This window comes from Saccharopolyspora sp. NPDC047091 (genome assembly GCF_040643635.1).
Lineage (GTDB): Bacteria > Actinomycetota > Actinomycetes > Mycobacteriales > Pseudonocardiaceae > Saccharopolyspora_C.
This window is the reverse complement of the sequence record NZ_JBEYUS010000044.1, coordinates 1-53233: the sequence shown is the minus strand read 5'-3', so window position 1 is coordinate 53233 and position 53233 is coordinate 1. Positions and strand designations below refer to the sequence as shown.

Below are 53233 nucleotides of genomic sequence, written 5' to 3'. Positions count from 1 at the left end.
GGGCACCTGGCTGCGCGAACGCCGCTCGGCTCTGCAGCCGCAGGACCACCCGGCCGCCGAGCGGATCAGCGAGCCCGCGGCGGCCGTTCCCGAGCGGTGAAGATGAACCGGTCGATGATCAGAGCGGGGGAGGCGCGGGTGTGACACCGGACGTGGCCATGACCTGTCCACGACGCCTCCCTCCGTTGGGACGGACTCGTCCGGGCGGTGCCGGACGGTCGGGTGGGGCGCACTGCCGCTGCGATCAGGCCCGGAGCGGTGATGGGCGCCACTGGTCCGAGAATGTAATCTGTGATCACAAATCAAATCAACCCTTTCGGGGGGTATGAACTTGACTGGGCGCGGCGGGGAGGCCCTGCACCGCCGCGGCGGGGAGGCCCTGCGGCCGCGCGGCGGGGGCCTGCACCCGCGCGGCGGCTCGGCTCGCACCCCGGTCCGCGGCGAGGCCGCTGAGCCGACGACCGCGCGCGCAGCCCGACCACCCGGCCACGCTTCTCCGCGGTTCCCCGCAGGGCGGCATCGTCGCCGGCGCCGCCGGTGCGGACTATCCCGCGGCGAAGGTCCACCGGAGTTCCGCCACCCGGCCACGACGCGCCAGAAGTCGGTGCACGCTTCGGCGATCGGCGCCACTAACCTGGGCTCCGTGGCCACCTCCCGACGCATCGAGCCGACCCTGCTGACCGACCAGGTCTACGACTTCCTGCACGACGGGATCTTGAACGGTGAGTTCGCCGCCGGCGCGCGGCTGCGCATCCGGGACGTCGCCGCGGAGGTCGGCACCAGCGTGATGCCCGTGCGGGAGGCCATCCGGCGGCTGGAGGAGGCCGGGCTCGTCGAGCGCGAACCGCACAAGGGCGCCGTCGTCCGCGGGCTGTCCTTGGAGGAGCTCATCCACGTGTACGAGACGCGCCGGGTGCTGGAGGTGGCCGCGGCGCGCGCCGGTGCCGAGCGCATCGACGCGGCCGGGCTGGCTACCATGCGCGCCGAGTACGAGCGGATGCTCGTCAGCCTCCGCGAGCGGCGCGTCGTGGAGAGCCTCGATCACGACGAGGCCGTGCTGGAGACGTTGTACGTGGCGTCCGGCAACCCGGTGCTGGTGCAGCTGATCCGCAACCTGTGGCGGCAGTGCCGCCCCTACAAGATCGTCGGCGCGCAGGGCACGGTCGAGACCGCGGCCGACGATTCCCTGTGGCTGTACCAGGAACGGCTCATCGCCGCTGCCGAGTCGCAGGACGCCGAGGCCGCCGCCACGGCCTCGGACGAGTCGCTGCGGGACGCGACCGGTCGGATCGAGGCGTTGCTGGCCGCGCAGCGCTCCGGCTGACGGCCACGGTGTCCCGCGGGAGGCCGGTGCGGTTCGGCCGCCTGCGGCGGAAGCCGTCGGCGGCGAGCAGTGCGAGCGCCACGGCCAGCAGCCCGTAGACGCCGATCGACGCCGGGTCCAGCCGTTCGCCGAGCAGGAGCGCGGCGGCGAACAGCAGCACCGGTTCCACGTAGCTCAGCAGTCCGAACAGCGGCATCGGCAGCAGTCCGGACGCGGCCAGGTAGGCGCTCATCGCGATCGCCCCGGCCAGTCCGGCCGCGAGCACTACCGCCTGCCCGCACGGGGTGCTCGCCCCGGGGGCGACGAGGACGAGGGTGATCGCGAGCGGCGTGCCGAGCAGCACCTCGCCGCCGAACGCGGCGGGCCCGTCGAGCCCGGCGCGCTTGCGGGAGGTGAAGTACACCGCGTACCCGACCGCGACCGCGAACGTCACCCAGGACAGCGCCATCGTGGTGCCGATCCGGATCGCGACCGCGGCCGCGGCGATCCCGACCGCGATCCACTGCGCCCGGCTGACCGCCGCCGCGAAGACGAGCCTGCCGACGATGACGAGCACGATCGGCAGCAGCAGGAACCCGAGCGAGGCGTCCAGCGCGTGCTCGTGCACCGGCGCCCACGCGAACAGCCACAGCTGCATCGCGATGAGTGCGGCGAGCCCGGCGAACGCGAGCGGCCGCCACCACCGCGCGCGGAGGACGTCGAGGAACGCCGCCGCGTGCGCCCGGCCGCGTCGCGTCGCGAGCAGGCCGAGGTAGAACGCCGCGGTCAGGATGACGCGCCAGCCGAACACCGCCTCCGCCGAGGCGTCGACGAGCCCGGAGGCGAGGAAGATCCCGCCGAAGAGCACCGATGCGCCGAGCGACGCGGCGGTCCCCCGGACGCGTTCGGCGGATCCGTTGCGTTCCACGCTGCCTCCTTGCGCGAAGCCGACCCTGGAAGAGAGTATGTGATCTGTGATCACATCTTAGGTTAGCGACGGATCACGCCGAGACGAAAGGACTTCCCATGTCCCGGACCAGCACCCACGACAACGACGCCGCGGTGGTGCGCCGCGCGGGCGACGGCCTCCCCGCCCGCGATTCCCTCCCGCCGCTCGGGCACTTCATCGACGGCGCCTTCGAGACCACCGCGGCGGAGACGATCGCCCTGATCGACCCGTCCACCGGCGAGACCGTCGCCGACGTGCCCAGCGGCACCCGCGCCGACGTGGACCGGGCGGCCGCCGCCGCGCGCGCCGCGTTCGCCGAATGGGGGCGGACCACCCCGCGCGAGCGCGCCGACCTCCTGCTGGAGATCGCGAACCGCATCGAGCAGCGCGCCGACGACTTCGCCCGGCTGGAATCCCTCGACACCGGCAAGCCCGGCGCCGTCGCCGCCGATGACGTGCAGGGCGCCGTCGACGTCTTCCGCTTCGCCGCGGGCGCCGCACGTGCCTTCACCGAGGCCGGGGCCGCCGAGTACGTGCGCGACCACACCTCGATCCTGCTGCGCGAACCGGTCGGCGTGGTCGGCGCGATCGTGCCGTGGAACTACCCGCTGCTGATGGCCGCCTGGAAGATCGCGCCGATCCTCGGCGTCGGCGACACCGTGATCATCAAGCCCGCCGAGCAGACGCCGCTGACCCTGCTGCTGCTCGCCGACGTCGTGCGCGACCTGCTGCCCGCCGGAGCGTTCAACGTCGTGCTGGGTCTGGGTTCCGTCGTCGGCGCCGCGCTGGCCGAGCACCCGCAGGTCGACCTCGTCGCCGTCACCGGCAGCGTCGGCAGCGGCCGGGCCGTCGCGACGGCCGCGGCGGACTCGGTCAAGCGGGTGCACCTGGAGCTCGGCGGCAAGGCGCCCGTGGTGATCTTCGAGGACGCCGACCTCGAGGCCGCCGCCGAAGCGCTGCGCACCGCCGGGTATTGGAACTCCGGGCAGGAGTGCGGCGCGGGCACCCGGGTGCTCGTGCACCGGAGCGTCGCCGACCGGTTCGTCGAGCTGCTCGCCGCCCAGGTCCGGGACATCCCCGTCGGCGAACCCGGCGCCGGGGACGACATCGAGGTCGGGCCGCTGATCTCGCAGGCCCAGCTGGATCGCGTGCAGGGCTTCGTCGAACGCGCCGAGGCCGAGGGCGCCCACGCCGTCGTGGGCGGCCGCGCGCTGGACGGGCCCGGTTTCTTCCTGGCTCCCACCGTCCTCGTCGACGTCGCGCCGGGGACCGAGGCCGCCCGCGAGGAGATCTTCGGCCCGGTCATCACGGTCGAGACCTTCGAGGACGAGGAGGAGGCCGTGTCCAGGGCGAACGACGTCGTGTACGGGCTGGCCGCCTCGGTGTGGACGACGAACGCCGCGCGGTCCCTCGACGTCCCGCGCCGCCTGGACTTCGGCACGGTGTGGGTGAACAGCCACCTCGTGCTCGCCAGCGAGGTGCCGTGGGGCGGGTTCAAGGGTTCCGGCTACGGGCGCGACCTGTCGATCTACGCGCTCCAGGACTTCTCCCGGACCAAGCACATCCAGCTCAACCACGCGCGATGAGCGAGCGACCGGGGGAGCGGTCTCGCGGCGGCTCGGTGTTCCCGCCGACCGCGACCACCGCGGAGCCGGGTGGTGCGGAGCGCGCGCGGTGGTGCGTGCCGCCGCGCCTGCCCGCCCCGCGCCGCCCCGCGGCCGATCGGCGGCGGCCCGGACGCGGCCGCACCTGATCGACGCGGCCCGGTGCCGGTTCCCGCGGGGGACGCTCGCGCGGGAACCGGCCGGGGCCGGGACGACCGACCGGGAGGACGTCGAGGTGCGGCGGACACCCCGGCCTGCTGCGGCGGCCGTCCGGGGGCGCGGGCTGCGCGATCCGGCGCCCGGGCGCACCTGGTACCTGCTGGGGGAGGAACCCCCGCCGGCCGGGCGGGAGAGCCGGTGGGTGCGCCGACGCGACTTCCGCACCCGCCGGACCCGGCGCACTTCGGCCGGGCGCTGCGCGAAGCCACGAACGCGCCGGGCCGGAGCGGGTCGGGTGCCCCTGCCGCGGTGGTGCGGGCCGAACAGGGACTGCCCTGGCCTGCCGCGCCGTGCCGGACGGGGTGCCCGCGCGCGAGGCGGTCGGGCACGCGCGCGCACCGATCACGTCGATCCGCCGAAACCACTTGGGAGAGCATGATTCGCGGCCCGCTTCGGATGGTCCACTGAGGACCGGACGCGGATCCGGCAGGTTCCCGGCGCCGAGCGGCACGGGACGGGCGACGTCCTCGTCTACCACGGGGTGAGCGAGATCGGCGGCATCCTGCTCTGGCTGCTCCGCACCGGCACCGGGTTGCACCTGGACGTGCTCCACAGCGACACCGGCCAGGCGCATCGAGCCCGGGCCGAGCTCACCGGCGCGGTGCGCGCGGCGCTGCGGGGTTTCCGGGACGCCTAACCGGGACCGCCCGCGATGACGGCGAGGAGTTCGGCCGGTTCGTCGTCGACCGCGCGGAAGTAGTGCGGCTGGCCGCCGCGGAAGTACGCCGAGTCGCCGGTGCCGAGCACCTCGGTCCGGTCCGGGAAGCGGAGTTCGACGCGTCCGCGCAGCACCAGCACGAACTCGTCGCCGTCGTGCTCGCGGAAGGTGCACTGCGCCGAGGTCGTCGTCGGGTGCAGCACGAACGGCATCATCTGCTTGCCCGCCATCCGCGTCGCCAGCCCGGCGTAGGGCGAGCTGTCCGGCGGGGTGTGCCGCGCGGCGCCGCCGCGCGCCTCGGCGCGGCTGATCTCCAGCACGGCCTGGTCGTCGGGGGAACCGAACAACGCGGCCACGTCGACGTCGAGCGCCGCGGCGAGCTGCATCGCCACCGCGATTGAGGGCGTGCTGTGCCCGCGTTCGACCTTCGAGAGGTACGACTTCGTCATCCCGGCCTGTTCGGCCAGGGCTTCGAGCGTCCAGCCGCGCTCGCGCCGCAGCATGCGGACCACTGCCACTCCCACCGGGACCTCCTTCGCGTGCCACCAGTTTCGCACAAGACACAAGTTGCCTGTAGGAAACTTCGTGTCATATGGTGTCGGCGAGCTCAGGAGAGGAGCCCGCGATGCTCGACAGCACCGACCCGTCCGCTTCGGCGGACAAGCAGACCCACATGCGCAACTCGCTGCGCGACATGCAGCGCCACATCAGCACCTCGACGCTCAGCCTCAAGGAGAAGGTCGCGGTCACCTGCCGCGTGCTCTACGACGCCGGGCACGACTCCGGCCTCGCGGGGCAGATCACCGCCCGCGAGGACGACGGCACCTTCTGGACCCAGCGCCTCGGACTCGGCTTCGACGAGGTCACCGCCGACAACCTGGTGCACGTCGACGAGCAGCTCACCGTCCTCGACGGCGAAGGCATGCCGAACCCGGCGAACCGCTTCCACGCCTGGATCTACCGGGCCCGCCCCGACGTGCGCTGCATCGTGCACACCCACCCGCTGCACATCGCCGCGCTGTCCATGCTCGAAGTGCCGTTGCAGGTGTCCCAGATGGACCTCGCTCCGCTGTACGACGACTGCGCGTTCCTCGGCGACTGGCCGGGAGTCCCGGTCGGCGACGAAGAGGGCGAGATCATCTCCGGCGCGCTGGGGGACAAGCGGGCGATCCTGCTCGCGCACCACGGGCAGGTCGTCGCCGCCTCCAGCGTCGAAGAAGCCTGCTCGCTGGCCGTGCTCATCGAGCGCGCCGCCCGGCTGCAGCTGCTGGCGATGGCCGCGGGCGAGATCCGCGAACTGCCCGAATCGCTGGCCCGCGAGGCCCACGACTGGACCCTCACCCCGAAGCGCAGCCAGGCCAACTTCGCCTACTACGCGCGCCGCGCGCTGCGGAACCACCCCGACGCCATCGACTCGAAGGAGACCTCCGCGTGAGCAGCACCGTGCACGGCATCGTCGCCTACCCGGTCACCCCGTTCCGGCCCGCGACCTACGAGGTCGACCACCAGCAGCTGGCCGTCCTCGTCGACCGGCTCGTCCGCGACGGGGCGCACGCCATCGCACCGCTGGGCAGCACCGGGGAGAGCGCCTACCTCAGCGACTCCGAATGGGCCGACGTGGCCGCCACCAGCATCGACGCCACCGCCGGGCGGGTGCCGACCGTCGTGGGCGTCTCCGCGCTCACCACGGCCGCCACCACCGAGCGGGCCCGCATCGCGGCGCGGCTCGGCGCCGACATGGTGATGGTGCTGCCGATGTCCTACTGGAAGCTCGCGCCCGAGGAGGTCCGCGCCCACATCGCCGCGGTCGGCGCGAGCACCGACCTGCCGATCATGGTCTACAACAACCCGGCGACCAGCGGGATCGACCTGTCCCCGGAATTCCTCGTCGACCTGGTCGAGACGATCCCGAACGTCGTGGCCATCAAGGAGTCCAGCGGCGACATCACCCGCATGCAGCGCATCGCCCGGCTCGGCGGCGGCGAGGTCCCGTTCTTCAACGGGTCCAACCCGCTCGCGTTCCTCGCGCTGGCCGCCGGGGCGACCGGCTGGTGCACGGCGGCGCCCGCGCTGTGCCCGCGGCACGTCCTGGACCTGCACGACGCGGTCGCCGACGGGGACCTCGGGCGGGCGCGGGCGCTTTCCGGGACGTTGTTGCCGCTGCTGGAGTTCATCCTCGCCCGCGGGCTGCCCACCGCGGTCAAGGCCGGGCTCGCCGAGCTCGGCGTGGACGCCGGGGTGCCGCGGCTACCGCTGCAACCGCTCGACGCGGCGGGCACCGAACAGCTCCGCACCCTGCTGTCCGACCTGGACATCACCGCGGCCGACGTCCCCGCCGCGAGCTGAGCACCGGGGCGGGGTGCGGCCCCCGCGCACCCCGGCCCGGTACCGGTGCTCGGCGGTGTACCTCGTGGCCCCTGCGGTGCGAGTCGGCCGAGCGCATGAAGTCCTCATAGGACGGTTCCGTCGCACCGCGTCCCGTCAAAGCTCGGCCTGCTCGGCCTGCTCGGCCTGCTCGGCGGGGTCGCGGAGGAACGCGGTCAACGCGGTCGCGAGGGCGGGCAGCGGCAGCAGCACGGCCAGCGCCGCGGTGGTGCCGTGGACGTTGGCGAACGCGCCCAGAGCGGGCACCGCCGCCCCGCCGCTGCTGACCGAGATGCCGAGGGTGACGGCCCCGGCGATCCCGAGGTTCCGCGGCAGGTAGTGCTGCCCGAGGGTGGTGTGCACCGGCAGCGGCAGGTTCACCGCCGCCCCGAGCGCGGCCGCGGCCACCAGCGCGATCGGCACCGCGGGCGCGGTGATCAGGCAGCCGAGCAGCAGCAGACCGGTCAGGTGGCTCACCCGCAGCACGGTGAGCCGCCCGAACCGCTCGACCAGTCCGCCGCCGGCCAAGGTGGACACCGCCCCGGCGGCGGAGAACAAGACCAGGGCCAGCGAGGCGGTGCTCGGCGGCGCACCGAGGCGTTCGGCCAGGGACAGCACCAGGAACGTGCTCACCCCGTAGAACAGCACCGACCGCAGCACGATGATCACCGTCAGCCAGCCGAACTCCCGCCACCGGTTGGTCCCCGCCACCGGCGCGTCCGAGTGGTCGTCGCCCGGTTCGGGGGAACGGCCGCGGAACCGGCCGGCGAGGAGCGCGATGACCGCGGGCACCGCCAGCAGCGGCGTGGCCACCAGCCCGAACGGCAGCAGCACCGCACCGGCCGCGACCGGGCCCGCGGCGTAGCCCGCGAGACCACCGAAGGTGAACCACCCCATGCCCCGATCACCGGTTCCGGTGCGGTGCGCGGCCTTCGCCGCCTCCGGGTGGTAGGCGGCGACGCCGATCCCGGAGAGCACCAGCGCGGCGCAGGTCGCCGCGTACGAGGTGGTCGAACCGACCGCGCCGATCCCGGCTGCGGCGAGCAGCAACCCCACCGCCCGGACCCGGCCCGGCGCCGGTCCGCGATCCGCCAGGACCCCGAACAGCGGCTGCGTCAACGAGGACACCAGCGTCGCGGCGAGCACGACACCACCGGCGTGGGCGTAGTCGTAGCCGCGCTCCGCGACCAGCAGCGGCACCAGCGCCGGCACCACGCCCTGGTAGAAGTCGGTGACCCCGTGCTCCGCGGACAGGGCGAGCGCGCCGCGGTGCCGCGCGATCGTGTCGGGCAGGACGGGTTTTCGGCGCAGTGGCACGCGAATTCGCTCCCGTTCGGGCGGCACGCCGCTTCGGGACGCGCCGCATCGGCGGAGCGGGGTGCGCTCCGCGGGTTGGTGTGTCAGGGGCGGGTAGGGCCGGGCTCCGGCCGCCGATCAGGCCCGGTCGCCCGGTGGTGCCCCGGTGATGGCCTGCGAGATCCGGTCGGCCGCGCCGCGCACCAGCCGTCCGGCGCGGTCGAGGTTCCGGGCGAGGCGGAAGGTAGGCGCGGACACGTTCACCGCGGCGATGATCCGCCCGCGGAAGTCGCGCACCGGGGCGGCTGCCGCGACGAGGCCCTCCTCGAACTCGTCGCGGGAGACCGCGTAGCCGCGCTCGCGCGCCTCGCGCAGCCGGGCGATGGCTTCGGTGACGTCGCGCGGCGCCCGCGGCCCGTCCGCGCCGAAGGCGACGTCGGCGAACGCGGCCTCCAGCTCGTCGTCCCGGTGGTCCAGCAGCAGCGCCCGGCCGGTGGCGGTGCAGTGCAGCGAACTGCGCTGCCCGACCCAATCGGTGGTCTGCACGGTCCGGGCCGGTGTCTCGGACAGCACGGTGAGCGCGGCATCGCCGGACAGCACCGTCAGGTAGACGCGTTCGTTCGTGGTGGTCCGGAGCCGTCGCAGCACCGGCGGCGCTTCGGCGAGCAGCCGCTGGTGCCCGGCCTGGTCGGCCATCGTGAACACCCGCCACCCGAGCCGATAGCCGAGCGTCTCCGGGTCGCGGTCGACCATCCCCGTCTCTTCGAGCGCGCGCAGCGCCCGGGACACCTGGGACTTCTCCTTGCCGACGCGGCGGGCGATCTCGACAACGCCGAGCCCGCCCGCCTCGTCTGCCGCCGGTTCGCCCAGCGCCTGCAGGATCGCCACCGCCCGGTGCACCGCCGACGCGTTCTCACCGCTCATGCCCCCGATCCTCACCATCCGGAGCGATCGAAGCAACCTGCGTTGCTTCAGGAGCAACGACCGGTCCGCCGCGCGCCGGGAGCACGCGCGGCGGACCGGAGCGCGGTCGGCTCAGCCGACGCTGAGGAACTGGGTCTCCTGGAAGGCCCGGATGCCCTCCTGCGCGCCCTCGCGGCCGAGGCCGCTCTGCTTCATCCCGCCGAACGGCGTCGACGGGTCCGAGACGACGCCGCGGTTGACCCCGACCATGCCGCACTGCAAGCGGCGGCCGATCTCCAGCGCCCGCGCGGTGTTCCCGGCGTAGACGTAGCCGGCGAGCCCGTACTCGGTCGCGTTCGCCACCGCCACCAGCTCGTCGTCGTCGGACCAGGTCCGGATCGGCGCGACCGGACCGAAGATCTCCTCGTGCAGCACGGCGGCGTCGTCCGGCACCCCCGCCAGCACCACCGGTGCGGAGAACGAACCGGTGTCCGGCACGGCGACCGGCTCGCGCACGACCCGCGCCCCGCGCTCCACCGCGTCGGCGACGAGCCCGGCGACGCGGCGCACCGCGCGGTCGTCGATCAGCGGGCCGATGTCGGTGCCCGGCTCGGCGGCCGGGCCGACCCGCAGCCGCGCGACGGCCGCGGCGAAGGCCTCGGCGAACTCGTCGGCGACGTCCTCGTGCACCAGGAACCGGTTGGCGGCCGTGCACGCCTGGCCCGCGTTGCGCAGCTTCGCGATCAGCGCGCCCTCCACCGCGGCGTCGACGTCGGCGTCCGCGCACACCACGAACGGGGCGTTGCCGCCCAGCTCCATCGAGCTGTTCACCACGCGCCCGGCGGCGAGGCCCAGCAGATGCCGCCCCACCCCGGTCGAACCGGTGAAGGACAGCTTGCGGACCGCGTCGTGCGCCAGCAGCACCCGGGTGGTGGCGTCGGCCCGGGTGCTCGTCAGCACCGTCAGCACGTCCTTCGGGGCGCCCGCCTCGACCAGCAGGTCGCGGATCGCCAGCGCGGTCAGCGGGGTCTCCGCGGCGGGCTTGAGCACCGCGGTGCAGCCCGCCGCCAGTGCGGGAGCCACCTTGCGGGTGACCATGGCCGCCGGGAAGTTCCACGGCGTGATCAGCAGCGCGACGCCGACGGGCTGCGCGGTGACGACCGTGGTGGACCGGCCGTCCGGGGAGGTCTCGAAGCGGCCTTCGGGACGGACGGCCTCCTCGGCGAACCACCGGAAGAACTCCGCCGCGTAGGACACCTCCGCGCGGGCGTCCGCGGCGGCCTTGCCCGACTCGCGGCTGATCAGCTCGGCGAGCTCGTCGGTGCGGGCGATCATCAGCTCGCGGGTCTTCGCGAGCACCTCGGAACGCCGTCGCGGCGGTGTCGCCGACCAGGCGGGCAGCGCCCCGGCGGCGGTGTCCGCGGCGGCCGCGGCGTGCGACTCGTCCGCGTCGGGCACCCGGGCGATCTCCACCCCGGTCGCCGGGTCGTGCACCGCGAACTCGTCCGCGGTCGCGGCGGGCTCGCCGCCGATGAGCATCGGGGACGGCTGGAAGAGGGGCATGCGGAACTCCTCGGGGAGAAGGGGTGGGGGATCAGGCCTGCGCGAGGGCGTCGGCGAGGACGTCCAACCCGTCGTGCAGCAGCTCGTCCGGGATGGTCAGCGGCGGCAGCAGCCGGATCACGTTGCCGAACGAACCGCAGGTCAGCACGAGCACGCCTGCGCGGTGGCAGTGGTCGGCGACGGCCTTCGCCAGCGCCGCGTCCGGTTCGGTGCCGCCCGGGCGCACGAACTCGACGGCGACCATCGCGCCGCGGCCGCGGACGTCCCCGACGCGCGGGTCGGCGGCGGCGAGCGCGCGCAACCGCTCGGTCGCCTGCTCGCCGATCGCGGCGGCCCGGGCCATGAGCCCGTCCTCGCGGATCGTCTCCAGCGCGGCCAGGGCGGCGGCGCAGGCCACCGGGTTGCCGCCGTAGGTGCCGCCGAGCCCGCCCGCGGGCACCGCGTCCATCAGCTCCGCCCGGCCGGTGACCGCGGCGATCGGCAGCCCGCCGCCGAGGCCCTTCGCGGTGGTGATCAGGTCCGGCACGACGTCCTCGTGGTCGGTGGCGAACCAGGAACCGGTCCGCGCGACCCCGGTCTGCACCTCGTCGGCGACGAACACGATCCCGTTCGCGCGGCACCAGCGGGCCAGCTCGGCCAGGAAACCGGGTGCGGGCACGATGAACCCGCCCTCGCCCTGGATCGGCTCGATCACCAGCGCCGCGAGCCGCTCGGCCCCCGCGGTGCGCTCCAGGTAGTCGGTGGTGCGCTTCGCGGCGTCGGGCCCGGACAGCTCGGCCTCGTCCCGGAACGGGTACGAGGTGGGGGCGCGGTGCACGTCGGCCGCGAACGGGCCGAAGCCGTCCTTGTACGGCTTGTTCTTCGCGGTCAGCGCCATCGTCAGGTTGGTGCGCCCGTGGTAGGCGTGGTCCACGACCGCGATCCCGGTGCGGCCGGTGGCGCAGCGGGCGATCTTCACCGCGTTCTCGACGGCCTCGGAACCGGTGTTGAACAGCGCGGTGCGCTTCTCGTGGTCGCCCGGGGTGATCGCGGCGAGTTCCTCGGCCAGCCGCACGTAGCTCTCGTACGGGGTGATCATCGCGCAGGTGTGGGTGAACCGGGCCAGCTGGTCCGACGCGGCCGCGACCACCTTCGGCGCCGAGTTGCCGACGGTGGTGACCGCGATGCCGGAACCCAGGTCGACGAACGAGTTGCCGTCCACGTCGACCAGCACGCCGCCACCCGCCGCTGCCGCGTACACCGGCAGCGTCGACGCGACCCCGGCGGAGACGACGGCGCTGCGGCGCGCGGCGAGCTCGCGGGACAGCGGGCCGGGGACCTCGGTGCGGAGCTCGCGCCGCTGGGGGAGGCCGGGACCGCCGATCAGCTCGGGGGACGGGGCGGATGCGGTCATGCGAGGCTCCTTCGCGGCGGAGGGGACGGGACCTCTCCGACGCTAGGCCGGACGGCGCGCCCTGTTGAGTGTGCAGAGCCGACATCCAGGTGCCTGCGGGTGTGCAACACTGCCACCGTGCTGAGCCTGGACGACGTGGTCGCGATCCCGGAGCTGGCGCTGCGCGTGATCGTCGAACCGGCCACCGCGCGCCCGCTCCGGTGGGTGACGACCAGCGAGCTCGCCGACCCGGACCGGTACCTGGAGGGCGGCGAGCTGCTGCTGACCACCGGGCTGGTGCGCCAGGACTGGACGGCCTACGTGCGGCGGATCGACCGCGCCGGGGTGGCGGCGCTCGGCTTCGGCACCGGCCTCTCGCACGCCGAGGTGCCGCGGGCGCTGGTCGCCGCGGCGCGCGCGGCGGGGCTCGGCCTCGTCGTCGTCCCGGAGGCGACGCCGTTCATCGCGGTGAGCAAGGCCGTCGCCGGGCTGCTGGCCGATCAGGAGCGCGAGTCCACCGTGTCCGCGCTGCGCGTGCAGCAGGAGCTGACCAGGGTGATCTCCCGCCGGGACGGCCCGGCGCGGGTGCTCGGCGTGCTCGGCCGGGCCGCGCGGGGCAGCGCCGGACTCGTCGACGCCGCCGGGACTCCGCTGGTCCCGGCCCGGTTCCGGCTGCCGGACGCGGCGCGGCGCGCGCTGGAGACGCTGCGCTCCGGCGGCGGCGCCGGTGCCGTCACCGAGACCGGCGCGGAGGGCACGACCGTGGTGCAGCCGCTCGGCGCGGGCGTCGACGGACCGTTCCTGGTGCTGCTGGCCCCGGGACCGCTGGACGCGGTGCTGCGCGCGGTGCTGGTGTCCACGGTCGCGCTGCTGACCCTCGACGCCGAACGGTCCCGAGCCGCCGCGGACGCCGAACTCCGGCTGCGGGACCAGGCGGCGGCGCTGGTGCTGGCCGGGGCGGTCGAGGCGGGCGCCGGGGTCGCGGCGCTGCTCGACGGTGCTCCGGTGCCGCCGCGGACCGTGCGGGTGCTGCGCGCCGACCGGGTTCCCGCCGGGGTGCGCGCCCGGCTGGCCCGCGAGCACCCGGAGGTGCTGACCACGGCCCCGTCCGGCGGGCACATCGCGCTGCTGGTGGCGGACGGCGCGGCCCGCGAGGTCGCGGAGCTGCTCGCCGACCTGCGCGCCCGGATCGGCATCGGCCCGGCCGTCCCGGTCGCCGACGCGGGCACCAGCGACGCCGCCGCGCGCACCGCCCTGGCGGCCGCGGACCGCGACGCGGCGGTCGTCGACTGGGACGAGCGGTTCCGCGGCAGCGTCCGGGCCGGGCTGCCCGAGCACGCGGCCCGCGCGCTGGCCGCGTCGATCCTGGGCGACCTCGCCGGGGAACCGGAGCTGCTGCGGACCCTGCACACCTACCTGGCGCACCTGGGTCACTGGCAGCCCGCGGCCGATGAGCTCGGGATCCACCGCAACACGCTGCGCAAGCGGATCGCCCGCGTCGAGGAGCTCACCGGCCGCGACGTGGACACCGCCGCCGGGCGCGCCGACCTGTGGATAGCGGTCCTCATCGCCCACGAACCGTGATCTTCCGTCTTGCCAGTCGGTTTGCGGAGCACTGGGGTGGCGGAACCTCAGCGGTTCCCCCGCTGCGGGATCGATTTCGCCGGTGGCTCCGCCACAGGAGAAATCGCTGTCCTCGCGGGGGAACCGCTGAGAACCCGCGGGTGGTCCGGCTGCGTGCGTGGTCGCTGCTCAGCGGCTTCGCCGCTGACAAGGCACGGACACGACCCGCCGGGCAGGTTCACAGCCGGGCGGTGCGGGGCGGCCTGTTCGCTCGACGGGGCGGGCCGGTCAGGCGCGCAGCGGGGTGGTGGCGAACTCCTTCATGCCCACGCCGAACGGGATCTCCGCGGTGAACCCGAGCTCCTCCGCGGCCCGGGCCGGGTCGGCGACGATGTGCCGCACGTCGCCGAGCCGGTAGCGCCCGCTGACCCGCGGTTCCGGCCCGCCGTCGGCGGCGGCGAGCGCGGTCGCCATCTCCCCGATGGTGTGCGGATCACCGGAGCACACGTTGTAGGCGCGGAACCCGGTCCGGTCCTGCCCGGCGGCCAGCGCGTTCGCCGCGGCCACGTCGCCGACGTGCACGAAGTCGCGGGTCTGCGCGCCGTCCTCGAACACCACCGGCGCTTCGCCGCGGGCGAGGCTGGAGCGGAACAGCGAGGCCACGCCCGCATAGGGCGTGTTCCGCGGCATCCGCGGCCCGTAGACGTTGTGGTAGCGCAACGCGATCGCGGACGAACCGGTGTCCCGCGCCCACAGCGCGGCGAGGTGCTCCTGCGCGAGCTTGGTGGCCGCGTAGGTGCTGCGCGGATCCAGCGGCGCGTCCTCCGGCACGGTGCCGCGCACCAGCGCCTCGTCGCACCGCGGACATCGCGGCTCGAACATCCCGGCGTCCAGGTCGGCCTCCCGCCGCGGGCCGGGCTGCACCACGTCGTGCCGGGCGCAGCGGTAGCGGCCCTCGCCGTAGACGACCATCGAGCTCGCCAGCACCAGCCTGAGCACCCCGTGCTCGGCCATCGCCGCGAGCAGGTGGGCGGTGGCGAGCTCGTTGTGCGCCACGTACTCCGGCATGTCGGCCAGTCCCGTTTCCAGCCCCACCATCGCCGCGTGGTGGCACACCGCGTCCACTCCGCGCACCACGTGGTCGGCGATGTCCGGGTCGCGCAGGTCCGCGACGGTCAGCCCGTGCCCGTTGAGGTAGTCGGGGATGGCGCGCGTCCGGTGCGCCTGCGGGAGCAGCGCGTCGACCAGCAGCACTTCGTGCCCGTCGGCGCGCAGCCGGTCGGCGACGTGCGATCCGATGAAGCCGGCGCCACCCGTGACCAGTACCCGCATGTTCGGTTCTCCTCTCCACGTTCCTGTTCTCCGGGCGCACCCGGAAGTCCACTAGCGCTCGGCCCGCACGAGTTCGGCGAGCCTGCGCCGTCCGTGGCGGGCGCGCCACCGCACCCGCAGCCGCGCGGCAGCCGCGAGTTCGGGTAACGCGTCCGCACCGACCCGGGCCCACGGGAACCAGCTGCCGCCGGGCAACCGGGCGCGTCCCGCGCACAGCCCCACCCCGGGCGGGTGCGCGTCGACGAGCACGCTGCCGGTGGCGGTGATCAGTTCGGTGGCGCGGCGCAGCAGGGCGCGCGGATCGCCGCCGATGCCGAGGTTCCCGTCGAGCAGCAGCACGTGCTCCCAGCGGCCTTCGCCGGGCAGCGGGCCGAACACGTCGCCGTGGAAGGCGTGCGCACCGCGCAGCATGGTCCGGCACACCGCGTCGGCGGAGACGTCGACGCCCAGCGCGGTGCGCCCGTGCCGCACCAGCCCGCCGGTCATCCGGCCGGGCCCGCAGCCGACGTCCAGCGTCGCGCCGCGACATCGGCGCAGCACCAGCTCGTCGGCCGCTTCCGGCTCGTCCGACCACCGGCGCGGGTGCAGCAGTTCGGGTGGTCCCGGGTCCATCTCCAGCCAGCAGGTGTCGGCGCCGTACACCGCGTCGAACACGGCGGTCACCGCCCGCGCTCCACCGGCACGGCGGCGACGGCCGCGGCGAACCGGGACGCGGGAATGGTGGCGGCGACCGAGGTGGCATCGGACATGGTGTCCACATCGGACATCGCGGGCAGCGGTTCGACGCGCAGCCCGCGGTCCCGCAGCGCCGCCAGCGTGCGCGCCCCGGTCTCCGCGGTGGACATCGGCACGTCCCGCAGCGCCGCCGCGTGCTCGGCCCGGCGCACCCCCAGCGCCCACCAGCCGCCGTCCTCGGCCGCTCCGAGCACCGCGTCCGGCGGCGCATCGCCGCGCAGCCGGTCGAGGGACCGGGTGAGCAGCCGTGGCGTGAGCTGCGGGGTGTCCATCCCGATCTGCAGGATCGGCTCGCCCGGGTGCAGCGCCCCGGTGTCGGCGTGCGCGGCGACGAGCCGCTCGGCGAACCCGTCGCCGCGCTGCTCGACGACCTGCACCCGTTCCAGCGCGGCCCGGACCTCGTCGAGCCGGGCGGCCGCGGCGGTCTCCCCGGTCCAGGCGACCACCGTCGGCAGGCCCGTCCCGGCGGCCGCGTCGAGGGTGTCCAGCAGCCCGGCCGCCGCGATCGCCGCCGCCTGCTCCGCCGAGGCAGGTGGGGTGAGCCGGGTCTTCGCCCGCCGCGGCACCGGCGCCTTCGCGACGACGAGCAGCACACCGCGGCTCATCGCAGCACCCGCGCCATGTCGCGCACCGCCCGCGCGGTGCCGCGCACCGAACCGGTCACCTTCGAGCGGGTCCCGGCGGCGCGCGGGTAGTAGTCGACCGGGACCTCCTCCACCCGCCAGCCGGAGCGGGCGGCGCGGACCAGCAGCTCCAGCGGATAGCCGAAGCCGCGATCGGTGACGCCCAGCTCCAGCAGCCGATCCCGCCAGGCCACCCGCAGCGGCGCCAGATCGCGCACCGGCAGGCCCTGCCTGCGCAGCATCCCGGCGAGCGCCGCGTTGCCGAGCCGCGCGTGCCACGGGAACGCGCCGCGCTCGGCCGCGACCCGGCGGCCCACCACCAGGTCCGCGTCTCCGCCCACCAGCAGGTCCACCAGCCGGGGGAGCGCGTCCAGGCGCATCGAACCGTCGGCATCCACGAAGACGACGACCTCGGCTCCGGAGTGCTCCAGCCCCGCGTGCACGGCGGCCCCGTACCCGGGCCGCGCTTCGGAGATCACGGTCGCGCCGTGCTCGGCGGCGACCGCCGCGGTGGCGTCGGTGGAGCCGTTGTCCACCACGAGCGCTCGGTAGCCGTGCGCGGCGGGCAGGCCGGCGAGCACTCCGGGGAGCGCGGCCTCCTCGTCCCGGCACGGCAGGATCACATCGACGCTGACCGTCATTCCACCGTCCTCGACTGCGGTCCCCCGGTCCGGGGGACGTGTTACGTTGGCGAAGTCCCAGCACGGACTTCCCACTGCGCATCGCTTCCCGTACGTATTCGGTGCCACCCGGCGAACGGATTGGTCCCGGTTCCACTTTTTTCGGCGGAACCGGTGTGACCTCCCTCCCGGTGGCGCTGCGGCAGACGTGGTGAGGGGTCGTGCAGTGCACTTCGGACGACGGCTCGACGACGGGTCGAGCAGGTGGGAGCGGGTCCGGCCGCCCGGTTTCGGGCGCTCCCGGGTGTGGCGCAGCCCGCTGCGCAGCACCTGGCTGACCTCGGTGCTCGGGATGGTGCTGCTCGTCGCGCTGCCGATCGTCGTCCTCACCGGGTTGCTGTCCTACGCGGCCTACGGTCCCCGGTTCGGGCAGGCGATGCCCGCGGAGACCGGGTGGTTGCGGCTGCCGCTGTTCGATTGGCCGACCCGGCCGTCGTGGCTGTTCCGGTTGAACCAGGGCGTGCACGTGCTGCTCGGGCTGGTGCTCGTGCCGGTGGTGCTGGCGAAGCTGTGGTCGGTGATCCCGAAGCTGGTCGCCTGGCCGCCGGTGACCTCGCCGGCGAAGGCGCTGGAACGGCTGTCGTTGCTGCTGCTGGTGGGCAGCGTGCTGTTCGAGCTGGTGACCGGCGTGCTGAACGTGCAGTACTACTACGCGTTCCCGTTCAGCTTCTACACCGCGCACTACTGGGGCGCGTGGGTGTTCATCGGTTCCTTCGCCGTGCACGTCGCGCTGAAGCTGCCCGCCGCGGTGCGGGCGCTGCGCCGCCGCGGCGGGGAGGACGACCTGGCAGCGGTGCGGCCCGCGGCGGCCACCCTGAGCAGGCGCGGTTTCCTGGCCACCGTCGCCGGGGGCGCCGCGCTGATCGGGCTGCTCACCGCCGGGCAGACCTTCGACGGGGCGCGGCGGACCGCCCTGCTGTCCCCGCGCTACCGGGACGCCCCGGGACCGAACGGGTTCCAGGTGAACCGGACCGCCGCGGCCGCGGGCATCTCCGCCGCGAGCACCGGCCCGGAGTGGCGGCTGCGGCTGCTCGGCGGTGCCGAACCGGTGGAGCTGGACCGAGCCCGCCTGCTCGCGCTGCCGCAGCGCACCGCCGAGCTGCCCATCGCCTGCGTCGAGGGCTGGTCGACCACCCAGCGCTGGACGGGGGTGCCGCTGGCCGAGCTCGCCCGCCTCGCCGGGGTGCCCGACCCCGCCTCGGCGCACGTGCGGTCCCTGGAGACCGGGGGTGCGTTCGCCGCCGCGACCCTGCACCCGGGGCAGGTGCTCGATCCGGACGCGCTGCTCGCGCTGCGCGTCAACGGGGTGGACCTGAGCGCCGACCACGGCTTCCCGGCGCGGGTGATCGTGCCCGCGCTGCCCGGGGTGCACAACACCAAGTGGGTCGCTTCGATCTCGTTCCGGAGGAGGTGAACCGTGCGCCGCGTGACCCGACTGCTCGGCACCGATCCGTTCCGGTTCCTGGTGCTGCTGGGGAGTTTCGCGCTCACCTGGTACGCGTTCCGGCTGCTGCGCGACGAGCCGGAGCTGCCTGCCGTGCTGCTGTGGTTCGTCGCCGCCGCCGTCGCTCACGACGCGGTGCTGCTGCCGCTGTACGCCCTCGGCGACCGGGCGCTGACCGGGGTGTTCCGGCGCGCGCACCCGGCCGCGGTGAACCACGTTCGGCTGCCCGCGCTGGGCAGCGGACTGCTGTTCCTGGTGTTCTTCCCCGGGATCCTCGGGCTCGGCGCCGCCGATCACGCGGCGGCGACCGGTCAGGACCAGGAGCCGTACCTGGGCAACTGGCTGCTGGTGACGGCCGTCCTGTTCGGCCTCAGCATCGGCTGGTGGATCGTGCGGGTGCTGTCGCGGGCCGTCCGCGGGCGCGGCGGCTCCGAACCGGGGAAGGCACCGGACCTCGCAGGAAGGACGTCGTGAACACCACCGGGGGAGAGGAGCGCCGGGTTCCCGCGCTCACCAAGATCGCCCTGCTCGTCGGGGGGCTCGGCGTGCTCGCCGCGCTCGCGCTCCCGTTCGCGCCGGTCGCCACCGAGCGCACCACGGTGACCTGGCCGCAGGCCGGGCGGCCCGTCGAGTCCACCACCGCGTTCTTCGTGCCGTACCGGCCGGAGCACGTGCGGGTCGAGGTGCCGTGCTCGGTGGTGCGGGCCGGGCTCGCCCGCGGGACCGCCACCACGCTGGTGAGCAGCGCGCTGCCCGGCAAGCCGACCGAGGGTTTCGCGGTGTCCGCGGTGGACGGATCGGTGCTGGTGCTCGTCGGCGGCGAGCAGGTGCACCGCGGCCCGGTCGCCGCGGGCGACTGCGGGCTGTCCCTCGATGCCGGTGCGCACGGCAGCACGCTGCGCCTCGGGCCGCGGACCATCGACCTGCCGGACGCGCAGGTCCGCGAGGTGTTCGCCTTCGCCACCGATCTGGACCCGGTGGCGGCGGACGGGATGCGGGTGACCGCGCGGACCGCGGACTGGTTCCAGAGCACGCCGAGCGCGGCGAAGATCGCGCTGATCGGGGTGGCGGTCGCGGCGATGCTCACGTCGCTGGTGCTGCTCGTGGTGGGGGATCGGCGGCGCGGCGGATCCGGTTCGTCCGGCGGCGGATCGGATGACGGTTCCGCAGTGGATGAGTCCACTGTGGTCGGAAAGAGGACGGGTGGTGGTCCCGGACGTCCGGCCCGCCGCTCGCTCCTGCTGATCGACCTCGGCCTGCTCGTGGTGTTCGCGGCCTGGCTCGTGCTCGGCCCACTCAGCCCCGACGACTCGTTCACCGAGGGCATCGTGCGCAACGCGCTGCGCACCGGCGACTTCACCAACTACTACCGGTGGGAGAACTCCTCCGAAGCACCGTTCACCCTGGTGCTGAACCTGATCAGCCCGCTGGTGGCCCTGCACGCCCCGCCGCTGCTGCTGCGGGTGCCGAGCGTGCTCGCCGGACTGCTCACCTGGCTGCTGCTCAGCCGCGGCGTGCTGCCGGTGGTGCTGCCCGAGCACGCGCGCCACCTCGGCACCCGGGCGCTGCTGGCGGTGGCGCTGCTGGTGTGGTGGTTGCCGTTCGACCTCGGGGTGCGCCCGGAACCGTTCATCGCGCTCGGCACCACCGCGGTGCTCACCTGCGTGCTGCGCGCCACCGCCGGGCCGGGCGGGGCGAGCGTGCTGCTGCTCGGGCTCGGCGCGCTCGCCGGCGGTCTCACCGTCGCCGTCAACCCGGTGGGGGTGACCGCGGTGGCTCCGGTGCTGCTGCTGGCGCCGCGCATCCTGCGCGGGCTGCGGGCCCGGGGCGAGCCGCCGTGGGGGTGGTGCGTGCTGGGCGGCTGCCTCGCCTCGGTGGCGCTGGTGGCGATGTTCGCCGACCAGTCCTGGTTCGGCGCGCAGCAGGCGACCGCGCTGCACCGGTTCTACGGCCCGGACGTCGGCTGGTTCCAGGAGATCCGCCGCTACCAGTACCTGCTCGGCTTCGGCGACTACCAGGGCGGGCTGGCGCGGCGGCTGCCGGTGCTGCTCACGATCGCGGTGGCGGGGTGCGCGACGCTGCTGGTGGTGCGCGGAGCCCGCCGGCTGCCGGGGATGCGGCTGGTGCCGCTGCCGCTGGGCTGCCTCGGCATCGGGTTGGCGCTGCTGTGGCTGACGCCGTCGAAGTGGACGCACTACTTCGGCGCCCTCGCCGGGTTCGGCGCGATCGCGCTCACCGCGGGGATCGTGCTGCTCGGCGCGTGCGCGCGGGAGTGGTCGGCGCGGCGCGAGGTGCTGCTGCTGGGCGGTGTCGGCACCGTCGGCGCGATCGCGGCCGCCTGCCTGGCGTTCGCCGGCACCAACACCTACTTCCTGTACTCGCACTTCGGGGTGCCGCGCGACGAGCTGCCGCTGCGGCCGTTGAACGGACCGCTGCCGTGGGTGCTGCTGGTCGCCGTGCTGCTGGGGTGCGCGCTGCTGCCCCGCTTCGGCGGCCGGGACGCGGCGCGCCGGATGCTGGCCCGGATGCCCGCGGTGGTGGCGACCGCGGCGGCCGGAGCGGGCGTGCTGGTGCTGCTGGTGTCGTTCGCGGCGGCGCCGATCGCGCGGGCGGGCGGCTACTCGGTCGGCGGGCAGCTCCTGGGCGAGCTCTCCGGCGGCGGCTGCGGCATCGTCGACGACGTCGTGATCAACGCGGATGCGCCGGGCGGCGTGCTGGCGCGCGCGGAGGGCGACGACGAGCTCACCGGCTTCACCGACGGCGGCGGCAGCCTCCCGCCCGCGGGCACCGGACCGCAGCGGTGGGGCAGCCGGACCGGCGGGGCGATCAGCACCGGTTCGCTGCGCAGCGGATGGTTCGCCGCCCCGGTTCTCGGTCCGGACCAGCGGATCGCCGTGTCCGCGGCCGGGCGCACCGGGGACGGCAACCGGCTCGCCCTGGAGTTCGCCCGGTCCACCGCCGACGGCCCGCCCCGGCCGCTCGGCACCCGCGTCCTCGACGACTCCGGTGACGAACGGGACGCGCGCCCGATCTACCCGGCCGACCGGCAGATCGAGCAGCGCCCGCAGGTGCACCCCGAGTGGCGGACGCTCGTCGCCGACCAGGTGCCGCCCGGCGCCGACCGGGTCCGCGTCGTCGCCGCGGACGGCACCACCGACCGGGACGGCTGGCTCGCGGTGACCGGGCCGCGAGTGCTGGACGTGGTCCCGCTGCGCGCCCTGCTCGCCGGGCGGCCGGACGTGTACGTGGACTGGTCGATGACCTGGGTGGCCCCGTGCCTGCGGGACGTGCCGCGCGTCGGCGGCGGGCTGGCGCAGGCGCCGACCGCGCTGCTGAACCCGCCGGAGTCGCTCGGTTTCGACGGCACCGCCGCGTACAACCGGGACATCGGGGGCGGTTTCGCCGGGGTGGACGAGGTCGGCCGCCGCACCCCGATCCCCACCGAACCGCTCGGTCCGCACGATCCGCGCTACCGGGACTGGGGGCAGGTCGCCACGGTGTCGTACCCGATCGCCCGCGACGCCTACGACACCCGCACCACCTGGGAGCTCCGCTGGGGTTGGCAGGGGGAGGGGTTCCGCGTGCCCGGGCCGCTCAGCGCCGAGTGAGCCCCGGAGCGCGAGCGGCACCGCGGAGCAGGCCGAGCGCCACCAGGTGCAGGGTGAGCAGGACGGCGATCGACTCCACCGCGAGCAGGCCGATCAGCACGAACAGCTGCACGGCCCCGGCTTCGACCGGAGTGGCACCGCCCAGCAGCATCCCGACGAACGCGCCGGGCAGCGTCACGGTCCCGGCGGTGCGGGTCTGGTCGAGCGCCGGGACCAGCGCCCCACCGGCGACCGGCCGCGCGATCTCCAGCCGCGCCTCGCGGTCGGTCAGGCCCAGCACCAGCGCCGCCTCCACCTCGCCCCGGCGCTGGTGCAGCTCGTCGAGCAGTCGCCGCCCGGCCAGCGAGGTCGCGGTGAGCGCGCCGCCGATGAGCTGGCCGACCAGCGGGACGAGGACCAGCCCGGTGGGCGGAAGCGCTTCGCCGATCAGCAGCACTGCCACCACCGGACCCACCCCGGCCGCGATCGGCACCGCCGCCCACCACCAGCCGGGGCCGGTGGTGACGCGGCGACCGGCGGTGCGGACGGCGATCGCGAACATCGCGGTGATGAACGGGGCCACCAGGACCGGCGAGCCGACGACCTGCGCGATGATCGACGACACCAGCAGCAGTTGCACCGCGCCCCGGGCGCCCGCCGCCAGCACCGGCCACCAGCGGCCGTACCCGCCGACCGCGACCACCGACGCCGCGGTCCCGAGCAGCAGGACGACCGCGGCACCCAGCGCCGGGGTGACCGGGATCGAACCCGATCCGGAGGTCGGCAGCATGCCCGCGAGCGTATCCACCTGGCGGGGCGACCCCGCGTCACCAGCCGGGTCTAGCCGGTGCGATCGGGCGCGCCGCTCTCGTCGGCGGTGCGGTCGGGCGCGTCCGCGGGCCGCCGGGAGCGGAGCAGCGCGGTGCCCGCCAGAACGAGCGTCGACATGGCGGCGGCGACGACGAACGCCGCCCGGATCCCGGCCTCGTCCGGTGCGCCGGGCCGGGCCGACCACAACGTCATCACCGTCACGAACAGCGCCGTGCCCGCCGCCGCGGCCAGCTGCTGACAGGTCGTCAGGATCGCGCTGCCGTGCGAGTGCAGCGACCGGGGGAGCGCACCGAGCGCGTCGGTCACCAGCGGCGTGAAGTTCAACGCCAGCCCGATCGACATCAGCACGTGCAGCAGCACCACCAGCCAGATCGGGCTGTTCCCGCCGAGCGTCGCGAACGCCCACAGGCTCAGGCACAGCAGCACCGACGCCGGCACCACCAGCGCTCGCACCCCGAACCGGTCGTAGGCGCGGCCCACCGGCGGTCCGAGCAATCCCATCACCACCCCGCCCGGCAGCACGACGAGCCCGGCGACGAGCGAATCGCGGCCGAGGACCACCTGCACGTAGAACGGCAGCAGGATCACGGCGCTGAACAGCGCCATGTATCCGGCGACGCTGAGCACCAGCGGCACCGAGTAGTCCCGCACCGCGCACGGCCGCAGGTCCAGCAGCGCCTTTCCCGTGCGCTGCAACCGGATCTGGCGCACCACGAACACCGCGACCAGCACCGCGCCGAGCACGATCCACGGCCAGGCCGGGCCGCTCCCCGCGACATCGGAGTCCGATGTGGACGGATCGGTCTCGGCGGAGACCGTCAGCCCGTACACGAGCGTGGCGAACGCGACCGCCGCCAGCAGCACCGACGGCACGTCCAGCCGGGCCCGCGACGTGCTGTTCGCGATGTCCAGCCGCCGCAACCCCGCCACCAGCGCCAGCAGCCCGATCGGCAGCACCAGCCAGAACATCCACCGCCACCCCAGCGCCGACAGCACCACCCCGGCCGCGGCGGGACCGACGGCGGGCGCCACCGCGAGCACGATCGACGTCGTGCCCATCACCTGCCCGCGGCGCCCGGCGGGCACGATCGCGAGGATGCTCGTCATCAGCAGTGGCACCATGATCGCCGTCCCGGACGCCTGCACGATGCGGCCCGCGAGCAGCAGCGCGAACCCGGGGGCCCCGCCGCACAGCGCGGTCCCGGCGCTGAACAGGCCCATCGCCGCGCCGAACGCCTGGCGGACGGTGCAGCGCTGCAGCAGGTACCCGGTGGTGGGCACCACCACGGCCATCGTGAGCAGGAAACCGCTGGAGAGCCACTGCGCCGTCGCGATGTCGACGCGCAGGTCCACGACCAGCGACGGCAGCGCCACGGACATCACGGTCTCGTTCAGCACCATCACGAACGCCGAACCGACCAGCAGCGCCAGCCCGAGCAGCGCCCCGTCCGGCAACCGCTCCACCGCCGCGGGATTCCTCCGGGGGACCAACCGAGCCTCCTGTCGCTGGACGTCTGGACCGGCACCGGCCGCTGCGGGCCGTCGGGTTCGAGGGGCGCGCGAACTCGGTGGTGTCAGGGGAGTCCGTCGCGGACGCGGGCGAGCACGTCGGCGGTCGAGCGGGGCGGCGGGCGCACGTCCGGGTCGGCGGGAACTCGCGGACCGGGCATCGCACTCCGCCTCCCTCGCGCCGCGGAGCGCCACCGGCAGCGCCCCCGGAACCGGAACGATACGCACTTCGCCGCGGCCTGTGCAGAGGTTCCGCCGAGCGGGGTCGACTGTTCGGGGCAGCGGCGGGGTGCACCGGTCGGTGCGCGCGATTCCCCCGTCAGCACCAGGATCTCCCCGATCTCACCCAGATCGCCGAGCTCCGTTCGGCCGGGTGCGATCGCCGGAGTTCCGCCGCCGCGCGGGATCTCCCGTTCGCGGTGCTTCCCGCAGCGTCCGGCCGCGGAACTCGGGGTGCTCGCGGGTCTGGGCGAGCATCCCGGCGCCGCGCTGGCGCCGAGCCGCGCGCCACCGGGGTGCTCGACCGGGGCGACCGCTTCCCGTCCGAACGCCGCGGGCAGGCGCCCGCAGGAGGTGCGATGTGCCGGAGCCGTCGCCGCCGCGGACCGCGATCCGTTCGCCGATGCGGAACTCGGCGTCGAACGGGTCGGTCGGCCCGGTCGGCGCGAGGCGTTCGCACACCACCGCGCGGGGCGAGAAGGCGCACTCGGATCCGGCGGGTGCGCGACACCTCCTCCGGCGGCCCGGCCTCGTCGGAGCGCCGCGGGCGGGTGCGCTGCGTGCGGCGGAACGCGTCCACCTCGAACGGGGGACCACCCGGTTTCGGCGCCGGGGAATCGCGGCTCCGACATCGGGTAGAACGATCGCTTTACATCGGTAGAGCGATCCTTCTACCATCGGCGCATGACCGGTACCAGGCAGCGGATCGCGGGCGAGCTGGAGCGCAGCTTCGCCGAGAACGGCTTCGCCGAGCAGGGGGTGGAAGCCCTGCGCGCGGAGGCCGACGTCTCGCTCCGGACCCTCTACAAGTACTTCCCCAGCCGCGAGGCGATGATCGTCGGCGCGCTGGAGCACCGGGACCGGGTGTACTTCGACTGGCTCGACGGCGGACCGGACACCGGCGTCGACCACGTGCTGCACCTGCTGGTCCGGCTCGGCGACTGGCTCGCCGAGGTCGCGAACACCGGATGCCTGTTCATGAACGCGCTCGCCGAACACCCGGACAGCGCGCCGATCGCCGCGGCCGTCCGGGAGCACAAGGAGAAGCTCGCCGACGAGTTCCGGATCCGCCTGGAGCACATCGCACCGGACCACGACACCGCCCACCTGGCCGAAACCCTGTTCCTGCTGCACGAGGGCATGACGCAGTCCGCCCGGTTGCAAGGTCGGGAACGCGCCTGCGCCGCCGCGCTGCGCGCCGCCCGGGCCGCGCTGGCGGCCGAGGACGTCCGCTAGCACCGCCGAACCGGATCGGAGTCCCGCGTGAAGATTCGCGAAGTGCACGTCTACACCCACGACCTGCCGGTGCGGAACCCGCCGCGGGTCATGGCCAGCGGCACCGTGTGGTCGCTGGAGACCACGCTGGTGCGTCTCGTCGCCGAAGACGGCACCGAGGGGTGGGGCGAGACCTGCCCGGTCGGGCCGACCTACGCCGAAGCGCACGCCGGTGGCGCCCGCGCCGCGCTGATCCAGCTGGCGCCCGGGCTGATCGGCGCGGAACCGTGGCCGGTGGCGCTGCACCGCACGATGGACGGGCTGCTCAACGGGCACCACTACGCGAAGGCGGCGATCGACATCGCCGCGCACGACCTGATCGGGAAGCGGCTCGGCGTGCGCGTCGCCGAACTCCTCGGCGGCGGAGCGGTGCAGCGGGTGCCCACCTACTACTCGGCGGGCGTGGGCGAACCGGACGAGGTCGCGCGGATCGCGGCGGAACGGGTCGCCGAAGGCTATCCGCGGTTGCAGGTGAAGCTCGGTGGCCGTCCCGTCGACGTCGACATCGAGGCGGTGCGCAAGGTCTGGGAGGTCGTCCGCGGTTCGGGCGTGCGCCTGGCCGCGGACGGCAACCGCGGCTGGAACACGCGCGACGTGCTGCGGCTCAGCCGCGAGTGCGCCGACATCCCCCTCGTGCTGGAACAACCCTGCGACACGGTCGACGAGGTCGCGCGCATCCGGCCGCAGGTGCAGCACCCGATCTACCTGGACGAGTCCGGCGTCAGCCTGAACGCGGTGATCTCCGCGGCCGGGACCGGGCTGGTGGACGGTTTCGGCATGAAGGTGACCCGCATCGGCGGGCTCGCGCCGATGCGCGCGTTCCGCGACCTGTGCGCGGCGCGGCACCTGCCGCACACCAGCGACGACGCGTGGGGCGGTGACGTGATCGCCGCCGCCTGCGTGCAGCTGGGCGCCACCATCCGGCCGGACCTGAACGAGGGCGCGTGGATCGGGGCCCCCTACATCGAGGGGCACTACGACCCCGCGGGCGGCATCCGCATCGAGGGCGGGCACATCGCGCTGCCGGAGGGACCCGGGCTCGGCGTCACGCCGGACCGGGACCTGTTCGGCGACCCGGTCGCGAGCTTCTGAACCGCCCGCTCCGGTAGCCCGGGGTGGGTCGATTCCACGGGCTCCACCGGAGAAATCGCCGCCCTCGCGCGGAAGCGGTCCGCGGCGGCGCCGGTGTCGTGGTGATGTGCTCAGCGGTTCCGCCGCTGATCGGAACGAGGACGAGGTCCGCCGCTGAGGCGGCGAATCACTAGGAGTGGGACATGAGGTTCTCCGGACGGAAGGCGCTCGTGACCGGTGCGGCCGGTGGCATCGGCGCCGTGCTGGTGGAGCGGTTGCGCGCGGAAGGCGCGCGGGTCGCGGTGGCGGACCGGGACGTGCGCGGGATCGAGGCGGAGGCGCACCTGCCCGGTGATCTGCTGGACCCGGCCTACGCGGACGGACTCGCGCCCGCCGCACGGGAAGCGCTGGGCGGGCTGGACGTGCTGGTGAACAACGCGGGCGTGATCAGCCGCGGCCCGGTCACGGAGACCTCCGACGCCGACTGGGCGCTGTCGGTCGGGGTGAACGTGGAGGCCCCGTTCCGCATCTGCCGGTCCGCGATCCCCCTGCTGGCGGCCGGTGGCGGCGGCGCGATCGTCAACGTCTCGTCCTGCTGGGGCGGGAAGGCGCCGGGGCGGAACCACGCGCTGTACTGCATGACGAAGGCGGCGATCGCCTCGCTCACCCAGTGCATGGGCATGGACCACGCGGAGCAGGGAATCCGGGTGAACGCGGTCTGCCCGAACGAGGTCAACACCCCGATGCTGCGCAGCGGCTTCGCGAAGCGCGGTTTCGACCCGGACACGGCGGTGGCCGAGCTGGGGCGGACGGTGCCGCTCGGGCGCATCGCGGAACCGGCCGACATCGTGGACGTGGCCCTGTTCCTGGCTTCGGAGGAGGCCCGCTACATGTGCGGCGCACTGGTGGAGATCAACGGCGGGAAGGCGGTCGCATGAAGCGCTTCGACGGCAAGGTCGCACTGGTCACGGGCGGGCGCGCGGGCATCGGCCGGGCGATCGCCCGGCGCCTGCGCGACGAGGGCGCCACCGTGTTCACCGCGCAACGCGGCGCGGACGACGAGTTCCACGCGATCCCCTCGGACCTCGCCGACCCCGACGCCCCGGCCCGGATCGTCGGCGACGTCGTGGACCGCGCCGGGCGGCTGGACTTCCTGGTGAACAACGCGGGGATGATGCAGGAAGCGGCGGTGGAGGCGATGTCGCTCGACGACTGGCAGCGCACCCTCACCGTGAACCTGACGGCCCCGTTCCTGCTGATCCGCGCAGCGCTGCCGCACTTGCGGGCGACGCGCGGGAACATCGTCAACGTCGGCTCCATCGAGGGCCTCGGCGCGAACCCCGGGCACGCCGCTTACTGCGCGACGAAGGCCGGGCTGCACGGGCTGACCCGCGCCGTCGCCGTCGACCACGGCCCGGAGGGCATCCGGTGCAACGCGGTCGCGCCGGGCTGGATCGACACCGACCTCAACCTGGAATTCATCGCGGCCACCGCGGATCCCGCAGCGTTCCGCCGGAACATCGGGCGCATCCACCCGGTCGGCCGCACCGGCGATCCGACCGAGGTCGCCGCGCTCGTCGCGTTCCTCGCCGCGGACGAAGCCGGTTTCATCACCGGCAACGTGTACGCGGTGGACGGTGGGCGGATGGCGAAGCTGAGCCTGCCGTGACCCGGCCCGGTCACCCCCGGCGGCGCGCGTAGATCCGTTCGCCGTCCGGCCCGGTCCACTCCATCCGCACCACACCGGCCACCGCGGCGTCGCCGACCCGGGACTCGTCGGCCCAGTAGCCCGCGGCCGGGTTGCGGAAGAACGTCGCCCACAGCCGCCCGTCGGCATCGGTGAACAGGTTGTTGTGCCCGGCGCCGACACCGGCGGTCCAGCGCTTCGAGTACGGGCCCGCGAAGGAGTCCGCGACCGCGATGATCGCGTCGTACTGGTACCGGTCGCCGCCGGAGTCGTAGGCGTGGCGCCCGTCGCCCGCGTCCCGGTTCCAGGCGGCGTGCACCAGGTAGTACTTGCCTTCGTGCCGGTGCACGTAGGCGCCTTCGAGGTACGGCTCCGGATCGTAGGGCCGCTGCCGGAACCGCGGGAGGTCCGTGGTGTGCACGAGGTCCTCCATGTCGTCCCGGAACTCCGAGTACAGGTGGTTGTGCAGCACCAGCCACGCCCGGTCGCCTTCGGTGTGCAGGCCGCCGTCGATGTGGTGGTACACCGAAGGATCGACGCCGTCCGGTGCGTCGCCCACCAGGTCGCCGAACGGCTTCACCAGGTTCCCCTCGGCCACCCGGTACGGACCGGCGAGGCCGCCTTCGCTCTTGAGCAGGAACGAGCCGACCTTGCGCGAGTGGTCGCCCATGCACGCGACGACGTACCAGGTCCCGCGGAAGAAGTGCAGTTCCGGAGCCCACACGTCGCCGCGCCGGTCCTCCCCGCCGTGGTACTCCTGCCACGGGGCGACGACGGTGCGGCCCGGCGCGTTCTCGGCGGCGAACTCCGGCGACCACAGCTTGCCGCGCTCCGCGTCCGGCCGGATTCCCGTGGTGTCGACGAGTTCCCACGGCCCGTCCAGCGATTCCGCGGTCCACGCGAAGATCCCGTCGTTCCACGGTCCCGCACCGGTGAGCTCCGGAGCCCGCGTGGTGCCGGTGGCGACGTAGATCGAACGCCCGTCGACGACGAAGTGGTTGACGTAGGTGTCCCGGATCCACACCCGCCCGAGCTCCTCGTCCCGGGGGCGCAGCTCCAGGTCCAGCACCCGGGAGTTGTCGTCCCGCGGCCACAGGTCCTCCCGCACGTCCGCGGTCCCGTAGTGCTGCGGCTCCGGCCAGTTCGGCGGATGTTCCCGGACCTGCTCGGACATCGATCCTCCCGCGCTCGGTGGCACTCCCCGAGATCGACGTTACCGCCGCGGCGCAAGTGGTTCCGGCGGGTGCGCCCCGCGCTGCTCCTACCGGTGCGGTGGCGGGTCGAGGCCGGGGCACCCGGCGGGCCGCGGGAACCGTGCTCCGGTGAGCCGCGGCCGGGCGGACGGGTCGCGCTGTCGGTGCTCGCGCCTACGGTGGAGGTCGTGACGCCCCACGAGCTGAAGTCCGCGTGCCTGGCGATGCCCGGTGCGCGGGAGGAGTTCCCGTTCGACGAGAGCAACAGCGTGTTCAAGGTCGCCGGGAAGCTCTTCGCGATCAGCCGCCTCGACGCCGACCCGCTGCGGGTGAGCCTCAAGTGCGAACCGGACCTGGCGGTGTACCTGCGCACCAGCCATCCGGACGCCGTGCTGCCCGGCTACCACCTGAACAAGCGCCACTGGAACACGGTCGTCGTCAACGCCACCGTCCCGGACCACCACGTCCGCGACATGATCGAGGACTCCTACGACCTCGTCGTCGCGGGCCTGCCCAAGCGGGAGCAGCAAGAACTCGACTGGCTGAAGCTCCGCCAGGGGTGAGCGGTTGGCGCGCCCTGCCGCGTCCTGCGCCGGACCGCGCGCATCGCCGATCCGGGTTCGCACCGGGTGGACGGCCCGGTCGGCCGGTCGTTCCGGTGATCAGAGGTGGCGGGGGCTCGCTGCGGCCCAGGCGGTGATCAGCTGCACGGCCTGGAGGCCGAGGAGGACCAGCAGCGGTGCGGTCCAGCTGCCGCTGAGGTCGTGCACGGTGCCGAGCGCGGTGGGGCCGAACGCCGCCAGCAGGTAGCCGAAGGACTGCGCCATGCCGGACAGCGCCGCGGCCTGCCCGTGGTGGCGGGTGCGGAGGCCGAACACCGACAGGGAGAACACGATCATGCCGCCGCCGCTGAGGCCGAGCAGGATGCTCCAGACCAGCGCCAGCGCCGGGACGAGCACCATGCCGCCGAGGCCGACGACGTTGATCAGCACGAGTCCGGCGATCAGGCCGCGCTGGTCGCGGGCCCACCGGTGGATGATGGCCGCGGTGGCGAGGTTCCCCGCGATGCCGAAGAACTGCAGGACGCTCAGGTGCAGGCCCGCGGTCGCGGGTGCGGTGCCGTGCGCGGCCTCGATCTCCGGCCACCAGGTGATGATGCAGTAGTACAGCGCGCTCTGGGTGCCCATCGACACGGTGATCATCCAGGCGAGTCCGGACTTCCACGGCGAGCGGTACTGCTCGGGGTGCGGGTCGACGGCCGCGGCGACGTCGTGCCGGGGCCGGGTGGCGCGGCGCAGCTGCGGGCTGAACACGGCGAAGCCGATCAGCGCGAGGCCCGCCCAGATCCCGAACGAGACGCGCCAACCGGAGTCCGAGACCCCGGCGAGCGGCACGGCGACGCCGGACGCGAGCGCCGCGAACGCGGACTGCGTCGCCGAGTAGGCCCCGGTGACCCGCCCGCCGTCCTGCGGGAAGTCGCGCTTGATCAGCGCGGGCAGCAGCACGTTGATGAGCGCGATGGCGAAGCCGAGGGCGAGCGTGCCGATCCACAGCGCGGGGAGCCACGGTGCGGAGCGGACGACGATGCCGACGGCCAGGACCGCCAGCGCGCCACCGAGGGTGCGTTCGAGGCCGAGCCGGGCCGCCAGCGGCGGGGCGATGGGGGAGAACAGCGCGAAGCACAGCAGCGGCAGGCTCACCAGCGCGGACGCCACCGCGGACGACAGGCCCAGGTCGGCGCGGACGTCCCCGACGAGCGGGCCGACGACGGTGAGGCCGGCGCGCAGGTTCGCCCCGGTCAGCAGGATGCCCACCAGCACCAGTCCGGTCCTCAGTGGACGGTGCGATCCGGTGGTGTTCGATGCGTGTTCGGCCGTGCTGGTGGGGTTCACGTCGGCAGCTTTCGTGGAGCGTGGATCTCGGTGCGTGCGCGAGCGGTGCGCGTGATCGTCGCGAGTGGGACCGGATCGGTGGTCCTCGCGCGGTCGCGCGGGCCTGCACGTCCGGCCGGTCGGCACGGGCGGGAGCGCCCGGCGTCCAGCGGTGTTCCCCGCTCGGATGGCCGAGCGACGGTCACCGGCAAATGTATGACATCTGCACCGGGGTGCCAAGTTGACGTGCGTCACCCGGGATGCGCGGTGTCCGCGTCGTTCTCCGCGCGCACGAAGGCCTCCCGTGCGTGCTGCAGCAGACGGGTCGCCGCCTCGGCCGCGGCGTCCGGATTCCGCTGCTGCAGCGCGGTCATCAGCGCGTGGTGCTCGTCCTCGTCCTCCCACTCGCCGACGAGGAACCGGCGGCGCGCGCGCTCGGACAGCTCGCCGGGGGAGTACGTCGAAGCCCGGTCCAACCCGCGGTACACATCCAGCAGCAGCGGGTTGCCCGATGCGGCCACCAGGGCGTCGTGGAACCGGATGTCGCGCTCCAGCCGGGTCTTCAGGTCGGTCGCCTCGTCCCGGGCGGCGAGCAGTCCCGCCAGCTCCCCGATCTCGTCGTCGGTGGCGCGGGCCGCGGCCATCCGCGCGGCGTAGATCTCCAGCGCCTCGCGGACCTCGAACACGGAATCGACGGTGCGCGGCGAGATCTGCCGCCGCAGCGCCGCGTCGAGCTCGCTGGCGGACCGCACGTAGGTGCCGTCCCCGGGGCGCGCTTCGAGCAGCCCGGCGTGCACCAGGCCGCGCAGCGCCTCGCGCACCGTGGCGCGGCTGGCGCCGAACGCCGCCACCAGGTCGTGCTCGCCCGGCAGCCGCGTGCCGACCGGCCACTCGCCCGACGTGATCCGCTTCCGCACCTGGTCACCGATCTGCACCGACATCGGGACCTGGCGCGAGGCGGGGCGGAAGGACATGCCGCAACTGTATGACATCTGCCCCGGCCGGCTCGTCCGCGGCGCCACCGCGAACGGGAAAACCGTGGATTTCCCAGATCATCCGGGCGCGGTGATCGCTGCGAGGATGAGTCGGCCGCCGTCGATCTTCGGATCGACCGACTTTCGGGGAGTCGACCAGTGGAGATGCTCGCGTGATCACCAGAGTGCTCATCGCCGTGCTGGCAGCGTCGCTGCTGGCACCCGCCACCTCAGCCGCGTCCGAACGGGACGACGCCTCCTGGACGGGGCCGCTGCACACCGAGGGCAGCCGCATCGTCGACGCGGATGGCAACGACTTCCAGCTGAAGTCCGGGAACTGGCACGGCGCCAGCGGAACCTGGAACGGCAGCGGGGACATCGGCGATCCCGCCAACCACCACGACGGCGAGGACTCGCACGGCATCCCGCTCGGCCTGGACCGGGCGTCGATGGACGACATCGTCGGCAGCTTCCACGAACTCGGCATCAACAGCATCCGGCTGCCGTTCTCCAACGACATGATCGACGACGCGGCCACCGTGCCCGACGACGCGGTCGCCGCGAACCCGGAGCTGCGCGGCAAGACGCGGCTGGAGATCTACGACGCGGCCGTGCAGGCGCTCACCGACGGCGGGCTCGCCGTGATCCTCAACAACCACACCAACACCTCCCGCTGGTGCTGCGGCGTCGACGGCAACGAGCGCTGGAACAGCAGCCAGAGCGACCAGGAGTGGGAGGACGACTGGGCGTTCATGGCCGCGCGCTACGCGGACAACGAGCGGGTGGTCGGCGCCGACCTCTACAACGAGGTGCGCCGCGACGTCTTCGACGACCCGAACTGGGGCCTCGGCGACGAGCACGACTGGTTCGCCGCCTCGCAGCGCGCCGGGGACCGCATCCTCGACGAGGCCAATCCGAACCTGCTCATCATCATCGAAGGCATCAACTGGACCGGGCTGCCCGTCGACGGCCTGCCGCACGAGCGGCCCACGCTGGAACCGGTGCGCGAGCTGTCGCACGAGCTGGCGAAGCCCGGCAAGCTCGTCTACTCGGCGCACTTCTACGGCTACACCGGCCCGAACCACAGCGGCGCCACCGGCACCGGCGAGACGCACGACCCGCGCTACCAGGACATGTCGCGCGAGGAGCTCTACGACGTGCTGCGCAGGCAGGCGTTCTTCGTCACCGAGGACGGCAAGCCCTACACCGCACCGCTGTGGATCAGCGAGTTCGGCATCGGCCGCGGCGAGCAGGACGCCAAGGCGCGCGAGTGGTTCGCGAACTTCACCGACTTCATGGTGGACGAGCACGCGAACTTCGCCTACTGGCCGCTGGTCGGCTGGCAGGAGGGCGGCGAATCCGACGGGTGGGGACTGGTGCAGTGGGACCAGGACGGGAACCGGATCTCCGTCGACGACGGGGACTGGAGAGCAGAAGCCTGGCACCACCTGACCGACGGCTGAGGTCTCGTGTTTCCGCTCCTGTTGCTCGGGGGCGCCGGTGGCGGAACCTCAGCCGGTCCCTCGCGGCGGGATCGATTTCACCGGTGGCTCCGCCACAGGAGAAATCGCTGTCCTCGCGAGGAACCAGCTGAGAACCCGCTGCGGTGCCGGGTGCTCGGGTGGCCGCTGCTCAGCGGCTGCGCCGCTGACGAGACCAGGATCCGGGGCGCAGGTCCGGGAACCCGTCGGGTAGGTGCCGGTGGTCCGGGTGGGCTTTGCGCCGCCCCGCGCTGGGCCGGCCGGGTCATCAGTCCGCAGTGGATCGCTCGGCCGTTCCTTCGTCCGCAATGGACTGCGCGAGTCCCCTCGCGGGAGGGGAACGGGCCGGGTCGCTACTGGCGGCACCGGCCCGCTCGCCCGATCAGAACGGCTTGAACTCGTGCACGTAGGTGCCCGGGTGGGTGGCGCCGTCCTGGCGCACCACGCCGAAGTCGTGCGACCACGGGATCCGCAGCGGGTCCTCCTGGCCCGGCGGAATGGTGACCAGCTCGGTCGGCCGCCACGCCTCGGGGCTGTGGTCCGGGAGCACCGTCAGCTCCGCGATGCCCCGCTCGCCTGCCGTCAGCAGGTACCCGGGATCCCCGTCGTCCACCCGCGGCACCGAATAGGTGGGCCCGTGCACCGGGTCGTCCGGCCCGACGAGGTCGACGCCCGGCGCACCGCGCAGGACGCACTCGTGGTCGGAGGTGTTCGTGTACTCCAGCTGGATGCGCAGCTGCCCGGAGCCGTCGTCGAGGACCCCGCCGAACCTGGCGTCCAGATCACCGGTGCCGCAACGCGGGGTGTCGATCGACGCGGTGCGCACGGCATCGCTCCCGGCGGCGGACTGGGCGCCCAGCGCCGACTGGCCCGCTTGAGCTCCGGCTCCGCACGCCGTCATCGTCAGCGCCGTGCCCGCCAGCGCCAGCGCCCCCAGGGTGGTCCGCAGCATGTCGTGCTCCTCTCCTCGCGGGAGCCCGGTGCTCCCGCCCGCTGCTGGTAGGACGTCCGGGGGTGCACCGGGTTGCCCCGGGTGATCGACGAGCCCGGGTGATCGACGAGCCGTGCGCCGTCGTCGCGGGCGCGGGCCGCGCCGCCGATCTCGGCCCGGCTACCGTGGTGCGCCGACCGGAGAGCCCCGGTCGGGGAGCGGAGGGCGAGCGGATGCCGGGACGACGAGTGCTGGTGACGGGGGCGACCGGTGTCGGCAGCACGACCCTGGGGCGTGCGCTGGCCGTCGCCTGGGCGGTGCCGCACGCGGACGTCGACGACTACCTGTGGCTGCCCACTTCGCCGCCGTACACCGACAAGCGTCCGGTGGCGGCCCGCGTCGCGCTGATGCGATCGATGTTCGTGCCCCGGCCCTCGTGGGTCCTGTCGGGCACGCTGCGGGGGTGGGGCGACGAGGTGATCGCCGAAGCGGACGCCGTCGTGTTCCTCACCGCCCGCACCGACGTCCGCCTCGAACGGCTGCGGCGGCGCGACGTCGTCCGCTACGGCGCCGCCGTCGACGCGGGCGGCGGCCTGGAGGCCGCGCACCACGACTTCCTGTCCTGGGCGGGCGAGTACGACGACACGGACGTGCCCGGCCGTCGCAGCGCGGACGAGGCCTGGCTGGCCGGGCTGCACCAGCCCGTCCTGCGGCTGTCCGGCGAACGCCCGCTGGACGACCTGCGCGCCGACGTCCTCGACCGGCTCGGCGACGTCGACCTGCGCTGACGCGTCACCGGTCGTCGTCGAGCGCGGCCGCTTCCTCCGGGGTGGGGGCGGTGCCGCCGAGGTGCGCCGGGAGCCACCAGCGGTCGTCCTCGCCCTCGGGCCGGGCCGGATAGCCCGCCTGGAGGTCGTCGAGGATCGTGGACATGCGGGCGCGCAGCGCCTCGCTCAGCACGTCGGGGTCGTCGTCCGAGCCCGGGTGGAACGGTTCGCCCGCGTGGATGTGGATCGGGACGTGCCGCTTGGTGAGCGTGCGCGGCCTGCTCTTCGTCCACAGCCGCTGGGTGCCCCACAGCGCCATCGGCACGACCGGCACGCCCGCGTCGGCGGCCATCCGCACCGCGCCGGACTTGATCGGCTTCACCGTGAACGAGCGGCTGATGGTCGCCTCCGGGAACACGCCCACGACCTCGCCGGCGCGCAGCCGCGCGACCGCCTCGTCGTAGGAGGCCCGGCCCGCGGACCGGTCCACCGGGATGTGGTGCATGCCGCGCATCAGCGGACCGGCGATCCGGTGGTCGAAGATCTCCTTCTTGGCCATGAACCGCACCAGCCGCGAGGAAGGCTGCGCGCCCAGACCGCAGAAGATGAAGTCCAGGTAGCTGACGTGGTTGCAGGCGATCACCGCACCACCGGTGCGCGGGATGTGCTCGGTTCCCGTCACGCGCAGGCGGTTGTCCAGCACGCGGAACATGGTCTTCGCCGCCAGCACCACCGGCGGGTACACGATCTCGGCCATCGCGTCAGGCTACGCACGCGTAGGTTCGGGGCGCGCCCGCGTGCGGCCGCCGTCACATCCGGGGGCGGGGGCGCGGTCGCGCATCCCGCGCGTCGCCCGGGCGCGGAGCACACCTCGGCGATCCATCGCAGGTCTGGTCGTGCAACGTCTTTCGCCGGAGAGCACCGAGTCGGATTTCTTCGCGCGGGTGGAGTGCGCGATCTTTCGTCGGTAGGGGGCAATCCGATGGTCGTTCTTGTCTCTCTTTGCGTGAGATCGTCTTGAGTTGATGGTTTCCAATTGGAATAGCGGGATGTGAATCGGGGGTCGGGAGTGGAGTCGGCGCGCGTGCACATCGGATCGGGGCGGGTTCGAGCGGGATGGGCCCTCGGTGGGGAGTCGGATCTCCCTGCATCACAACGGAAATCGGACGAGGGGGCGCGTTCGGATCGACCCGAGATGTCTTCAGGTCAGGTGGAATTCGCCCGGATGCCGAAGAAGATCATTCGATCGGGAACCCCCGTCGGAGAAAAAAACTACCCGGTCGGGTAACGGCGTGGCCAACGGGTGGATAGTGCCTTTTTCGCTTTCTAGCCTCGGTTCGGCGGCGCCGGTGCAGATCTCCCCGGCGGGTGCCACTTTTCCGAATTGACGTCGATGGTCGCGAGGACACCGAGGATCAGATGGGCACCGAATCCACCACCCCGCCGCACCAGGGCAAGATCGCGATCATCGGGATCGGCTGCCGCTTACCCGGCGGTGCGGGCACCCCGAGCGCGTTCTGGCGCAACCTGGCCGAAGGCAGGGACTGCCTCACCCCCACGCCGCACGACCGCTACGACATCGGCACGCTGCGCAGCGGCGATCCGGCGAAGGCCGGCCGCCTGGTCGGCGGTCGCGGCGGCTACATCGACGGATTCGACGAGTTCGACCCGGCGTTCTTCGGCATCAGCCCGCGTGAAGCCGCGCACATGGACCCGCAGCAGCGGAAGCTGCTGGAGGTGACCTGGGAGGCGCTGGAGGACGGCGGCCAGCGCCCGGCCGACCTCGCGGGCACCGACGTCGGCGTCTTCATCGGCGCCTTCACCCTCGACTACAAGATCCTCCAATTCGGGGACCTGGACTTCACCACCCTCGCCGCGCACACCGCGACCGGCACGATGATGACGATGGTGTCGAACCGCATCTCGCACTGCTTCGACTTCCGCGGGCCCAGCGTCTCGATCGACACCGCGTGCAGCTCCTCACTGGTGTCCGTGCACCTCGCCTGCAACAGCCTGCGCAGCGGGGAGAGCGAGCTCGCGGTGGTCGGCGGCACCTCCCTCCAGCTGGCCCCGCAGTACACGATCAGCGAGACCCGCGGCGGCTTCCTGTCCCCCGAAGGGCTGTCCCGCACCTTCGACGCCGCCGCCGACGGCTACGTGCGCTCCGAGGGCGTCGCGGCCGTGGTGCTCAAGCGGCTCGCCGACGCCGAACGGGACGGCGACCCGATCTACGCGCTCGTCACCGGTTCGGGCGTGAACCAGGACGGCCGCACCGGCGGCATCACCGTGCCGGACGGGGACCGGCAGGCGGAACTCGTCGAACGGGTCTGCGCCGAGGCAGGCCTGCTGCCCGGCGACCTGCAGTACGTGGAGGCGCACGGCACCTCCACCCCCGTCGGCGACCCCATCGAGGCGAACGCGCTCGGGCGAGCCCTCGCGCACGGCCACCGGGACGGCGACGAACGCTACGTCGGTTCGGTGAAGACGAACATCGGGCACACCGAGGCCGCCGCCGGAGTCGCCGGGCTGATCAAGGTCGCGCTGTCGGTGCGCGAGCGCCGGATCCCGCCGCACATCAACCTGAACACGCTCAACCCGGGTATCGACCCGGCCGCGCAGCCGTACCGGATTCCGCAGCGGCTGACCGACTGGCCCGCGCACGACGGGCCGGCCCGCGCCGGGGTCAACTCCTTCGGCTTCGGCGGCACCAACGCGCACGTCCTCGTCGAAGAGGCCCCCGCGCCGCAACCGGTCGACGACGTCCCCGCCGGCCCGAACGTGCTGCCGATCAGCGCGCGCGACGAGGAATCGCTGTGGCGGCGGGTCCAGGCCATCCGCGCCGGGCTGGACGAGGTCGACGAGCCCGGGCTGCGCGACCTCGGCTACACCCTCGCCCGCCGCCGCCAGCACCACGAGGCCCGGCTCTGCGTCGTGTACACCTCGGCCGACGCGCTGCGCGCGCGGCTGGACGCGCACCTGCGCGGCGACGCCGAACCCCGGGTCGTCGCCGACCGCCGCCGGGACACCGGCGGACTGGTGTGGGCGTTCAGCGGCATGGGCCCGCAGTGGTGGGCGATGGGACGGGAGCTGTTCGACGCCGAACCGGTGTACCGGGAGGCCGTGGAGCGCTGCCACGCGGAGATCCGGGAGCTCGCCGGGTGGTCGCTCATCGACGAACTCCGCGCGCCCGCGGCGGAATCGCGGATGGACGACACCTGGCTGGCGCAGCCCGCGAACTTCGCCGTGCAGGTCGGGCTGGCCGCGCTGTGGCGGCACCGGGGAGTGCACCCGGACGCGATCGTCGGGCACAGCACCGGTGAGATCGCCGCCTTCCACGAAGCGGGCGTGTACTCGCTGCGCGACGCCACCACCATCGCGCTCCACCGCAGCCGGTTGCAGCAGCGGCTCACCGGCACCGGCACGATGCTCGCCGTCGCGCTGGACGAGGCCGCCGCGCTCGACCGGATCCGCGATCGCGGCGACCGCATCTCGGTGGCCGCCGTGAACGGCCCGGCCGCCAGCACGCTGGCCGGCGACGCCGACGCGCTGCGCGCGCTCGCCGCCGAACTGGAGGCCGAGCACGTCTTCGCCCGGATGCTCGACGTCGAGGTGCCGTACCACAGCCCGCGGATGGACCCGATCGAGGACGAGCTGCTGGCCGCGCTGGCCGACATCCGGCCGCAGGAGGCGCGGATCCCGCTGGAGCTGACCGCGGCGGAGCACCGGGCGCGCGGTTCCGAACTGGACGCCGAGTACTGGTGGCGCAACGTCCGCGAACCGGTCCGCTTCCGCGCCGCCGTCGACCGGCTGATCGCCGCGGGCCACCGCACCTTCCTGGAGATCGGCCCGCACCCCGTGCTGTCCCACCCGATCCGGGAATGCCTGGCGCACCACGAGGTCGACGGCGTCGCGCTGCCGTCGATCCGGCGCCGCGAGGACGAGGTCGAATGCGCGCTCACCTCGCTCGCCGCGCTGCACACCCGCGGCATCGACGTCGATTGGTCCCGGCTGCACCCGGCCGGCCGGGTCGTCGCGCTGCCCCCGTACCCGTGGGCGCGGGACCGCTACTGGACCGAACCCGAGCCGGTCGCGCAGATCCGGCTCGGGCGGGTCGACCACCCGCTGCTCGGTCGCAGGCTGGCCACCGCCGAGCCCGGCTGGGAACTCGCGCTCGACCTCGAACGGCTGCCGTACCTCGACGACCACCGCATCCAGGGGACCGTCGTGTTCCCCGCCGCCGGGTACGCGGAGATGGCCGCGCAGGCCGTCCGCGCCCTCACCGGCGACGACCGCGTGCTGCTGCGCGACCTGGAGTTCCGCCGCGCGCTGTTCCTCGCCGACGGGGAGGTCGGCAAGGTGCAGCTCGCGCTGTCCGGGGAGGACGCCCGGTTCACCATCGCGACGTCCGGCGGCGAGGACCGGCGCACGGTGCACGCGAGCGGCTCCGCGGGAACCGGCGGCGGCTTCGGCGGCGGAGCCGGCGAGGTGCCGGACTGGTCCGCGCTGCGCGGACCCGACCGGCGCCACCTGGACCGGGAGTCCTGCTACGCGGCGCTGGACGCGGCCGGCTACCAGTACGGGCCCGCGTTCCGGGCGATCGAGCAGGTGTGGCTCGGCGAGGACGAAGCGCTGGCCCGGATCGTGCCCACCGAGCAGGCGGCCGACGCGGCCGCGCACCACGCGCACCCCGTGCTGCTGGACGCCTGCTTCCAGACCCTGCTGGTGCCCGAGGTGCTGCGCGACGGCGGTGGGAGCGGCGGCATCCGGCTGCCGCTGTCGCTGGCGGAGCTGCGGCTCGACCCGGTCGGGGACCGGCCGATCTGGGTGCACGCGCGGATCACCGCGCGCGAGGGCGGCGACCTCGTCGGACGCCTCGCGCTGTTCACCGACGAGGGCGCCCCGCTGGGTCACATCGACGGTTTCCGGGCGGGCGACGTGGAACGGACCGGTTCGCTGGCCCGCCGGACCATCGACAACTGGCTGGCCGAACCGGTGTGGCAGCCGCTTCCCCTGGACGCGGCGGATGACGCGGGCGGCCGCTGGCTGGTGTTCGCCGACCGCAGCGGCGTCGGCGCGGCGCTCGGCGCCCGGGTCACCGCGGGCGGCGGCAGCTACCACCTGGTGCGGCCCGGAACGCGCTACCGGACCGGCCGGGCGGAATCCGAGGTGCGGCCCGGGGACCGGGACGACCTGCAACGGCTGTTCGACGAGCTCGGCGGCGACGCCCCCGACCACGTGCTGCACCTGTGGAACCTGGACCTGCCCGGGATGGAGCCGCTGGACCGCGCGGAGTTCGACGCGCAGGCCGACCTCGGCGGCTACTCGCTCATCGCGCTCGCCGACGTGCTGCAGCAACGGCGTTGCGCGGCGCAGCTGCACGTGGTGACCCGGGGCGCGCAGGCCGTCGTGCCCGGCGACGTGCCCGCCCCGCTGGGCGCCCCGGCGTGGGGCATCGGCCGGGTGCTGCGCCAGCAGGAAGCGGTGCGCAACCGCGGGAAGCTGGTCGACCTCGATCCGGGCCGCCCCGACGTCGAGACCGACGCCGCCGACGTGCTGCGCGCCGTCGCCGCGCCCGCCGAGGACGAGATCGCGGTGCGCGGCACCGAGTTCCGCACCGCACGGCTGCGCCCCGCGCAAGACCTCTCGACACCGCTGCCGATCGCACTGCGGCCGGACGGCACCTACCTGGTCACCGGCGCGTTCGGCGCCCTCGGTCGGCTGCTGTGCCGCACCCTGGTCAAGCGCGGCGCACGGCGGCTGGTGCTGATCAGCCGCTCCGGAGTGCCGGAACGCGCCGACTGGCGGACGGTCGCCCCGGACTCCGCGGCGGGTGGCCGCATCCGCTTCGTCCGCGAATTGGAAGCGCTCGGCGCGCAGCCCGACGTCGTGCGCCTCGACATCACCGACGAGACCGCGCTGGGCGAGTGGCTCGCCGAACACCGCCGTCGCGAACCGCAGCCGATCCGCGGCGCCTTCCACCTCGCCGGAAACCTGCGCGACGCGCTCGTGGCCGACCTGGACCGGGAGGCCTACCGCGCGGTGCACGACCCGAAGGTCATCGGCGCGCAGCTGCTGCACCGGCACCTGCGGGATGAGCCGCTGGAGCACTTCGTGCTGTTCGCCTCGATCGCCTCGCTGCTCACCACCGCGGGCCAGACGAACTACGCGGCGGGCAACGCGTTCCTCGACGCGCTGGCGCACCACCGGCGCGCGCTCGGGCTGCCCGCGCTCAGCATCGACTGGGGTCCCTGGGCCACCGGCATGATCGAGGAGCAGGGGCTCGTCGAGCACTACCGGAACGCGCGCGGCATGAGCTCGCTGACCCCCGAGGGCGGGATGGCCGTGCTGGAACGCGTCCTGGGCGAGCGGCAGGCGCAGCTGGTCGTCGCCACCGTCGTCGACTGGCCCACCTTCCTCGCCTGGTACCCGGTGGCGCCGCCGCTGGTCGCCGAGCTCGCGGCCGCCGCCGACACCGCCGGACCGGCCGAGACGGCGGGTTTCCTCGACGTGTTCCGCACCGCCGAACCCGGGCGGCGCCGCGAGCTGCTGACCGAGCGCTTCACCGCGCTGGTGGCCGGCGTGCTGCAGGTGCCGCCGGAGTCGGTGGCCGAGCAGGACGGGCTCACCGCGCTCGGCCTCGACTCGATGCTCGCGATGGAGCTGCGCGCGCAGATCCAGGCGGAGCTCGGCGTCGCGCTGCCGGTCGTCGCGCTGCTCGGCAACACCCCGGTGCGCGAGCTCGTCGAGCAGGTCCACGAGGAGCTCGCCGCTACCGCGGGCGAGGACCGGGAAGCGGTGGCGGTGGAGGTGATCCGCGACGAGCACCGCTTCCCGCTCACCCAGAACCAGAAGGCGCTGTGGTTCCTCAAGCAGCTGCACCCCGACGGGTTCGCCTACAACATCGGCGGCGCCGTCGAGGTCCGCATCGAACTGGAGCCGGACCTGCTGGAGCGGGCGTTCGCCACCCTGGTGGACCGGCATCCGAGCCTGCGCGCCAACTTCCTGCTGCACCGCGGTGAACCCGTGCAGGTGATCGCGCCGGAAGCGGTGCCGGACTTCGCGGTCGTCGACGTCCGCGGCCTGGACTGGGACGAGGTGCACCGCAGGATCGTCGAGGCCTACCGCGAGCCCTACGACCTCGAACGCGACCCGCTGATCCGGTTCCGCCTGTTCCAGCGCGCACCCGATCGCTGGGTGCTGGTGAAGGCCGTGCACCACATCATCTCGGACGCGATCTCCACGTTCACCTTCATCGAGGAACTGCTCGCCCTGTACGAAGGGCTGCGGCGCGGCGAACCCGCCCGGCTGGCCCCGGTGGGCGCGACCTACCTGGACTTCCTCAACCGGCAGAACGAGTTCCTCGCCGGTCCGGACGCGCGGCGGATGCTGGACCACTGGCGCGCGCACCTGCCGGAACGGGTCGAGGTGCTGAACCTGCCGACCGACAAACCGCGCCCGCTGGTGCAGACGCACAACGGCGCCTCGGAGTTCTTCACCCTGGACGCCGCGCAGAGCGCCCGGGTGCACGAACTGGCGCGGGCGCACAACGTCACGCCGTTCGTGGTGCTGCTCAGCGCCTACTACCTGCTGCTGCACCGGTATTCGGGGCAGGACGACCTCATCGTCGGCAGTCCGGTCACCGGCCGCACCGCGCCCGAATTCGGTTCGGTGTACGGCTACTTCGTCAACCCGCTGCCGCTGCACGCGCACCTCGGCGGCGATCCGACGGTGGCCGAGCTGCTCGACCGAGTCCGCGCCACCGTGCTGGGCGGGCTGGACAACCAGGAGTACCCGTTCGTGCTGCTGGTCGAGCAGCTCGGGTTGCAGCACGACCCGAGCCGGTCGGCGGTGTTCCAGGTGATGTTCATCCTGCTGCACCACAAGGTCTCGGCCGAGCAGTACGGCTACCGGCTCGACTACGTCGAACTCCCCGAGGAGGAGGGCCAGTTCGACCTGACGCTGTCGGTGTACGAGGACGAGGCCGACCAGCGCTTCCACTGCGTGTTCAAGTACAACACCGACCTGTTCCTGCCCGCGACGGTGCGGCGGATGGCCGGGCACTACACCGCGCTGCTCGACGCGCTCACCGCGGCACCGGGCGCGGGGCGCATCGGGGAGCTGCCGATGCTCGGTGCTGCCGAGCAGGACCGCATCCTCGGCGAGTGGAGCGGCGCGGGCCGCTCGCCCGAGCTCGACGCCCCGGTGCACGAGCTGATCGTGGCGAGGGCCCGCGCGCATCCCGGTGCGGTCGCCGTCTCGCACCCCGAAACCGGCCGCCTGCTGAGCTACCGGGAGCTGGACGAGCTGTCCGAGCGGCTGGCGCGCGGCCTGCGGGCGCGCGGCATCGGGGAGGGTTCCGTCGTGGCGCTGTGCCAGGGGAAGAGCCCCGAGCTGATCGCCTCGGTGCTGGGCGTGCTGCGGGCCGGTGCCGCCTACCTACCGCTGGACCCGGGGCACCCGGCGGACCGGCTCGCGCTCGTCGTGCGGCACTCCGAAGCGGCGCTGGTGCTGGGCGACGAGCCGGTGCGAGCGGTGCTCGGGACGACGGCGGAGGTGCTGACCCCGGCGGAGCTCGCCGCGGAGGCCGTCGGCGCTCCCGCCCCGGCCGAGGTGCGCGTCGGACCGGAGACACCGGCCTACGTCTGCTACACCTCCGGTTCCACCGGGGTGCCGAAGGCCGTGCAGGTCGGGCATCGCAACCTCGCGTCCGCGCAGGCGTCCTGGCAGCGCGAGTACGGGCTCGACGGCGACGTGCGGGTGCACCTGCAACTCGCCAGCCCCGCCTTCGACGTGTTCACCGGGGACCTGGTGCGAGCGCTGTGCTCCGGCGGCACCCTGGTGCTCGTCGACCGGGAACTGCTGTTCAACACCGCGCTGCTGCACCGGACGATGGTGCGGGAACGGGTGGACTGCGCCGAATTCGTGCCCGCGGTGGTGCGGGGTCTGCTGGAGCACTGCGAAACCCGGGGCGCGCGGCTGGACTTCCTGCGGGTGCTGGTCGTCGGCTCCGACGTGTGGAAGGTCGAGGAGTACCGGCGGCTGCGCGAGCTGTGCGGGCCGGGCACTCGGGTGATCAGCTCCTACGGGGTCACCGAGGCCACTGTGGACAGCACCTGCTTCGAGGGTTCCGCCGAAGGCCTGGAACCGGGGCAGCCGGTCCCGATCGGCACCCCGCTGCCGAACACCGCCTGCTACCTGCTGGACGAGCACGAACGCCCGGTGCCGGCGGGCGTGACCGGGGAGCTGTGGATCGGCGGGGACGCGGTCGCCGCCGGCTACCGGGGCGATCCCGCGCAGACCGCCGAGCGGTTCCGCACGATCTCCCCGCACGGCGAACCGGTGCGCTGCTACCGGACCGGCGACCTGGCCCGCTGGGACGCGGACGGCGTGCTGCACCTGCTCGGGCGGGCCGACTCGCAGATCAAGGTGCGCGGGCACCGGATCGAACTCGGCGAGGTCGAAGCGCACCTGGCCGCCTGGCCGCAGCTCAAGCGGGTCGTGGTGGTGGCGCGCCCCGACTCCGGCGGGGAGACCGCGCTGTGCGCCTACTGCGTGCCGGTGGACGGCGCGGAGCTGGACCGGCGCGGCCTGCGCCGCCACCTGGCCGAGCACCTGCCCACCTTCATGATCCCGGCGCACCTGGTGGAGCTCCCGGAGCTGCCGCTGACGGTGAGCGGGAAGGTGGACTTGGACGAGCTGCCCGCGCCCGCGGCGGTGCGGACCCGCGACCACGAGCCCACCACGACGCTGTTCGAGGAGCGGATGGCCGCGCACTGGCGGGCCCTGCTCGGCCTCGACCGGGTCGGGCTGCACGACGACTTCTTCGAGCTGGGCGGCAGTTCCATCAAGCTGATCGAGCTGATCCACCACGTGCAGGCCGAGTTCGACATCACCGTCGCGGTGGGCGAGCTGTTCAAGACCACCACGCTGCACGGCATGGCCAAGACCGTCGAGCACGTGATCACCGGGCGGCTGCCGGGATCGCAGCCCTACGTGCGGTTCAACGAGGGCCGCGGCGAAGCGCTGTGCTGCTTCCCGCCGGTCGGCGGGCACGGGCTGGTGTACCGCCAGCTCGCCGGGCGGCTCGACGAGCACGAGCTGATCGGGTTCAACTACCTCACCGGTGCGGACAAGATCGCCCGCTACGCGGACCTGGTCGAGGCGTTCCAGCCGGAGGGCGCCTGCCGGCTGCTCGGCTACTCGCTGGGCGGGAACCTGGCGTTCGAGGTCGCGGTCGAGCTGGAGCGGCGGGGCAGGCGGGTCACCCGGGTGATCATCGTCGACTCCTACCGCATCGCGGAGCCGTTCGACGTCGGCGACGAGCAGCTCGCGGAGTTCGAACGGGAACTCGCCGAGCACCTGCGCAGGCACACCGGGACCGACGTGGTCGCGGCGGAGACGCGCGACCAGGCTCGGGAGTACCTGGAGTTCTGCGGCCGCACTCCGAACACCGCGGTGCTCGACGCACCGATCACGGTGCTCAGCGACCCGTACAACCTCCCGATCCACCTCACCGGGGAGGAAGGCGGCTGGCAGGACCGCTCGCGGCGCGGAGCCGAGGTGCTGCGCGGCTCCGGTGCGCACGCGGACATGCTCGACCGGGAGCACGTGGGCGCGAACGCGGATCTGGTGCGCGAGGTGCTGGCCGGGGGTGCCGCCGATGTCGCCTGAGACCTCAGCCGGGGACGCGCCCAGCGTCATCGTCATCGGCGGCGGCATCGCCGGGCTGGCCACCGCCTGCTACGCGCGGATGAGCGGCTTGCGCACGCAGGTGTTCGAGAAGCACGTGCTGCCCGGCGGCTGCTGCACCGCGTGGGGCCGGGACGGCTACATCTTCGACTACTGCATCGAGTGGCTGCCAGGCACCGCGGCCGGCAACGAGGCCCACCGGGTGTGGCGGGAGCTCGGCGCGCTGGACGGCAAGAGCATCACCAACTTCGAGATGTTCAACCGGGTCGTCGGCACCGACGGCAGGGAGGTGACCTTCTACAACGATCCGGACCGGTTGGAGCGGCACCTGCTGGAGGTCTCGCCGGCGGACTCCCGGCCGATCCGCTCCTTCTGCCGGGACCTGCGCCGGTTCCTGGCCGCGGCGGACTTCCCCTTCCTGGTCCCGGGGCCGTTGCAGACGCGGCGGCAGAAGCTGGCGGCCCTGGCCCGGATGCTGCCCGCCGCATCGCTGTACCGGCGCACCGCGACCGCCGACATGCCGAGCTTCACCGGCGGGCTGCGGGATCCGCTGCTGCGGCAGGCGTTCCCGTTCATCTTCTTCCAGGACCACGGTCGTTTCCCGCTGCTGCCGTACCTGCTCAACATGGCCGCGGCCCACCACGGCAACGCGGGGTTCCCCGAGGGCGGGTCGCTCGGGCTGGCGCGCTCGGTCGAGCGGCGCTACCTCGACCTCGGCGGGGACATCCGCTACCGGGCCAGGGTGGAGCGGATCCTGGTCGAGGACGGCCGTGCGGTGGGGGTGCAGCTGCGCGACGGGACCCGGCACCACGCCGACCACGTCGTGTCGGCCTGCGACGGGGCGACGACGATCTACCGGATGCTGGCGGGCCGCTACACCGGTCCCGTGGTCGACCGGCTCTACGAGGATCTGCTGCACCGGCCCGAGGAGGTGTACCCGGGAGTCCTGTCGGCGTTCGTCGGCGTGGACGGGGAGCTCCCGCCCGACACCCCGCACAGCACCACCTACCTGCTGTCCGAACAGGACTGCGCGGCGCTGCCCGGGGTGGCGCAGCGCAGCATCGTGGTGCAGTTGCGGTCGAAGTACTGGGCGGGCTGCGCCCCGCCGGGCAAGTCCTTGCTGCACTGCACGTTCTTCACCGACTTCGGGTCCTGGCGGGAGCTGCGCCGGTCGAACCGACGGGAGTACCGGGCGCGCAAGGAGCGGGTCGCCACCTTCGTCCGCTCCTTCCTGGAGCGCCAGTACCCGGGCCTCGACGAGCGCGTCGAGTCGGTCGACGTGGCCACGCCCGTCACCCAGCACCGCTACACCGGCAACTTCGCGGGCAGCATCCTCGCCTGGAAGTCCTTCGGGGCGGCCGACGACCTGCTGGCGCAGCTGGTCGACCGGGACCGGATGCGGTTGCCCGGCCTGCGCGGGTTCTCGATGGCAGGGCAGTGGGTCGGCGGCGGTGGCCTGATCCGGGCGGCTTCCTCGGGCAGGCACGCCGCGCAGTTCCTCTGCCAGGAGCTCGGGGTGCCGTTCCGCGCGTGGGAGAGCGATCAGCAGCAGGAGCCGTGGGACCCCGGGATGCTCGGCGAACTGCCGCTGCTGGACCGGAAGCCGGCTCGGCACGACGGGAGGGGACAGCGGTGAACCGCGAAACGATGATCATCATCGGTGGTGGCCTGGGCGGGCTGTCCACCGGTTGCTACGCGCAGATGAACGGCTACCGCTCGCGGATCTTCGAGATGCACGAGATCCCCGGCGGCTGCTGCACCGCGTGGGACAAGGGCGACTTCACCTTCGACATCTGCGTGAGCTGGCTGCTCGGCAACGGGCCGGGCAACGAGATGCACCAGATCTGGCTGGAGCTCGGTGCCCTGCAGGGCAAGGAGATGCGGCACTTCGACGTGTTCAACGTGGTGCGCGGGCGGGACGGGCGATCGGTGTACTTCTACTCCGATCCGGACCGGCTGCAGGCGCACCTCACCGAGCTGTCGCCCGCGGACGCGCGGCTGATCCGGCACTTCTGCAACGGGCTGCGCAAGTTCCGGAAGGCGATCACCGTCTACCCGTTCCTCAAGCCGGTCGGGCTGATGGGCCGGTTCGAGCGCTGGCGGATGCTCGCCTCGTTCCTGCCGTACGTCAACGTCATCCGCACCTCGATCACCACCCTGATGACGGACTACTCGGCGAAGTTCCGGGATCCGCTGCTGCGGGAGGCGTTCAACTTCGTCCTCTACGAGAAGCACCCGGCGTTCCCGGTGCTGCCGTTCTACTTCCAGCTCGCCTCGCACGCGAACCGCGCGGCGGGCGTGCCGGAGGGCGGGTCGCAGGGGCTGTCGGACTCCATCGAACGGCGCTACCAGCGGCTCGGCGGGCAGATCACCTACAACGCCAAGGTGACCGAGGTGCTGGTGGAGGACGACCGCGCCGTCGGGGTGCGGCTCAGCGACGGCAGCGAGCACCGCGCCGACATCGTCGTGTCGGCCTGCGACGGGCACACCACCGCGATGAAGCTGCTCGGCGGCCGCTACCTCACCGACACGCACCGGCGGCTCTACGGGAAGACCATCGACGAACCCGGCATGATCTTCCCCGGCTACTTCGCGCTGTTCCTCGGGCTGGACCGGCCGTTCCCCGACGGCGACCCGTGCACCACGCACCTGCTCGACGAGGACGTGGCGTCGAAGCTGATCGGGCTGCGCCACCCGAGCATCAACGTGCAGTTCCGCAGCACGCACTACCCGGAGCTCGCGCCGCCGGGCGGAGCCGTCGTGTACGCCACCTACTTCTGCGACATCGAGCCGTGGCGGGAGCTCAGCACCGGTCCGGAGCAGCGCAGCCGGGTCCGGCACGGCGCCGAGGTGCATACCCTCTCGGTGCGTCGCGGCACCGCGTACTACGCGGCGAAGCGGCAGGTGAAGGACGCGCTGGTCGACTACCTCGACACCTGCCACCCCGGGCTGCGGGACGCCGTGGTCACCAGGGACATCTCCACCCCGCTCACCCAGGTCCGCTACACCGGCAACTACGACGGCACCGTCCTCGGCTGGCAGCCGTTCGTGGACGGCGGCGAGGACATGGAAGTGGAGATCAAGAAGCACGGGCCGCGCCTGCCCGGGCTGGCGAACTTCTACCTGTCCGGGGTGTGGGCCACGACCGGCGGCCTCATCCGGGCCGTCGGCGCGGGCAGGCAGGTCATGCACTTCGTCTGCCGCGACGACGGCAAGGAGTTCACCGCGCACGTCGACGAATCCGCACCGCCGCCCACCCACCGGCTCATCCCGGTCGGGCCGGACGCACCCCGGCAGGCCGTGGCGGCCGAGCCGGCCCCGAAACGAGGAGCCTGAGGTGAAGATCGAGAAATGGGTCATCAGCGAGCACGCGGAAGGCGTGCCCGCGGTGGACCGGATGTACGAGAAGGTCGTCGAGGACGTCGACGTCCGGCTCGGCCCCGAGGAGATGCTGCTGCGCGTCCGGTACGTGTCCCTCGACCCCTACCTGCACGGGATCACCTTGAACCTGCCGCTCGGCGAGCCCGCGGGCGGTGACTCGGTGCTGGAAGTGCTGGAGGCCGGGCCGCGCGCCCGGTTCGGGCCGGGCACCCTGGTGCAGGGCTGGGGAGGCTGGCGCAGCCACGTCGTCAGCACCGGTGCGGGCGGCACGCTCTTCCGGAGCCGGTTCCCGCTGGAGGTCCCGCCCTACCGCGAGCTCGACCCGGCGCACCACGACGAGGCGCTGCCGCTGTCCAGCGCGCTGGGCGTGTTCGGCGGGCCCGGCATGGCCGCGTGGGGAACGGTGACGAAGTTCCTCGACGTGCGGCCGGACGACACGGTGCTCGTCAGCGGCGCTTCGGGCGGGGTCGGCTCGCTCGTCGGCCAGCTCGCCAAGCTCGCCGGCGCCCGGGTGGTGGGCACGACCACCTCGCCGGAGAAGGTGCCGTACCTGCGGGGGCTCGGCTTCGACGAGGTGGTCGTCTACCGGCACGGCACTCCCACCGAGCAGATCCGCGCCGAGTTGGCCGCCGTGGCGCCGAACGGCATCGACCGGTACTTCGACAACCTCGGCGGCGCGATCACCGACGCCGCGTTCACCCTGCTCACCGTCGGCAGCCGGGTCGCGATCTGCTGGCAGTGGGCGCACCAGGTCGGCGGCGAGGAGCGCGGGCCGCGGCTGCTGCCGCTGGTGATGTACCCGCGCGCCACGATCCGCGGCGTCTACTCGCTGGAATGGCACACCGAGGAGAACTGGGCCGCGCTGCGGGCCGACCTCGGACCGCTCGTCCGCGCCGGGCGGCTCCGCCACGACCAGACCGTGTACCACGGGATCGACGCGATCCCGGACGCCTACGACAGCCTCTACCGCGGCAGCGCGGCCAATCGGGGAAAGGTGCTGGTGGAACTGTGAGCAGCGTGGAGGACACCCCGCGACCCGGCTCGGCCGAGGCCCCGCGGAGCTACCCGTTCGACCAACCGGAGCGGCTGGGCGTGCACCCGTCGTACGCGGAGCTGCGGCGCGACGACCCGGTGTCCCGGGTGCAGCTGGCCTACGGCGAACCGGCCTGGCTGGCGACCCGCTACGCGGACGTGAAGTTCGTGCTCGGCGATCCCCGGTTCAGCCGGGCCGAGGCGTTCGACCGGGACGAACCCAGCACCCGTCCGAAGGGCGCGATCGGCCGCCACATCCGCAGCGTGCAGTACCTGGACCCGCCGGAGCACACCCGCATCCGCAAGATCCTCAGCCACGCGTTCACGGTGCGCGCCATCGAGAAGCTGCGCCCGAGCGTGCAGCTCCTCGCCGACGGGCTCGTCGACCGGATGCTGGAGCAGGGTGGCACAGCCGACCTCGCGGAGGACTTCGCGCGCCCGCTGCCCGCGGGCGTGATCTGCGAGCTGCTGGGCGTGCCCTACGCGGACCGGCACGACTTCCAGACCTGGTCGGACGCCTTCATGTCCGTCGGCAGCCTCACCCCGGAGCAGATCCGGACCTATGCGACGCGGCTGCGGGAGTACGTCGCGGAGCTCATCGTGCAGCGGCGTGCGGAGCCGAAGGACGACCTGATGAGCGTCCTCGTCACCGCCCGCGACGTGGACGGGCGGCTCAACGACGACGAGCTGCTGTCGTTGGCGGTGGCGATCCTCGTCGGCGGGCACGAGACGACGGCCTCGCAGATCGCCAGCTTCATGTACGCCCTGCTGACCCGGCCGGAGCTGGTGTCCCGGCTGATCGCCGACCCGGAGCTCGTGGCGCCGACCGTGGAGGAGCTGCTGCGGTACGTCCCGCTGTTCTCGATGGCGGCGTTCCCGCGCTACGCCACCGAGGACGTCGAGGTGGGCGGGGTGCTCGTGCGCGCGGGTGAACCGGTGCTGGTGAGCCTGGTCTCGGCGAACCGGGACGAGTCGGTGTTCCACGACCCCGACGTGCTGGACGTGACGCGGAAGGAGGCGTCGCACCTCGGTTTCGGCCACGGCGCGCACTTCTGCGTCGGATCGCAGCTGGCGAGGCTGGAGCTGCAGATCGCGTTGCGCACCCTGCTGCGGCGCCTGCCGGGCTTGCGGTTCGCCACGTCCGAACAGGACGTGGAGTGGAAGCGCGGCCTGTTCACCCGCGGCCCGCTGCGCTTGCCGGTCACCTGGGACGGGGCCTGACCGCCCGCCGGATCAGGGGCGGGCGGCAGGCTCGCCCCTGATCACCAGGTCACCGGCAGGCGGTGCACGCCGTAGTTGACCGAGGCCGCGCGCAGCGGGACTTCGGCGGCGGGCACCGCCAGCCGCAGGCCGGGAAAACGCCGCAGCAGCCCGGAAAAGCCGAGCCGCAGCTCCACCCTGGCCAGTTGCGCGCCCAGGCAGTGGTGGATGCCGTGCCCGAACGCGAGGTGCCCGACCGCGGACCGGCCGAGGTCGAGCCGGTCGGGGTCCGGGAACCGCTCCGGGTCGCGGTTGGCCGCGGACAGCGACACGGTGACCGGTTCGCCCTCCCGGATGGTGTGGCCGCGCAGCTCGACGTCCTGCATCGCGGTGCGGGTGGTGCCGAACTGGTTGATCGTCAGGTACCGCAGCAGTTCCTCCACCGCGGTGTCGATCACCGCCGGGTCCGCGCGCAGCGCCGCGAGCTGGTCGGGGTGGGCGAGCAGGGCGTAGGTGCCGAGGCCGAGCATGTTCGCCGTCGTGTCGTCGCCGCCGGTGATGAGCATCGAGCTCATCGTCGCGATCTCCTCGTCGGACAGCGCTTCGTCGGTGAGCAGCGCGCTCACCAGGTCGTCGCCGGGTGCGGCGCGCTTGGCGCGCACCTGCTCCAGCAGCTCGGTCCACAGCGTGCCCCACGCCCGGCCGGTGCTCTCGGCGTCGTTCTCCAGCGCCAGCATCGCTTCGGTGGCCGCGCGCACCGAGCCGCGGTCGAGCCGTACCCCGAGCAGCGTGCCGATCACCTCGAAGGCGACCGGGCTCGCGAAGACCTCCACCCGCCGCCGAGCAGGTGCCGGGTGAGCGCTACGAGCACGGCATGCGCGTCAAGTGCTACGTCGTCGGCGTCTCCCGCAGCGCCCGCGGCCCGCA

The 53233-nt window shown here is 73.6% G+C and carries 39 protein-coding genes; 21 read left to right on the top strand and 18 right to left on the bottom strand.

Translation table 11 applies throughout. The features are described 5' to 3' along the window. Positions 1 to 643 precede the first annotated feature (643 nt). On the top strand, positions 644 to 1324 hold the full coding sequence (locus ABZ805_RS19145) for a GntR family transcriptional regulator (RefSeq protein ID WP_358441827.1): 681 nt from the start codon (positions 644 to 646) through the stop codon (positions 1322 to 1324). Here ABZ805_RS19145 and ABZ805_RS19140 read toward each other — a convergent pair. Further along, entirely contained in the window at positions 1209 to 2231 is a 1023-nt protein-coding gene (locus ABZ805_RS19140; RefSeq protein ID WP_358441824.1) for a hypothetical protein, read from the bottom strand. The two genes, ABZ805_RS19145 and ABZ805_RS19140, sit on opposite strands and share 116 nt — an antisense overlap. Before the next feature lie 98 nt (positions 2232 to 2329). Between ABZ805_RS19140 and ABZ805_RS19135 the strand changes: the two genes are divergently transcribed. Further along, on the top strand, positions 2330 to 3838 hold the full coding sequence (locus ABZ805_RS19135) for an aminobutyraldehyde dehydrogenase (protein WP_358441822.1): 1509 nt from the start codon (positions 2330 to 2332) through the stop codon (positions 3836 to 3838). Positions 3839 to 4556: 718 nt separating this feature from the next. Beyond that, positions 4557 to 4712 carry a hypothetical protein gene (locus ABZ805_RS19130; RefSeq protein ID WP_358441819.1) on the top strand — a complete coding sequence of 52 codons (156 nt, stop codon included), beginning with the start codon at positions 4557 to 4559 and terminating at the stop codon, positions 4710 to 4712. On the opposite strand, the gene ABZ805_RS19125 is transcribed toward ABZ805_RS19130, so the two are convergent. Further along, positions 4709 to 5257 (bottom strand): XRE family transcriptional regulator, encoded by a 549-nt coding sequence (locus ABZ805_RS19125; RefSeq protein WP_358441816.1) that lies wholly within the window; start codon positions 5255 to 5257, stop codon positions 4709 to 4711. The genes ABZ805_RS19130 and ABZ805_RS19125 overlap by 4 nt on opposite strands. A gap of 101 nt (positions 5258 to 5358) precedes the next feature. On the opposite strand from ABZ805_RS19125, the gene ABZ805_RS19120 reads away from it, so the two are divergent. Together ABZ805_RS19120 and ABZ805_RS19115 are read left to right on the top strand one after the other, a co-directional pair. Beyond that, entirely contained in the window at positions 5359 to 6168 is an 810-nt protein-coding gene (locus tag ABZ805_RS19120) for an aldolase (RefSeq protein WP_358441814.1), read from the top strand. Then, on the top strand, positions 6165 to 7079 hold the full coding sequence (locus ABZ805_RS19115; protein ID WP_358441812.1) for a dihydrodipicolinate synthase family protein: 915 nt from the start codon (positions 6165 to 6167) through the stop codon (positions 7077 to 7079). Before ABZ805_RS19120 ends, ABZ805_RS19115 begins: the two co-directional genes overlap by 4 nt. Positions 7080 to 7214: 135 nt before the next feature. Here the strand turns inward: ABZ805_RS19115 and ABZ805_RS19110 are convergent, their stop codons facing one another. From ABZ805_RS19110 to gabT, 4 genes are all read right to left on the bottom strand, one after another. Then, positions 7215 to 8414 carry an MFS transporter gene (locus ABZ805_RS19110; protein ID WP_358441810.1) on the bottom strand — a complete coding sequence of 400 codons (1200 nt, stop codon included), beginning with the start codon at positions 8412 to 8414 and terminating at the stop codon, positions 7215 to 7217. 117 nt (positions 8415 to 8531) lie between these two features. Continuing rightward, positions 8532 to 9317 carry an IclR family transcriptional regulator gene (locus ABZ805_RS19105; RefSeq protein ID WP_358441808.1) on the bottom strand — a complete coding sequence of 262 codons (786 nt, stop codon included), beginning with the start codon at positions 9315 to 9317 and terminating at the stop codon, positions 8532 to 8534. Between the two features lie 111 nt (positions 9318 to 9428). Further along, a complete protein-coding gene (locus ABZ805_RS19100) occupies positions 9429 to 10859 on the bottom strand; it encodes an NAD-dependent succinate-semialdehyde dehydrogenase (RefSeq protein WP_358441806.1) in 1431 nt (476 codons plus the stop codon). 31 nt (positions 10860 to 10890) lie between these two features. Further along, positions 10891 to 12252 (bottom strand): 4-aminobutyrate--2-oxoglutarate transaminase, encoded by a 1362-nt coding sequence (gabT, locus tag ABZ805_RS19095; RefSeq protein ID WP_358441804.1) that lies wholly within the window; start codon positions 12250 to 12252, stop codon positions 10891 to 10893. A 99-nt stretch (positions 12253 to 12351) separates the two neighbouring features. On the opposite strand from gabT, the gene ABZ805_RS19090 reads away from it, so the two are divergent. Beyond that, positions 12352 to 13815, top strand: coding sequence for a PucR family transcriptional regulator (locus tag ABZ805_RS19090; RefSeq protein ID WP_358441801.1), 1464 nt, complete (start codon positions 12352 to 12354; stop codon positions 13813 to 13815). Between the two features lie 267 nt (positions 13816 to 14082). Here ABZ805_RS19090 and ABZ805_RS19085 read toward each other — a convergent pair whose 3' ends face one another. Genes ABZ805_RS19085 through ABZ805_RS19070 form a run of 4 tightly spaced genes read right to left on the bottom strand, consistent with a single transcriptional unit; the run spans position 14083 to position 17125 of the window. Next, on the bottom strand, positions 14083 to 15126 hold the full coding sequence (locus ABZ805_RS19085) for an NAD-dependent epimerase/dehydratase family protein (protein ID WP_358441798.1): 1044 nt from the start codon (positions 15124 to 15126) through the stop codon (positions 14083 to 14085). Between the two features lie 51 nt (positions 15127 to 15177). Further along, complete coding sequence (locus ABZ805_RS19080; RefSeq protein ID WP_358441795.1) at positions 15178 to 15789, bottom strand: methyltransferase domain-containing protein; 612 nt, start codon at positions 15787 to 15789, stop codon at positions 15178 to 15180. Then, positions 15786 to 16466: a DUF2064 domain-containing protein gene (locus ABZ805_RS19075; RefSeq protein WP_358441792.1), complete on the bottom strand. Its 681-nt coding sequence runs from the start codon at positions 16464 to 16466 to the stop codon at positions 15786 to 15788. The genes ABZ805_RS19080 and ABZ805_RS19075 overlap by 4 nt, the downstream gene beginning before the upstream one ends. Further along, positions 16463 to 17125 carry a glycosyltransferase family 2 protein gene (locus ABZ805_RS19070; RefSeq protein WP_358441789.1) on the bottom strand — a complete coding sequence of 221 codons (663 nt, stop codon included), beginning with the start codon at positions 17123 to 17125 and terminating at the stop codon, positions 16463 to 16465. The genes ABZ805_RS19075 and ABZ805_RS19070 overlap by 4 nt, the downstream gene beginning before the upstream one ends. Positions 17126 to 17330: 205 nt before the next feature. Here ABZ805_RS19070 and ABZ805_RS19065 point away from each other — a divergent pair, with 205 nt between their 5' ends. The 3 genes from ABZ805_RS19065 to ABZ805_RS19055 are packed head-to-tail and all read left to right on the top strand — an operon-like array spanning position 17331 to position 22216. Beyond that, positions 17331 to 18578 carry a molybdopterin-dependent oxidoreductase gene (locus tag ABZ805_RS19065; protein ID WP_358441787.1) on the top strand — a complete coding sequence of 416 codons (1248 nt, stop codon included), beginning with the start codon at positions 17331 to 17333 and terminating at the stop codon, positions 18576 to 18578. Positions 18579 to 18590: 12 nt separating this feature from the next. Then, positions 18591 to 19082, top strand: a complete 492-nt coding sequence (locus ABZ805_RS19060; RefSeq protein WP_358441784.1) for a hypothetical protein — start codon at positions 18591 to 18593, stop codon at positions 19080 to 19082. Further along, positions 19079 to 22216: an arabinosyltransferase domain-containing protein gene (locus ABZ805_RS19055; protein WP_358441781.1), complete on the top strand. Its 3138-nt coding sequence runs from the start codon at positions 19079 to 19081 to the stop codon at positions 22214 to 22216. Before ABZ805_RS19060 ends, ABZ805_RS19055 begins: the two co-directional genes overlap by 4 nt. Here the strand turns inward: ABZ805_RS19055 and ABZ805_RS19050 are convergent. Beyond that, positions 22203 to 22985 (bottom strand): ABC transporter permease, encoded by a 783-nt coding sequence (locus ABZ805_RS19050; protein WP_358441779.1) that lies wholly within the window; start codon positions 22983 to 22985, stop codon positions 22203 to 22205. The genes ABZ805_RS19055 and ABZ805_RS19050 overlap by 14 nt on opposite strands. A 50-nt stretch (positions 22986 to 23035) precedes the next feature. Next, positions 23036 to 24490, bottom strand: a complete 1455-nt coding sequence (locus ABZ805_RS19045; RefSeq protein ID WP_358441776.1) for a DHA2 family efflux MFS transporter permease subunit — start codon at positions 24488 to 24490, stop codon at positions 23036 to 23038. A 948-nt stretch (positions 24491 to 25438) separates the two neighbouring features. Between ABZ805_RS19045 and ABZ805_RS19040 the strand changes: the two genes are divergently transcribed. From ABZ805_RS19040 to ABZ805_RS19025, 4 genes are all read left to right on the top strand, one after another. Further along, positions 25439 to 25990: a TetR/AcrR family transcriptional regulator gene (locus ABZ805_RS19040; RefSeq protein ID WP_358441774.1), complete on the top strand. Its 552-nt coding sequence runs from the start codon at positions 25439 to 25441 to the stop codon at positions 25988 to 25990. A gap of 27 nt (positions 25991 to 26017) precedes the next feature. Next, positions 26018 to 27121, top strand: a complete 1104-nt coding sequence (locus tag ABZ805_RS19035; RefSeq protein WP_358441771.1) for a mandelate racemase/muconate lactonizing enzyme family protein — start codon at positions 26018 to 26020, stop codon at positions 27119 to 27121. 182 nt (positions 27122 to 27303) lie between these two features. Further along, on the top strand, positions 27304 to 28038 hold the full coding sequence (locus tag ABZ805_RS19030) for an SDR family oxidoreductase (protein WP_358441769.1): 735 nt from the start codon (positions 27304 to 27306) through the stop codon (positions 28036 to 28038). Next, entirely contained in the window at positions 28035 to 28769 is a 735-nt protein-coding gene (locus ABZ805_RS19025) for an SDR family oxidoreductase (RefSeq protein WP_358441766.1), read from the top strand. Before ABZ805_RS19030 ends, ABZ805_RS19025 begins: the two co-directional genes overlap by 4 nt. Before the next feature lie 10 nt (positions 28770 to 28779). On the opposite strand, the gene ABZ805_RS19020 is transcribed toward ABZ805_RS19025, so the two are convergent. Then, positions 28780 to 29961, bottom strand: a complete 1182-nt coding sequence (locus ABZ805_RS19020; protein ID WP_358441763.1) for a family 43 glycosylhydrolase — start codon at positions 29959 to 29961, stop codon at positions 28780 to 28782. Between the two features lie 207 nt (positions 29962 to 30168). Here ABZ805_RS19020 and ABZ805_RS19015 point away from each other — a divergent pair, with 207 nt between their 5' ends. Then, positions 30169 to 30543: an MmcQ/YjbR family DNA-binding protein gene (locus ABZ805_RS19015; protein ID WP_358441760.1), complete on the top strand. Its 375-nt coding sequence runs from the start codon at positions 30169 to 30171 to the stop codon at positions 30541 to 30543. 99 nt (positions 30544 to 30642) lie between these two features. Here ABZ805_RS19015 and ABZ805_RS19010 read toward each other — a convergent pair whose 3' ends face one another. After that, positions 30643 to 31800, bottom strand: a complete 1158-nt coding sequence (locus tag ABZ805_RS19010; RefSeq protein ID WP_358441757.1) for an MFS transporter — start codon at positions 31798 to 31800, stop codon at positions 30643 to 30645. Positions 31801 to 32102: 302 nt separating this feature from the next. Beyond that, positions 32103 to 32825 (bottom strand): FCD domain-containing protein, encoded by a 723-nt coding sequence (locus ABZ805_RS19005; RefSeq protein ID WP_358441754.1) that lies wholly within the window; start codon positions 32823 to 32825, stop codon positions 32103 to 32105. Positions 32826 to 32998: 173 nt separating this feature from the next. Between ABZ805_RS19005 and ABZ805_RS19000 the strand changes: the two genes are divergently transcribed. Beyond that, positions 32999 to 34288, top strand: coding sequence for a cellulase family glycosylhydrolase (locus ABZ805_RS19000; protein WP_358441751.1), 1290 nt, complete (start codon positions 32999 to 33001; stop codon positions 34286 to 34288). A 400-nt stretch (positions 34289 to 34688) separates the two neighbouring features. On the opposite strand, the gene ABZ805_RS18995 is transcribed toward ABZ805_RS19000, so the two are convergent. Then, positions 34689 to 35258, bottom strand: coding sequence for a DUF4232 domain-containing protein (locus ABZ805_RS18995; protein ID WP_358441748.1), 570 nt, complete (start codon positions 35256 to 35258; stop codon positions 34689 to 34691). Between the two features lie 98 nt (positions 35259 to 35356). Between ABZ805_RS18995 and ABZ805_RS18990 the strand changes: the two genes are divergently transcribed. Continuing rightward, positions 35357 to 36025: a hypothetical protein gene (locus ABZ805_RS18990; protein ID WP_358441746.1), complete on the top strand. Its 669-nt coding sequence runs from the start codon at positions 35357 to 35359 to the stop codon at positions 36023 to 36025. A gap of 4 nt (positions 36026 to 36029) precedes the next feature. On the opposite strand, the gene ABZ805_RS18985 is transcribed toward ABZ805_RS18990, so the two are convergent. Then, positions 36030 to 36761 (bottom strand): lysophospholipid acyltransferase family protein, encoded by a 732-nt coding sequence (locus ABZ805_RS18985; protein ID WP_358441743.1) that lies wholly within the window; start codon positions 36759 to 36761, stop codon positions 36030 to 36032. A gap of 662 nt (positions 36762 to 37423) precedes the next feature. Here ABZ805_RS18985 and ABZ805_RS18980 point away from each other — a divergent pair. From ABZ805_RS18980 to ABZ805_RS18960, 5 genes are read left to right on the top strand one after another with little or no spacing between them, the layout of a single operon-like run. Then, positions 37424 to 46675 (top strand): amino acid adenylation domain-containing protein, encoded by a 9252-nt coding sequence (locus ABZ805_RS18980; protein WP_358441740.1) that lies wholly within the window; start codon positions 37424 to 37426, stop codon positions 46673 to 46675. Beyond that, positions 46665 to 48329, top strand: a complete 1665-nt coding sequence (locus ABZ805_RS18975) for an NAD(P)/FAD-dependent oxidoreductase (RefSeq protein WP_358441738.1) — start codon at positions 46665 to 46667, stop codon at positions 48327 to 48329. The genes ABZ805_RS18980 and ABZ805_RS18975 overlap by 11 nt, the downstream gene beginning before the upstream one ends. Continuing rightward, a complete protein-coding gene (locus tag ABZ805_RS18970; protein WP_358441736.1) occupies positions 48326 to 50029 on the top strand; it encodes an NAD(P)/FAD-dependent oxidoreductase in 1704 nt (567 codons plus the stop codon). The genes ABZ805_RS18975 and ABZ805_RS18970 overlap by 4 nt, the downstream gene beginning before the upstream one ends. 1 nt (position 50030) lies before the next feature. Continuing rightward, positions 50031 to 51086 carry an NADP-dependent oxidoreductase gene (locus tag ABZ805_RS18965; protein ID WP_358441734.1) on the top strand — a complete coding sequence of 352 codons (1056 nt, stop codon included), beginning with the start codon at positions 50031 to 50033 and terminating at the stop codon, positions 51084 to 51086. Then, complete coding sequence (locus ABZ805_RS18960) at positions 51083 to 52327, top strand: cytochrome P450 (protein ID WP_358441732.1); 1245 nt, start codon at positions 51083 to 51085, stop codon at positions 52325 to 52327. Before ABZ805_RS18965 ends, ABZ805_RS18960 begins: the two co-directional genes overlap by 4 nt. 41 nt (positions 52328 to 52368) lie before the next feature. Here ABZ805_RS18960 and ABZ805_RS18955 read toward each other — a convergent pair whose 3' ends face one another. Then, positions 52369 to 53139 (bottom strand): cytochrome P450, encoded by a 771-nt coding sequence (locus ABZ805_RS18955; protein WP_358441730.1) that lies wholly within the window; start codon positions 53137 to 53139, stop codon positions 52369 to 52371. Between the last annotated feature and the right edge of the window lie 94 nt (positions 53140 to 53233).

Bases quoted from the DNA above. Each gene is read 5' to 3' on its own strand.
- ABZ805_RS19135 (WP_358441822.1), top strand. From the start codon at position 2,330: ATGTCCCGGACCAGCACCCACGACAACGACGCCGCGGTGGTGCGCCGC.
- ABZ805_RS19120 (WP_358441814.1), top strand. From the start codon at position 5,359: ATGCTCGACAGCACCGACCCGTCCGCTTCGGCGGACAAGCAGACCCAC.
- ABZ805_RS19105 (WP_358441808.1), bottom strand. From the start codon at position 9,317: ATGAGCGGTGAGAACGCGTCGGCGGTGCACCGGGCGGTGGCGATCCTG.
- ABZ805_RS19100 (WP_358441806.1), bottom strand. From the start codon at position 10,859: ATGCCCCTCTTCCAGCCGTCCCCGATGCTCATCGGCGGCGAGCCCGCC.
- gabT (WP_358441804.1), bottom strand. From the start codon at position 12,252: ATGACCGCATCCGCCCCGTCCCCCGAGCTGATCGGCGGTCCCGGCCTC.
- ABZ805_RS19085 (WP_358441798.1), bottom strand. From the start codon at position 15,126: ATGCGGGTACTGGTCACGGGTGGCGCCGGCTTCATCGGATCGCACGTC.
- ABZ805_RS19075 (WP_358441792.1), bottom strand. From the start codon at position 16,466: ATGAGCCGCGGTGTGCTGCTCGTCGTCGCGAAGGCGCCGGTGCCGCGG.
- ABZ805_RS19070 (WP_358441789.1), bottom strand. From the start codon at position 17,125: ATGACGGTCAGCGTCGATGTGATCCTGCCGTGCCGGGACGAGGAGGCC.
- ABZ805_RS19050 (WP_358441779.1), bottom strand. From the start codon at position 22,985: ATGCTGCCGACCTCCGGATCGGGTTCGATCCCGGTCACCCCGGCGCTG.
- ABZ805_RS19040 (WP_358441774.1), top strand. From the start codon at position 25,439: ATGACCGGTACCAGGCAGCGGATCGCGGGCGAGCTGGAGCGCAGCTTC.
- ABZ805_RS19030 (WP_358441769.1), top strand. From the start codon at position 27,304: ATGAGGTTCTCCGGACGGAAGGCGCTCGTGACCGGTGCGGCCGGTGGC.
- ABZ805_RS19025 (WP_358441766.1), top strand. From the start codon at position 28,035: ATGAAGCGCTTCGACGGCAAGGTCGCACTGGTCACGGGCGGGCGCGCG.
- ABZ805_RS19020 (WP_358441763.1), bottom strand. From the start codon at position 29,961: ATGTCCGAGCAGGTCCGGGAACATCCGCCGAACTGGCCGGAGCCGCAG.
- ABZ805_RS19005 (WP_358441754.1), bottom strand. From the start codon at position 32,825: ATGTCCTTCCGCCCCGCCTCGCGCCAGGTCCCGATGTCGGTGCAGATC.
- ABZ805_RS18995 (WP_358441748.1), bottom strand. From the start codon at position 35,258: ATGCTGCGGACCACCCTGGGGGCGCTGGCGCTGGCGGGCACGGCGCTG.
- ABZ805_RS18985 (WP_358441743.1), bottom strand. From the start codon at position 36,761: ATGGCCGAGATCGTGTACCCGCCGGTGGTGCTGGCGGCGAAGACCATG.
- ABZ805_RS18980 (WP_358441740.1), top strand. From the start codon at position 37,424: ATGGGCACCGAATCCACCACCCCGCCGCACCAGGGCAAGATCGCGATC.
- ABZ805_RS18975 (WP_358441738.1), top strand. From the start codon at position 46,665: ATGTCGCCTGAGACCTCAGCCGGGGACGCGCCCAGCGTCATCGTCATC.